Consider the following 53,166-nt stretch of genomic DNA (forward strand, 5'->3'; position numbering starts at 1 on the left):
GCGTCGGGAGATGGGAATAGTTGGGAGAATTGTCCATTTGCATCCTTTGGAGGGCCTCGAAAAGCTCGATCCGCAGGACACAGTCGCGCAGATCGAAGCCGCTTCTGGCCGTTCGATCATACGCGTTGAGTGACGTTAACGCTTACGTGGCCGGGGGTGGCCCGGTCATGTCACGTTCTAACTATCGGAAGGCCCCGCTTCGATCAATGCGTCATCTTGACTAAAACACGAAGGTTTTACCAGCCAAAAGAAAAACGCGCCCGCAGGAGCAAGCGCGTTTCTCAAAATGAAGAAGGTCTGACGAAGCCTTAAGCCGCCAGAGCCGCAACTTCGCCACGGATGAGGTCGCCGAGCCGGCGGATGCCCTCGTCGATCATTTGATCGTTGGCGCAGGAGAAGGAAACGCGCAGGGTGTTTTCGCCCGAGCCATCGGCAAAGAAGGCGCGACCGGGAACGAAGGCGACCTTGGCGGTCTCGATCGATTTTGCAAGCAGTGCGGCGCCGTCCATGCCCTTTGGCAGCGTCACCCAGACGAACATCCCGCCTTCCGGCTTCGTCCAGGACACGCCCTCGGGCATGTACTTTTCAAGCGCTGCGAGCATGGCGTTGCGGCGCTGCTTGTAGACCCGGTGGATCTTCGCCACCTGCTCATCGAAGCCGCGCTCGGCAACGGTGCAGATCGCCATCTGGTTGATGGTCGAGGAATGCAGATCGGCTGCCTGCTTCAAGAGCACGAGCTTGCGGATCACCTTTTCCGAGGCGCAGACCCAGCCGACGCGAAGGCCGGGAGCGAGCGTCTTCGAGAACGAGCCGCAATAGATCGTGCGGGTATTGTTGATGTCGCCCTTCTTGGCGATTTCGAGCGCCAGGATCGGCGGCACCGGCTCGCCGTCATAGCGCAGCGACTGGTAGGCCGCGTCTTCGATGACGGCAATGTCGAGCTCTTCGGCAAGCGTCAGCACGCGCTCGCGGCCGGCCCGGTCGACGGTCTCGCCGGTCGGGTTGGCGAAGTCGGCCGAGAGATAGGCAAACTTGACGCGGCCGCCCGCCTCGCCCGCCGCCTGACGGTAGGCTTCCGGCGTGCGGTTGCCGTTGGGGTTCAGCTGGTCGTAGGTCGGCTCATAGGCGTTGAAGGCCTGCAACGCGCCGAGATAGGTCGGCCAGGTGACAAGTGCGGTATCGTTCGGCGACAGGAACAGCTTGCCGAGATAGTCGAGGCCCTGCTGCGAACCGGACGTGATGAAGATGTTGTCGGCGCCGGCGGGAATGCCGAGATCGGCCATCTGCTTGGCAAGCCATTCGCGCAGCGGCTTGTAGCCTTCGCTGACCGAATACTGCAGTGCGGCACTCACGGCCGGGCCGGAAAAGATCTCCGCATAGGCGTCCTTGAATTCCGCATCCGGAAACAGCGCGGGATCGGGAATGCCGCCGGCAAACGAGATGATGTCGGGGCGATCGAGCAGCTTCAACAGTTCGCGGATTTCCGAAGCGCGCATCCGGTTCGAGCGCGTCGCGAAGATATGTTCCCAATCCAGCATGGGGTGTTTCCTCAGAGATTATAAGCGGAAAGCGGTTCTCCGCTTCCTCCCGCGTCATTCTAGAGCGCCGTGCGTTCGCATGAACGCACAAAGCACGCTCTGGTTTTTTGTTTAGAGCATCTTTCCGCTTCGGGCGATCCCCCTGGAAGGAAGGATGCTCTGGACGGTGAAGCGACAGGACCATGACGACCAATTTATGTCAATATTATTGACCTAATTCCGTGCGCTTTTCGGGCTTTTGGGGCTCCGCGCACGCAACGTCCAGGACCTGACGTTACGTCAACTTGAGCCGAATGCCACGCGCCATGAGGTAAAGCAAGCCATCCGCTCAACCGCTACGCTCGCGCCGCTTGGCCCCAATCGCACAGACGCCCGTCGTCCGCTTGTCCTTGCGCCGGCAGCGGCACCCGGCGCCTGATAACCCAAAGTGGCAAATTGCCGGAGAAGGAGGCGAAGCGTAAAATTTCTCCCCTCAATTCGACCGGAGGGACTAGGCCATGAGCAGACTGTTTATCCTGTCGGCTGGCGCCGCCCTGGCGCTGGCACAAGCGGCGTCGGCGGCACCCGCAGCGCCGGAGACGCACCCCCTCAAGATCGCCAAGGAGTGCAGCCAGTTCACCGGCGACACCCCGAGCTTCTGCACCATTACGGAATCGAACCTCGAAGCGATCCCGGCTGGCAGCAAAATCCTCTACTATGGACCGGTGGTCGCCAATCCCCTCTTCTCCAGCAGCACCGCCGTCATCGCTGTCGGAAACGGCGACTCGGCGCTCGGATACTGCGTCGTCTACGATACGGCCAAGCCGCCGCTCGGCACCTGTGCGTTCCACGCCGGCAGCGGCACGCTCGCGGGCTTCCAGGCGATCGTGAAGGTCACGGTTGACGACAAGCAGATCTGGCACTGGGACGGAGACTACGTGCTCGGCACGACCCAGGCGGCCAAGTGAGACGGTAGGCATTGCCGGCTCCAGACCCGGCCAATCGACACGACGCGGCAGATGACCTAGGCCCTCTGCCATCAAGCAACGTCTTTCAAGTGCTGTCCCCGCCCAGCGGGGACAGCACCGCCTCACGTTTTGACCGCCGGCGCGCTGGCGTTGCCTGCAAACAGGAGCCGGAAGCCAAGCCCCAGCATGACGGCGCCGGTAAAACGCTGCTGCCAGACGAGCAGCCGCGGAAAACGATAAAGCGCCTGCCCGACCGTTCCCGAGGCAAGCGCTACCGAACCGAGCGAAAGGATGCCGGCAAGCTTCTGCACGGTGCCGAGCACGGCAAGCTGCAGCCAAACGGGGCCGGCGGTCGGGTCCACGAACTGCGGCAGGAAGGCGAACATGAAGAGCAGCGACTTCGGGTTCGTCAGGCTGTTGATCGTTCCCTCGCGGACCGCGCGCCAGTCGGACACCTCGGTCGCCGCCAGCCGCTTGCTTTCAGCCGCATCGCCGAAACTCGACCAGACCATGCGCGCGCCGAGATAGAGCATGTAGGCGGCCCCCACCCACTGCAGAAAAATGAGACCGGCGGGATAGGCCTTCAGCAGCGAGGCGACGCCGAGGACCAGCAGGCCTACCTGCACGACGCCGGCGACGAAGATCATGCCGACCACCGTCAGCAGCGCCACCCGGCGCCCCTGCCCGATCCCGCGGGCGAGCACCAGCATCATGTCCGGACCGGGCGTGATCTCCAGAACGAAGAGTGCAGCAACGAAGGTCAGGAAAATGGGAAGATCGACCATTGAAGGTTCCGGCTGAGGACAACTGCCACATGCTTATCCGGAAGCGTCAGGCCTGTCGATCAGCCCGCTTTACCCGCAGCATGCCGATATTTTTTGCTCCGCCTGCCGCCATCTTCGTCTAGTCTGCTCTCGGGCTTCGAACGGAGAAAAACGATCCATGACGAAACGCTGACGGAACGGATTTTCGCAGCCCAAGGCAATCGCCCTTCCCACGCCGGCGCCAACGCCCAGAAAGCATCGATGACAAAACCCGACGACGACACCCTCGCCTTCTATCGCGACAACGCCGCCACCTATGCGGCGCGCGAACGCAAGCCGCCGGCAACCCGTCTCGCGGCCTTCATGGCCCGTCTCGCCCCCGGCGCCTCGGTGCTCGATCTCGGCTGCGGCGGCGGGCATGACAGCCTTGTTCTGCTGGACCATGGCTTCGACGTCAGCGCCTGCGACGGTTCGGCGGAACTGGCGCGGGAAGCCGAAGTGCGCATCGGCCGCAAGGTCGAGGTCATCACGTTTCAGGAGATCGTTTGGGAAGGACGGTTCGACGGCATCTGGGCCGAGGCCTCGCTTCTGCATGTGCCGCGCACGGAGCTTGCCGACGTGCTCACACGCATTCGCCGGACGCTGAAGCCGGGCGGTCTTCTGCAGGCGAGTTTCAAGGCCGGCGAGACGGAAGGCCACGACCGCTTCGGCCGCTACTTCAACTACCCCTCAGCCGACTGGCTGCGCGCCTGCTTCGAAGACGCCGGCTGGCCCGAGCCTGACATCAGCGAGGCCGATGGAAGCGGCTATGACGGCGAACCGACCCGCTGGCTGCATGTCTCGGCAAGGCGCACGGCTTGAACCGGTTCAGCGCTACGACCGTAAAGCCATGCAGATCGAAGTGCACGACGCCACGTGTTGTCGCGGTTCAGCGACGGCAAGCTTGAAGCGCCCGCGCGCCATTGCGGAACCCCTCCGGGTCGTCCACGGACCCCGTTTTGCTTCCCCGCGCCCTCAGGCCTCGCGGCTGAAGTAACTCAGGATCAGAAGCGTGCAGATTGCCGCAACGATCAAGGCGTCGAAAAGCGCAAAGTGCTCGAAGAACGAGAGCATGGCATGTCCTCCTTCCAACTAAACCTATGAGAGCATAGATTTTCCAAACTTGGAAGAAGTTCTGGAAAATATACTGACCAAACAACGCAATTCTCCAAAATACTATCTGCACTGCAGCATTATTTATTTGCACTGCACAAAGCTTAATTCCATGAAAATTATCGGTGACAGTGCCGCGATAGCTCAACGATACAGCCGTCGATAGGCGGTCAACGACGCGCCATTTCGCCCCTTTGCCACCACGACAATGTTAATTGACGGCGCTACCGGACGGTGCAGATATTAGAAATATCGAATAAAAGATCCGCCGTCCGGTCGGGTCGCATTTCCAGGGGGTGCGCATGTCTGAACTGCAAGCGAACAACGCCCGTGCAAACGCATGCGGCGGCAAGACGGCTGGGGCGGATCCGGAAGCCGGCCTGACCCGGCGCGACATTCTCATGAGCAGTGCGGCGATCGCCGTTGCCGCCGGGCTGCCGGCGAGCCTTGCGGCTCTTGCCCCGAATGCGGCGCAAGCAGCCGGCGCGACGGCGCCGAACATCGTCTACATCATCGCCGACGATCTCGGTTGGGGCGATGTCGGCTTCCGCGGCTCGGACATCAGCACACCCAATCTCGACAGGCTGGCGGCGACCGGCGTAACCTTCGACCAGTTCTACACCCAGCCGATGTGCACGCCGACGCGCGCAGCCTTCCTCACCGGCCGCTACCCGCTGCGCTATGGCCTGCAGACGGGCGTGATCCCCTCGTCCGGCTCCTACGGGCTGGCGCTCGACGAATACCTGCTTTCCCAGGTCATGAAGGATGCCGGCTACAGAACCGCGCTGGTCGGCAAGTGGCATCTCGGCCATGCCAAGCCGGAATATTGGCCCAAGCAGCGCGGCTTCGACACCTTCTGTAGCGCGCTGGTCGGCGAGATCGACCACTTCAAGCACGCCTCCCATGGGGTGAAGGACTGGTACCGTGGCAACAGGCCGCTCGAGGAGACCGGCTTCGACAACACGCTGATCGGCGACGAGGCAGCCCGGGTGGTCGAAAGCCACGATCCCGCAAGCCCGCTCTTCCTCTACCTCGCCTTCACGGCGCCGCACACGCCCTTCCAGGCGCCCGATGACTATCTCGAGCGCTACAAGCACATCGCCGACAAGAACCGCCGTGCCTATGCGGCGATGATCTCCGTGCTCGACGACGGCATCGGCAAGCTGCTGGCGTCGCTTGAAAAACGCGGCATGCGCGACAACACGATGATCGTCTTTCACAGCGACAATGGCGGTGTGACGAGTTCGCTCTTTGCCGGCGACAGCAAGGTGAGCGGCGGGCTGCCGGCCGACAACGGCCCCTATCGCGACGGCAAGGGCACACTCTACGAGGGCGGCACCCGCGTGGTCGCGCTTGCCAACTGGCCGAAGAAGATCAAGCCCGGCAAGGTCGCAGGCATGGTCCATGTGGTCGACATGTATCCGACGCTGGCAGCGATCGTCGGCGCGACGCTCGACAAGAACCAGCCGCTCGACGGCATCAACCTCTGGCCCTCTTTGAGCGAGGGCAAGCCGACGCCGCGCACCGAGGTTGTCTACAACGTCGACCCCATGGGCGGCGCCGTGCGCCGGGACAACTGGAAGCTCGTCTGGAAGGCGACGCTGCCGCAAAAGGTCGAACTCTTCGATCTTGGCGCCGACCCGTCCGAGGCACACGATGTTTCGGCCGATTACGCCGACCGCGTGCGCGACTTCCAGGACTGGATCACCAGCCTTGCGGTCGAGATGGACCAGCCGCTGCTGCTGATGGACGCGGCGCGCCTGACCTTCTACGCAGCGCCCGTCGTTGCCGATCCTTCGACGCTGTTCAATATTGGTGATTGACGGCCGGCAGCATGGCCGCGGCCGGGTTGTCTGCTAGACCGGCGTGACCGACTTCACGCTGCCGGCGGTGTCGACGATGCAGGTGAACTTGCGGCCGGCGGCGTCGAGGTCGACGCTGTAGGAGGCGGCATCGAGCGCCCGCGAACTGGTCGGCAAGACCTTGGCGCTGTCGACCTGGGCAGCACCGGCGGCCGCATGGGCACACAGGAGCTGCAGATCAGCCGGCGCCGTCTGCAGGCTGGTGCGCGCCATATCCTCGGGCTTGGGCGCGGACTGGCAACCGCTGATCGCGGCCGTGGCCGCCAGCGCCAGAACAAGGCCTTTCATACGCAATATCCCCTCGCTCACCACGTATCCTCCCCTTCGCATCTTCTGTCCCTGTTTCTTCGCGCGATCGACCACCCGTGTCCCCGGCGGCCGATCGGTTCTTTCCTGGCGCCCGCAAGGTGCCTGCGCCGACGCGCCGCTCTCAAGCGACCCGTCTTGCCTATACTGCCTCAAACGCCCTTGTAGAGCGCTGCCCCCTGCATCAGCACGATCACCTTGGCGCCGATCTCGATGCGCGAATGCAGGTCGATGACGTCGTCATTGTTCATGCGGATGCAGCCGGAGGAAACGTCGAGCCCAATCGTCCAGGGCTCCACCGTGCCGTGGATGCGGTAGATCGTGTCCTGGTCGCCCTCGTAGAGATAGAGCGCGCGGGCGCCGAGCGGATTGTCCGGCCCGCCGGGCATGCCGGCCGCCCATTTCGCCGCATTCGGGTCGCGCGCCACCATCTCGGCCGGCGGCGTCCAGGTCGGCCATTCGGCCGTACGCCCGACGCGCACGATGCCGGCCCAGCCGAAGCCCTCCCGCCCGACGCCGATGCCGTAGCGGATCGCCTGGCCGCCGGGTTGCACCAGGTAGAGGAAGTGCTGGTTGCCGTCGATGATGATCGTGCCCGGCTGTTCCGCCGTTCGGAAGGTCACCACCTGGCGGCGGAACGCCTCTGGCAGCTGATTGTTGCGGGCGAAATACTGCCGCGCTTTCTTCTTGTCGTAGTTCACCCATTTCTTGGTGCGGGCATCGTAGATCTGGGTCTGCGCCCAGGCGGCGAGCGGCCCGAGCGTAAGGGCGGCGGCAAGCACCGCGACACCGAGCCTGCGCCGCGTCCACAGGGGCCGGTCCGTGCCGGCAAGGCGATTGTCGTCAGAACGTCCGCTCATGGCTTGGCCCACCCGTCGATGCGCGCCGCGTTGTCCTCGGCCCATTTCTTCGCGTAATCGGCCGGCGCCTGCCGCTCGACCTCCAGCGCGTAGCTCATCTTCGTCACTTCCTCCGGCGAGAAATCCACCTTCTCCAGGAACTTCGCGACATCGGGGTGTTTCTTGCCGAAGGCAGTGGCATAGGCAATCTGGAAATGTGCCGCTTCCCAGGCGGTCGAGGCGCTGGATTTCGACACCCAGAGCGGGTCGCTCGGCGGCAGGATCTTCCACTTGGCGGCATCGTGCGGCGGCTCTTCGAGCCGTGCGATCGGGTGCAGCTCGAACACGTGATGCGGCGCGTAGCAGTAGAACACCATCGGCCTCTCGGTCGCGACGGCCGCATCGACGGCAGCCATCGCCACCTCCTCTTCCGCCTCGAACAGCGTCAGCGTCTTGTCGTAGCCGTAGCCGGCCGCCCGCGCCCGCTCGATGCCGGTCGAAAGCCAGGTGGCGGCGCCGATCCACATCTCGCCCTTGCCGTCGCCGTCGGTGTCGAGGACCTTGGTCTTTTCGGGGTCGCTGAGATCGGCGGCGGACTTGATCGTCTTGGCCGCTTCCGGCGTGGCGCAAAGGCCCTGCCAGGCCGGCACGCTGCGTTCGGTCAGCTGTCCGACCCCCTTTTCGGTCACGTATTTGCGCACGACGTCTTCGAAGTTCGGTCGCCAGACCTCAGGCTGAATGTCGACCGTGCCCGCCTCGAAACCGACGAAGGCATTGAGCGTACCGAGTTCCTTGACCTCGGCATCGAGCCCGAATTTCTTGGCGATGCCCACTTTCAGGATATTGGCCGTCGCCTGGCCCGACGGCCAGTTCGGCATGGCGATCACCAGATCGGCGGCAGTGGCAGGCAGCGCCACGGATGCGGCCAGCATGGCAGCCAGCACCGCTGGCAGAAACCTCGACTTTTCCTTCACAATCCCCTCCGGCCTCGAGCAATCGATGCGAATGACGTCGTGAATGCGTATGTCGTGCTCAAGCGACGCCAAAGCGCGTCGCAACTCTGCAGGTTTCCCTTGATCGCGAGACCCTGCAGCTCTTCAGAATGCCATGGCGACCTGGCGAGACGCACGGGCGCCGTTGGCGAATGCGAAGCTTATCAATGCCTTGGGCCTTTGGCCCTGCTCTTCCCGTGCCGTATCCGGCATCTTCGTTCGTTGGCCGGCAGAATGCATAGAACCGTGGGCTTCGTCAACGTATCAGCGATACCACACGTTGCACGGACACGTCTGCCGATCGTCTATCACGCGCCAATGCCACGGGAGACCTCGGAGACGGTGCGGTCACAATTTCGTTGCTGCGGTAAGGCTCTCCAACGCACGAAGGTTGCCTTGGAGGGGATGAGGCGGGCCGCACCCCCGGCCCGCCCGCCCGCGGAACGGCAGGGCATGATCGCCCCGCACGTCCCGCTTTGTTCCCTCAGGCGGCCCGCGCGTCGGCCGCGCGGCGACGGTCACCCATGCCGCCCGTTGCCGCTGCCGTGCCCGCCTCGCGCCGCTCGGCACGGCGGTTGAGCTGGAAGCGGTTGACCAGTTCCGTCAGCCGCTGCGCGCCTTCGGCCAGCCGGACGCTGACGTCGGCGGTGCGCTCCACCATGCCCGCATTCTTCTGCGTCATGACGTCGATGTCGTTGACCGCAGCATTGATTTCGCCGAGGCCCGCCGTCTGCTCGGTCGCAGCCGTCGCGATCGCCGCGATCCGCGTGTCGATCGCCGCGACGAAGTCCTCGATTTCCTTCAGCGCGCTGCCGGTATCGCCGACGAGGCGCACGCCTTCGGCGACTTCGGCGACCGAATTCTGGATCAGCGCCTTGATCTCCTTGGCGGCCTTGGCCGAGCGCTGGGCGAGCTCGCGCACCTCCGAGGCAACGACCGCAAAGCCCTTGCCGGCATCGCCGGCGCGCGCCGCCTCGACCCCGGCGTTGAGCGCCAAAAGGTTGGTCTGGAAAGCGATCTCGTCGATCACGCCGATGATCTGGCTGATCTCCTCGGAGGCCGCCTTGATGCGTTGCATCGCCGTCACCGCATCGCGCACGACGCCGGAAGAGCTGTGCGCCGATTGCCGCGCATTTTGCACCAGTGCGCGGGTCTGCTGGGTGTTCTCGGTTGAGGTGCGCACCGTCGCCGTCGCCTGTTCCAGCGCCGCCGAGGTCTGCTCCAGGGCTGCCGCCTGCTGGCGCGTGCGGTCGGCAAGATGCTCGGCGGCATCCTTCATCTCGTGGCTGTTGCTGTTGAGGTCGCGGGTCTGGCTGAGCACGGCCGACAGCGTTTCCTGGAACATGCCGATCGAGGTGTTGAAGTCGCGCCGTAGGATTTCGAGCTCACCGACGAAGGGCTCGTCCAGCGTCATGCGGATGTTGCACTCGGCTAGGCGGCCGAGCCCGGCGCCGATCTCCTGGACCGCAAGCACGCGGTCGGAAACGTCGACGGCGAATTTCACCACCTTCGACACGCGACCGGCATCGTCGAGGATCGGATTGTAGGACGCCTGGATGAAGACCGTCTTGCCACCCTTGCCGATACGCTTGAACTGGTCGGTGACGAAGCGCCCGGCCGCAAGGTCGCGCCAGAAGCCGGCATAGGCGGGCGAATGGACATCGTCCGGCTCGCAGAACATGGAATGGTGCCGGCCGACGATCTCGGGAAGCGCGTAGCCCATCGCCGAAAGGAAGTTTTCGTTGGCGGTGATGATCTCGCCCGAAGGCGTGAATTCGATGATCGCCTGGGCCCGCGACAGGGCGTCGATCTTGCCCTGATCGTCGGTGCTCTTTGCCTTCGACGCGGTGATGTCCGTCGCGAACTTCACCACCTTGTAGGGCTTGCGGCCGCGAAACACCGGATTATAGGAAGCCTCGATCCAGATCTCCCGCCCGCCCTTACCGATGCGCCGGTACTGCTGGCTGTCATATTCGCCGCGGGCAAGGCGTGCCCAAAAGTCGGCATAGGCAGCGGACGCCGCCTCCTCCGGCTGCACGAACATGCGGTGATGCCGGCCGACAATCTCGTGGAGATCGTAACCCATCGCGCGGCAGAAATTCCCGTTGGCGGTCAGGATCGTGCCGGAAAGATCGAATTCGATGATCGCCTGCGACCGGTTGATCGCATCGAGCATGGCTTTGGCATCGGACGAAAAAAGAAACGGCAGGCCAGTCATGAGGGCGGGACCTATAGCTAACAAATCGAAAAGGGATACATGCGAATTGTAGCTATTCGTATGATAAATTTCTTAAGCGATTCTTTTCGCGCCCCCTAGAATTGCCCTGCTTTTGCTCTCATGCGGCCTCGGTCCCGATCGTGCGCCGCGCTCTCAAATCGTGCAAAGCGAAATGGCCGGCAAGCAGCCAGATCAAAACTTCGAGCGCAAAGGTCCAGTGCAAGAGGAAGTTCAGGTACCAGGGTTTGTAGACCGCCTGCACATGCACAAGGTTCACCCTGAGATCCACAAAAGGAAAGAACCAGCGGATATCAGCCGCGACAGAATCCATCACCAGATGCAGGAGCACGCTCGAAAGCCCGACACCGACAAGGACGAGCTGTTTGCGCCGCCCGGTGGCGATGAGAACAAGCGCAACCGTCGCCGCCAGCACCAGCCAGAAGATCGGCGTGTGCACCCAGTAGTCGTGATGCGGCGTGCGGCGCTGGTCGATCAGGTAGAAATAGGCGAGATCGAAATCCGGCAGGACGGAACAGACAAGCCCGACACCGAAGATGGCGCGGGCCTGCGACGGGTTGCGGCGCGCAAACGGGCGGCACAGCAGATACCCGGCCGGCAGATGTGCAATGAACAAGCAGGTTTCCTCCCGAAGCGCGGCGAAACCCGCGCCCAACAGGCGCAGTCTTGACGCGAACGCCGAGGATTTGCAACCGAACTTGTCGCTTTGATGGCTTCCACCCACAGGCATCGCTGCCAGCGGACGTTACCAGTTGCCCGGATCTGCCGTGTGGTCGACGCTCGCGAATTCGTCCGCCTTGTCGCGCTCGAGCGTCAGCCTGGTAATGTTCTTCGCCTCGTCGGTGACGGCGTAGGAAAGCGGCGCCGGCTCGCGGGTCAGATACTGGTACATCAAAAGGGCCGCCTCCTCGGCGCTATCGGCCTCGAATTCCTTGGCGACGCTGACGAAGAACCTTTGCATGGCCTGCCCCCTGCCCGTTTGACTGCGCTGAACGCCTGGATATGACATCTGGATATGACATGGAGCGCTCGCGCCGGGCGTCAATGCGTCGCCCGCCTGTCGGCCGTATTCCAGGCGGCAGGCCGGACGTTCGGCGTCCCTCAAAAACTTCCGGCGAGAGCGGCGGCAGCCAGCAGCACGCCGGTCAGGATATTCGTCAGAAACAGTCGATAGCTGATTTCGGGGCGATCGAGGTCGAAGCGCCGGGCCTGCCACGCGAGATGGGCCGCGATCACCACCATGCCGATGGCATACAGGCTCGACATGCCGAGCATCCAGCCGCCGACAGACCAGGCGGCCAGCGTCAGGCCGTAGAACAGGGCGATGCAGGCCTTGCCGCGGGAGCCGAACAGGATCGCCGTCGACTTGAGACCGAGACGCGTGTCGTCTCGCACATCGACATAGGCGTAGGCCGTATCATAGCCGATCTGCCACGCAACGGCGCCGGCCCACATCAGCACAGCGCCCGCCGGAACATGTCCGGCAACCTGCGACCAGGCCATCAGCATGCCCCAGTTGAAGGCAGCGCCCAAGACCGCTTGCGGCCAATGGGTGAACCTCTTGCAGAAGGGGTAGAGGAACACGAGCGGCACGACGCACACCGCAAGCACACGGGTCGCGGGGCTCAAGAATACAAGGAGCGAAGCGGCGAGCGCAAGTTGCGCAATCAGGAAGACAACGGCCCGGGACATACCGATCTCACCATTTGCAAGCGGACGAAACCGCGTGCGCTCGACATGCCCGTCGAAATTGCGGTCGGCCATGTCATTGATGGTGGAGCCGGCACTGCGCATCAGAAATGCGCCGAGCGTGAAAACCAGAATATCCCGGATCTCGGGAAGGCCATGCGCCGCCTGGAAAAGCGCCGCCCAACAGGGAAAGAGCGTCAGCCAGATACCGACCGGCCTGTCGAGCCGCGCAAGACGGGTATAGGGCCGCACCGCCCGCGGCAACCGGCGATCCACCCAGTCGCCGCGGTGAATGTCTGTCAGGTCGGGGCGGCTTGCTGCGGTCATGGGGCGGGTCATCCAGTCAGCGTGCGGCGCGCTCCGGCGGCGGTCGCAAACAGCGGCACTATAGGCGCGGGCGTGCTCAGATAAAGGAGGGATTCTGTCGCAGAGGAAGCAGGCTTCCGGCGCGGGGTTCGCCGCTCCGGCAACCATGGGTCGTGGGAATGGAAGCTAAACGGCCTATCCGCCGCCCCCCCCAGAGGCGGGGAAAAGGAAACGCGGAAGGCACGCCAACGTCCCTTCTCCCCGCATGCGGGGAGAAGGCGCCGGCAGGCGGGTGAGGGTCAGCTCCCTCACCGCAAGATGAGGGGCAGCCCCCTCGTCGCGGAATGCGGATAAACCCTCACCCCCAGCAACGAAGGACGAACCCGTAACGCGGGCGCTTCCGCGCCCTGGCGAAATGTCAGCCCCGCCTCAGCCCTTCGGCTGCGGCACGATGCGGATATAGGGCTTCGGCGCGCGCCAGCCCTCCGGATAGACCTTGCGGGCATCCTCATCCGTGACGGAGCCGGCGATGATCACGTCGTCGCCCTGCTGCCAGTTCACCGGCGTTGCCACCTTGTGCTTGGCCGTCAGTTGCAGCGAGTCGATGACGCGCAGCACCTCGTCGAAGTTGCGGCCTGTCGTCATCGGATAGATGAGAATCAGCTTGATCTTCTTGTCCGGGCCGACGACGAAGACGTTGCGCACCGTCTGGTTGTCAGCGGGCGTGCGCTTGGTCGGATCGCCGGAAACCGGCGCCGGCAGCATGCCGTAGAGCTTCGAGACGGTGTAGTCGACATCGGCGATCATCGGGAAGTTCGGCGCATGGCCCTGTGTCTCCTCGATATCGGCGGCCCAGCCGGCATGGCGGTCGAGCGGATCGACCGAAAGGCCGATGATCTTGACGCCGCGCCGGTCGAATTCCGGCTTGATGCGCGCCATGTAGCCGAGCTCGGTGGTGCAGACGGGCGTAAAGTCCTTCGGGTGCGAAAACAGCACCGCCCAGGAGTCGCCGATCCAGTCGTGAAACCGGATCGTGCCGTCGGTTGTCCCGACCTCGAAGTCCGGTGCGAGGTCATTGATTGCAAGCGTCACGATACCCTCCAGTTGTGTATGCACCGCGCCCATCCGGAGCGGTGGCAGCGCTTAGATTTTTGGCAACGCGGCGTCCGAAAAGGCGCTCAAAAAGCCCGCTGTATTCCTCTGGCTTTTTCCAACACGTGTTTTCCGACGGAAATCGGCCGGAGAGAAATCCTTTAGAAAAACAAAATATTACAGTGGCCTCCGCCCTGTCATTCAGACGCTTGGCGCCGTCGCGCGAGGCTCAGTGTGCCACTTTTGCCGGTTAAGGCAACTGGAAAGACGGGCGTCGCCAACGGCCCGGTCGAGCCCCGGGAAAATGCCCGCAACGGGGGCCTGGCCGCTGCCCGCCGGAAGCGTCCCTTGCAACCTTCGTCAGGCGAGCAACTTCGCCGCCCAGGCCGAAACATCATCGCCGCTGCTCACGTCCGGCCGCACGATCCCGTCGATCATGAAGGTCGGGGAGACGTGGATGCCGTTCTGGCGGGCGTACCGGCAATGCCATTTGATCTCCCGATCGAGATCGGGGATCGCAAAGGCCGCCTTCAGTTGCACGCCGCTATAACCTTCCAGTCGCTCGATGATCGTGTTGGGGGTCACGTCCATGTTGGGCCCACCGGCGTGGTGGGTGAACTCGAACTCCTCCCGATGCGCAGCGACGGCCGCGATGACGGTCTTTGCGGTCTCCTTGCCGCCCGCCAGCGTCGAGGCCGCAAGAATACAGCGAACGACGACGCCGGAATACATGTGCCAGGGCTGCGACTGCAGCCGGATCTTGATGGTGATCCTGTCCGCGCCGGCGCGGGCGAGAAGGGCATCGAGCTTGCCGAATGCCTTGGCCGAGTAAGGATCCGTCGGTTCCAGAAAGACCTCGAAGAGGTGCGGACCGGTGCCCCAGGTAAGTGGATCGGCGTGCCAAGGTGCGTCTGTCATGTGATGTCCCCTTCTTCAAGCCGCCTGATCTGTTCGATGAACGTCGAGAGCCATGCGCCCGGTCTGCAAGGCTTCGACGAAATGGCGGGCACCAGGACGGCGGTCCGGTTAAAGTTCACGTCGCCTGCAGCAGCGCGCCGTAGGTCGCCAGATCGGCATTGCCGCCGCTCAGGACGATGCCGACGCGCTTGCCGGCGCAGGCAAGCACCCCCTCGAGCACGGCGGCCGCCGCAAGGCAGCCGGTCGGCTCGACCACGATCTTCATGCGCTCGCCGAAGAAACGCATGGTTTCGACCAGCTGTGCGTCGCTCACCGTGACGATGTCGGCGACCGCGCGCTGGATGATCGGAAAATTGTGGGCGCCGATGCTGGGGGTGAGCGCGCCGTCGGCGATCGACTTCGGGATGGCGATTTCGACGATCCGGCCCTGGCGCAGCGACTGCTGGCCGTCATTGCCGGCCTCGGGCTCGACGCCGACGATGGTCGCGCCGGGCGAGCGCTCCCTGGCGGCGAGCGCGGTGCCGCCAAGCAGCCCGCCGCCGCCGAGCGGCGTGACGATCAGGTCGAGCTCACCCACCTCCTCGATCAGCTCAAGAATTGCCGTCCCCTGGCCCGCGATCACGTCCGCATGGTCGAAGGGAGGGATCAGCACGGCGCCGCGCTCGGCCGCCAACCGGGCGCTGATTGCCGAGCGGTCTTCCTTGTAGCGGTCGTAGAACACGACGTCGGCGCCATAGCCGCGCGTTGCCGCCACCTTCATGTCGGGCGCATCGGCGGGCATGACGATCGTCGCTGCGACGCCCTGCAGGCGCGCGGCATAGGCGATCGCCTGGGCATGATTGCCGGAGGAAAAGGCGACCACGCCCTGCCTCGATCCCTTTTCCCTGAGCGCGGCGATGGCGTTATAGGCGCCGCGGAACTTGAAGGCGCCGCCGCGCTGGAAGTTTTCCGCCTTGAAGAACAGCCGGGCGCCGGTGGCGGCATCGGCCGTGCGCGAGGTCAGGACCGGCGTTCGGTGCGCGATCCCGGCGATCCGGTTTCGGGCCATCTGCACGTCGTCGAATGTCGGAATGCGCAATGCCTCGTCCGCCGCTGAAACTGCCATCGAGTCTCTCCCCTGAGCCTGCTTTCCGGAGGCTAGTAAAGACCGCCATGCAAGGCAAGGACGTCAGCCGTGTCCCCCATTTTTGGACGCCTGCCCATCTTGGGGCGGGACCGTGCGGTAATGGTCGACGGCGAAGCTGAAGAGCACCTTGAGCATGAAGAGGCCTGAGACCGCCATCATCGCCGGCGTCAGACCGGGCAGAAGCGGCAGGCCGGCAAGGCCAATCGCTGTGAGCAGCCCGCCGACGAAGGTCTGCGCCTCCCGCCCCGCCAGCCGGTTGACGAGCGCGGCCGCTGCGATCGTATAGGCCCAGACGACAACCGCGGCCGCGATCCCGCTGCCAAGAAGCAGCGCGACTAGGACGATGTGGAAATGGATGGCGATGAAGATCCAGCGGTTGCACGGCCGGGCTGCGTAGAAATCATTGGTCGACGGCGTGAAATTGGCGACGCAGCCCGCGGCGATGTCGAGCACGAGAACAAGCGCCAGCGCCGTCCGCCACCAGGCAAGATCGGCAAGCATCGACCCCGCAGGCAGCGCGAAGACGACGGCAACGCCGGCTCCGAACAGGAGTATGGCGGCGAGATAGGCGAGTGGTTGCTCTTCACCGAAAACGTCGTGCAGGTGGGGATGGATGCGAAGAGATCTCATGGAGGTCGCCTGGGCAAACGCGGAATGGCCGCCACTATGAAGGGACGTTGGCCGGGCGCAAGCGGCTAACCGTAACGTGCCGCCGGGATGCCCAGCCGCGCACGGGCTCCGCTCCGCCCGCTCCCGACCTAAGACGGCTTCGCCTCCGCCTTCTCGTCGCCCCAGGACCGCAACACCTGCGCAAGTGCTGCCACGCCCTTGCCGATCTCGGCCGCCTCGAGGCTCGCATAGCCCATGACGATGCCGGCCCGGTCCGGCCGATGGCCGGCATCACCTGCCGCATAGAGCGGCGAAACCGGATAGAGGCCGACGCCAGCCGCCCGCGCTCGCGCGATCAGCGCGTCTTCCTGCGCCTTTTCCAACTGCTCGAACCAGACGACCACATGCAGGCCGGCATCGGCGCCGGATATGGTCACCGCGTCGCCGAGCTCCGCCTTGAGCGCCGTCAACAGGGCCTCCCGCCGGCGGCCATTGTTGCGCCGGCTGCGGCGGATGTGGCGCTCATAGGCGCCGCTTGCAATCATCGCCGCCAGTGCTTCCTGCTCGAGGCTCGGCGAATGGCGGTCGATCAGTTGTTTGGCGGCGGCAAAGGCCGGGACAAGCGGCGGCGGCACGACGAGATAGCCGAGCCGGAGCATCGGCGAGAGGCTCTTGGAAATCGTGCCGAGATAAAGCACGTTTTCCGCCTGCCCCATGGTCTGGAGCGGCGGGATCGGCCGGATGTCGTATCGATATTCGCCGTCGTAATCATCTTCGAGCACATAGGCCCCGGTTCGCCTGGACCAGGCCAGAAGCTCCTGCCGCCGCCGGGCCGAAAGCACGCTGCCGAGCGGGAACTGATGCGAGGGCGTGACATAGGCGAGCCTGGCATCCTCCAATTGTTCGAGGATGTCGGTCCTCAGCCCTTCCGCGTCGACCGCGAGGGGAACCACCGCGGCGCCGGCGGCGGCAAAGACCCGGCGCGCCATCACATAGCCCGGATCCTCCATCGCCACCCGGTCGCCAGCATCGACGAGCACGCGCGCCGCAAGGTCCAGCCCCTGCTGCGAGCCGTTGACGACGACGATCTGATCCGGATCGCAACTGAGCCCCCGCGCGCGCCAGAGATAGGCCTGCAGGGCCATGCGCAGGGCAGACGAACCGGCGGGGTGATCATAGGCAAGCCGCGACCTTCGCCGGCGGAGCGCCGCGTTGACCGACTGCCGCCACGCCTCCTCCGGAAAATCCGCGGCCGACAGGTCGCCGTAACGAAAGTCGGCAATCAGCCGAGCAGAAACCGGCGGCGTCCAGATCGGCCCGTCGCAAAGGGCAGCCCCCAGGCGTGACAGGCGAACCGCCGCCGCACCCTTGTCCCGATGCTTCTGGCTCGCTGGACGCCCGGGCGCGGCCACCGAGCCGGGACCCTGCCGGGCCGCAAGCAACGCGACCCGCGAGCGCGCGCCCTGCCGGCTTTCCAGATACCCCTCGGACAGAAGCTGCTCATAGGCGGCCGTCACCGTCGTGCGCGAAACGCCAAGCTCGGCGGCGAGCGCCCGCGTCGACGGCAGCAGCGCCTCGGCGCCATAGGTGCCGTCAAGGACCTGTGCCTTCAGCGCCTCATAGATCCGCCGGGCGGTCCCGACCGTCGACTCTTCTTTCATCGTCACAAACTGGCCCACGCATTTATACGGAAACTGGATATTCTTGGCCGTCCAGTTTGCCTCTATGACGGGACGAGCACAAGGAGCGAGATCATGTACACACCGCCTGCCTTCAAGGAAGAAACGCTGAGCGTGTTGCACGACATCATCGAGGCGGCTTCGCTTTCGACCCTCGTCACCGCCACGGCCGATGGTCTGCTTGCGACCCCGCTGCCGCTGCTGCTTGATCGCAACGAGGGGCCGAACGGCACGCTCTACGGCCACGTCGCCCGCGCCAACCCGCAAGGAACGACACCGGTCATCGGCGCGGCTATGGCGACCTTCATGGGGCCGGACGCCTATGTCACGCCCTCCTGGTATGCCTCCAAGCGCGAACACGGCAAGGTCGTGCCGACCTGGAACTATGTCGCCGTGCACGCCTATGGCGCGGCCGAATTCTTCACCGACGAGGACCGGCTGCTCGACATCGTCACGCGGCTGACCAACCGGCATGAGGCCGGACGAGCCGAGCCCTGGCAGGTCAGCGACGCGCCCGCCGCCTTCGTCAAGGCGCAGCTTCGCGGCATCATCGGCCTCAGGCTGCCGATCGAGCGTCTCGACGGCAAGCGCAAGATGAGCCAGAACCGCAGTGCCGAGGACCGCACCGGCGTCGCGGCAGGGCTTGCCGCCAGCGCCCGCCGCGAGGATCGCCTCGTCGCTGAGGAAATACCGGTCTGACCACGGACGAACGGACCGCCGGCGGCTGACCCGCCGGCCCGAGCACTTGTGATTTTCCTTCAACTTTCCCGCGCAAGCCCTTACAACGACTCCCGCAAGAGCCCACGCAGCAGCAGACGAGGTATAACCGCATGCCATCGCTCGACATTCTCCTCACCTTCTTCGTCACCACGGCGATCTTCGCCTATATCCCGGGCCCGGCCATGCTCTACGCCGCCGCCCAAACCGTGGCGCGCGGCCGCTCTGCCGGAATGATGGCCTCGCTCGGCATTCATCTCGGCTGTTACGTGCACGTCATTGCGGCGGCTGCCGGCCTTTCGATCCTGTTTCATGCGGTGCCGACGCTGTATCTGGCAGTGAAGCTTGCCGGGGCCGCCTATCTCGTCTGGCTCGGCTTCACGCTGATGCGCACCAAGGCGACGGGCGACGGCAGCCTGCCCCTGACCGAGGCGAAATCGGCGCGCCGCGCCTTCTTCGAGAGCATCACTGTCGAAGTACTGAACCCGAAGACCGCGATCTTTTTCGTCGCCTTCCTTCCGCAGTTCACCGATGCGTCTGCCGCCTTCCCGATCTGGGTGCAGTTCCTGCTGCTCGGCGCCCTCGCCAACCTGATGTTCTCCTCGGCCGATATCGTCTGCGTGTTCCTCGCCGGCGCCGTCGTCTCACGGATGCGCCGCTCCGGCAGGGCGCAGCGCCTGATGCAGCGCGCCGGCGGCACAGTGCTGATCGGGCTTGGCGCCCACCTCGCCTGGCAGCGGACCTGATGCCCGACCGATGAGCCGGCGCAGCGCCAGCCGATTGGCGCTGGCCGACTGGTGCTGCGACGGGTGGCTCGCCATGCCCCGGTTGCACCGGCGCAAGTTGCCGCTATCATGCCCTTGAGGGCCATCGAGGGATACGCGCATGGGAGAAGGCGGCCAGGGATTTCGCACCACCGGCGCGGATGTGCTTGTCGATACGCTGCTTGCAAACGGCGTCGACGTCTGTTTCGCCAATCCCGGCACCTCGGAAATGCACTTCGTCGCGGCACTCGACCGCAAGCCGGAGCTGCGCTGCATCCTCGGCCTCAGCGAAGGCCTCGTGACCGGCGCCGCCGATGGCTATGCGCGCATGGCCGGGCGCCCGGCAGCGACCCTTCTGCACACCGGCCCTGGCCTTTCCAACGGCCTTGCCAACCTGCACAACGCCCGCCGCGCCCGGGCGGCTGTCGTCAACATCGTTGGCGACCACGCCTCCCATCACCTCCCGCTCGACGCACCGCTGACGACCGACATAGAGAGCTTGGCCGCGCCGATGTCGAACTGGGTCCGGCGCGTGAAGGATCCGGCTGACGTCGGCCCCACCGTTGCCGCCGCCGTTCAGGCCGCGCTGACGCCGCCGGGTGTCGCCACCATGATCCTGCCCGCCGACGCCGCCTGGGGAACGCTTGCCCTTGCCACCGCGCCACAAAAGGCGCCCATCGAAGCGCCGCGGCCGGCCAGCGCCGAGACGGTGGGCGAAGTGGCCCGCCTGATACGTTCGAATCCTCAAGGGGTCGCCATGGTCGTCAGCGGCGCTGCGGCGCAGGCCGATGGCCTTGCCGTTGCCGGGCGGATCGCGGCTGCGTGCGGCATCCAGCTTTTCAACGAGGTTCTGGTCGCCCACACCCAGCGCGGCCGCGGACGGGTCGCGCCGGCGCGCATCCCCTACCCGATCGACATGGCGCTCGCCACGCTCAAGGACGTCCGCGTTCTCATCCTTGTCGGCGCGCCCGAGCCGGTCGCCTTCTTCGCCTATCCCGGCATGCCGGGCCGGCTGGTGCCGGAGGGCTGCACGGTCGCAACCCTTGCCCGCCATGGCGAAGACCTGAAGGCGACGCTGGAGGCGCTTGGCGACGAACTCGGCGTCAGCCCGACCGGGCCGCTGCCGACGGCAGGCACCCCCACCGACACCGGCGAGCCCTCGGGCCCGCTCACCGAAGACGCGATCGCCGTCATCGTCGCGCACAAGGTGCCGGAGGACGCAATCGTCTGCGACGAAGGGGTCACATCGGCGCGGCGCTTCTTTGCCCTGTCCGCCTTCTCCGCGCCGCATGACCTCATCATGCAGACCGGCGGCGCGATCGGCGACGGTATCCCGCTTGCGACCGGCGCGGCCATCGCCTGCCCCGATCGGAAAGTGATCTGCCTGCAGGCCGACGGCAGCGCCATGTACAACATTCAAGGCTTGTGGACCCAGGCGCGCGAAAACCTCGACATCGTCACCGTCATCTTCTCCAACCGCACCTATGCCATCCTGCATGCCGAGATGCGCAATGTCGGCGTCGGGGAGATCGGCACCAATGCGCGGCAGATGCTGAACCTCGACAACCCCGCGCTCGACTGGGTGTCGCTTGCCCGCGGCCTTGGCGTCGAAGCCGCCGTTGCCACCTCATGCGAGGCCTTCGCCGCGCTCTTTTCCGCAGCGCTGTCGCGGCGCGGACCGTTTCTGATCGAGGCGCGCCTGGCGTGAGTTTCGGCGCCGTTTTCGCAGTCCTTGGGACGGCGATTGGCGAGCAGCCGCGGTACCCCGGATCGCCCGGAAAAGGACCGTCCAGCACCCGATAATCACAGGGTAAGATATTGATATAAGTAGTCTTTTTACAAAGATTCGGGCGCAAACTTGCGCCTGCGGACTTCTCGCTTATATTAGCGACGCCCTAGGTTCGCACTCATCTGCCTTGAGTCGCATTTCAGTTTTGGGCCCCCTTCAACCGGCAGCGTTCTTTGCCGGTGGACCAACGAAGGAGACACTTCATGTCCTTTAAGAAAGACCTAACCAAGGCTCCAGGCGCATCTCTGTCCCGCGTCAAAATCGGAGCCGCCATCAAGCGTTCGCGTGAAACCGCCGGTTATTCGGTTGACGATCTGTCGGTCACGACAGGCCTGACGGAAATTGAAATATCCAAGATCGAGCTCGGCGCCGATACCGATCCCGCCAAGCTGCAGCGCATCGCCGCCGCACTGCAGGTCTCGCCGCAGACCTTCACCTGAAAAGCGGGGGCGGTGCGCGACAGATACGCGTACCGCCGCCTGACCTCCCCTGCCACCGCTGTCCGGCGTGTTTCCTTTACCCCGTAGCCGATTAAAGGACAAAAGCATGCAGGATTTCAGAGTTCTGCAGCGACCTTCGCCCGTCTGACAAGACGCCCGGCGCTGTCGGGCGCGATGCGGAAGGCCAAGCCAGACTTCTCCCGACAGCAATCACGCAAATGCACCGCCTCCAAAGCGGTCGCGCTGTCGGCTGACCCATGCGCCATATTCAGTCTCCATCGGCAGGGACCGAGCGTTCAATAGAAAGAAAAATAGCGGCACGAAAACCCGCATTTTCAGGCCTTTGACAAGGCTTATACAAGGACGGGAAAATAGATAATTTAATATTTTCATTGAGTTTCAAAAAGTATCGTCTATATATCAACTCATCGAATATTGCTTGTGACCTTTGACACAGCGCTTATGCGCGGCCAGATCTCCTCTCAAATATCGATCACCGCCAGAGAAATATTTTCTGGCAAACTCCACGATTGAAAGGAAATCGTCATGGCTTCGGGCACTGTAAAGTGGTTCAACAGCACCAAGGGCTTCGGCTTTATTCAACCGGATGACGGCAGCACCGACGTGTTTGTCCATATCTCCGCAGTAGAACGCGCTGGTCTGCGCTCGCTCGCCGACGGTCAGAAGGTGACCTTCGACGTCGTCGCCGACCGCAAGTCGGGCAAGAGCTCGGCCGACAATCTGCGCGCCGAATAATTTGTCATTCGCCCTTCTCTGACCACGGATGTACTGGCAGGAAAGGCTTGAATGACGGGAAGAGGTCGGGGAACAACCCGGCCTTTTTGCATCTTTGGCCCCTTCACTTCCGATATGGAGCTCGTCATGAGCCGCACGGCCTGCGAGATCGGCGACAGGGTCAAACTGAGGGCATCCGCCACACAGTCGGCCTTGATCAGCCCCTTCGGCGTCATCGTCGGCCTTTTGCCCACGGAAGATCGCGGCGAGCCCCGCTTTCGCGTACGGGTCGACGGTGAGACATTTGAACGCTCGGTCCTTGCGACCGACATCGAACACGCCGAGACCGCCACACCGGACCCCGCTCAGGCGGAAGCTACCGGCCCCTGGCTCAAGAAACTGAGCGCCAAGCGCGGCAGATAGGCGCATGCGCCTCGCCCGCGCTGCAATCGACAACAGGAGAACATGTTTTGCAGGTACTCGTTAGAGACAACAACATCGACCAGGCTTTGCGCATTCTGAAGAAGAAGATGCAGCGCGAAGGGCTTTTCCGCGAGTTCAAGGCCCGCAGCAGCTATGAAAAGCCGTCGGAAAAGCGCGTGCGGGAAAAGGCGGAAGCCGTCCGACGCCAGCGCAAGCTGGCGCGCAAGAAGCTGCAGCGCGAAGGCCTGCTGCCCAGCCCCAAGAAGGCGGCGCGCACGCGCTGACCCCTCTGGGTCGGCAGCACCCGCCCGTTTCAGGAGACAGGTCATGACGCCCAACGCTAACGCAGCATTCAAGCCGGCCAAGACCTCCGCGAGCGACAAGGCGGCCGCAACCGATCATACGGCGAGAGCCATCGTTGCGGCTGAAAAGATCGCCCGCGACAAGAAGACCGAAAAGCTCAAGGCGCAACGCCTTGAGCGCGCCGCCGCCGAACCGGCCGCGGAGGTGTCCGCAAGCAAGCCGACCCGGAAATCGCGCCGGTCCTGACTGACACAGAAACCACACCCTCCTGGCCGCCGGCAACGGGCGTCACCCTGAGGTCACCCCAGCACGGTCCACCCGAGACGGAAAGACGCTCCGGGGGTAGAATTCCTGGAAGAGCGCCTTGCGCGCTCGCACGCATGCGCCACGCAAACGACAGTTCCCATCAACAGGAGGGGCCTATGTCATCCGCAGAGCAGCATCCACTGATTCCCTCGGACCTTGCCATGCTCGACGGCGTGCTGCGGCGCGCGGGCTTTCACCAACATGTCGACCTTGATGACCAGGAAAGCCTCCGTCTTGCCGCCGTCTTTCTGATCGGCAGGTTCCAGGCGGGCGTTATCACCGCCGATGCCCTGCTTTGCGAGCTTCAGGGCCGGAGCGGGCAGCGCACTCCGCGTCAGATTGAAACCGCAAATCTCGAACAGTGGGAGAACGATGGCGGCGCGCCGCAGAGGCGCAGCGCCGTTACCCGCTACACCGGCGCCCGACGCCTCCCCTGGCCGGAGGCCGTGCCGCCCCGGGACCTTGCCTCGTTTGCTCGCAAAGGCCCCAAATCGGGATGAGGCTTGTGTGCTGGAACGCAAAAGGGTGCCGCCAAGGGGATCTTCCTTGTGCCGGACACTTTTGAGGCGCATGGTTTGACGATCGACACGGGCCGACTTGGCTTATCGCGGTGTGAGGGGCTCTCGAGCCGCCATATCCTCCTTTATCGACAGCAGCGCATGCGCGCGTTCGCGCCAAGGCGAGCCGCCGTCTGGCCAATTTCGCGGGCTGGGTAGCCATTGTCGTCACTGCCGAATTGCGGGCACGGCATTTCGCTCGAACGAACGGCGACGAGCCACCGCTTACTCACGATTGGACGAACCCATGTTCCACACGCTGACACACAGACTTCGCCGATACGACTATACCCTGGCGGCAATCAAGGCGTCGCTCGTCCTGTCCCTGCTCTTCGTCGCGTTCGTGACGCTGAGCGGCCTCTTGTGGTGACGGCCGCCGCAAATCCATGATGTTCCGTGAGATGACACGCAGCCATCCGCGGCGGAGTGCTTCCCCATATTGCGCCGACGTGGCGATCGGGGGCAAATTGCCTCACGATTCTCCCTGAGCTCCGTCACACCGGGGCACCCATCGGCATCGCGCCCGCAACGGAACATCTCATGCCACTTCACCTCGAAACTCCGCTGATCGAATCCCTGCCGCTGGGGCTTGCCTCGGGCCGCTCAATCTTTCTGAAGATGGACGCGCTGCAGCCACCGGGTTCGTTCAAGATCCGCGGCGTCGGCGCTGCCTGCGAGCACCACGCGCGCGCCGGCAAGCGGCGCTTCGTCTCCTCCTCCGGCGGCAATGCCGGCATGGCGGTCGCCTATGCCGGGCGCATGCTTTCGATCCCTGTATCCGTCTTCGTTCCCGAAACGACGACCGAGCGCGCGAAGGGCCTGATCCGCCAGCAGGGCGCCGACGTCATCGTGCACGGCGCCGCCTGGGATGAGGCGAATGCAGCCGCCCTCGCCTCCCTCGATGCCGACACCGCCTTCATCCATCCCTTCGACGACCCGCTGCTGTGGACCGGTCACGCGACGATGATCGACGAGGTCGCCCGATCCGGCCTCGCCTTCGATGCCGTGGTGCTGTCGGTCGGCGGCGGCGGACTGTTTGCAGGCGTTGCCGAGGGGCTCGCGCGCAACGGGCTTGGCCACGTGCCGATCCTTGCCGTCGAGACCGACGGCACCGCTTCGCTGGCCGCCTCGATGGACGCGGGCTCGCTGACGGAACTCCCCTCCGTCAGCGGCATCGCAACGTCGCTCGCCGCCCGCAAGGTCAGCGAGCGCGCCTTCGAGCTGAGCCAGACGCGCCCGGTCGAGAGCGTCGTCGTCAGCGACACGGACGCCGCGCAAGCCTGCATCCGCTTCCTCGACGACCACCGCGTGCTGGTCGAGCCCGCCTGCGGCGCCGCCCTCGCCGTCGCCTACGCCCACGCCGACCGACTGGCGCGCTTCGAGCGCATCCTGATGATCGTCTGCGGCGGCGCGACGACGACGGTCGAAAGGCTGCAGGCCTGGCAGGAGTTTTGAACCAAGCGCCCGGCCTCCCGGCCATTGATATCAGGTTGATCTGGAAATCACCTCTGCGCGAACTTATGTCCGGTACGAAACCACAGCGTGTTCCGGCTCGCGGCAGGGAAGGCAGATGCTTGATACGTTCATTCGCCATGCGACGACCACCCTCCGGGTTCTCTGGTGGATGACGATCGTCGGCACGGCGACCACTTTCGGCACCCTTTACGGCTGGCAGGGTTACGGCTTGGACGGCGCAATCGGCTTCGGTCTGGTTGGTTTCACCGCTGGCGCGGCCTTTGCCGCCCTGTTCCCCGAAATCTGTCTTGAGCTGTTCGGAAGGGTCTTTCTGGGCGTCTTTCAGCTTCTCTGGGATTAGTCTGACCCAATTCCAGGAAAAGCGTGAAGCTATCCGGGAGATGTATGCCAAACGAAAAAAGCCGGAGCATGCTCCCCGGCTTTCTCATTCAACCGTTCGATAAGGCTTAGTTCTTCGCCTTGTCGACCAGCTTGTTCTTGCCGATCCAGGGCATCATGCCGCGGAGCTTGGCGCCGACTTCTTCGATCTGGTGGCTGTCGTTGACGCGGCGGATGCCCTTGAAGCGAGCCGCACCCGACTTGTATTCCTGCATCCACTCGGAGGTGAACTTGCCGGTCTGGATGTCCTTGAGGACGCGCTTCATTTCGGCCTTGGTTTCTTCGGTGATAATGCGCGGACCCGTGACGTATTCGCCCCACTCGGCGGTGTTCGAGATCGAGTAGTTCATGTTGGCGATGCCGCCTTCATAGATCAGGTCGACGATCAGCTTTACTTCGTGCAGGCACTCGAAATAGGCCATTTCCGGGGCGTAGCCGCCTTCGACCAGCGTTTCGAAGCCGGCGCGGATGAGCTCGACGAGACCACCGCACAGAACGACCTGTTCGCCGAAGAGGTCGGTTTCGCACTCTTCCTTGAAGTTGGTCTCGATGATGCCCGAACGGCCGCCGCCGACGCCGCAGGCGTAGGAGAGAGCGAGGTCAAGGGCGTTGCCCGAAGCGTCCTGGTGAACGGCAACGAGGCAGGGAACGCCGCCGCCCTTCTGGTATTCGCCGCGAACCGTGTGGCCCGGGCCCTTCGGCGCGATCATGACGACGTCGAGCGAAGCCTTCGGCTCGATCAGGCCGAAGTGAACGTTGAGGCCGTGGGCGAAAGCGATCGCAGCGCCGTCACGGATGTTGCCGGCGATTTCGGCCTTGTAGATTTCGGCCTGGAGTTCGTCCGGGGTCGCCATCATGATGAGGTCGGCCCACTTGGCGGCTTCTGCTACCGAGAGAACCTGGAGACCGTCGGCCTCGACCTTGGCAGCCGTTGCCGAACCCGGCTTCAGAGCGATGCGGATTTCCTTGGCGCCGGAATCCTTGAGGTTCAGCGCATGGGCGCGGCCCTGGCTGCCGTAGCCGACGATGGCGACCTTCTTCGACTTGATCAGGTTGATATCGGCATCACGATCGTAATAGACGCGCATTGTTGTGGTCCTTCCCGTTGTTTGTCAGTTGCTTCCGCTGCATTACCCGGGAGCTCCGGAGCCCTGCAGCAATTCCTGGTGTCGCAGCGACCTTTGCGCTTCTCTCGAAACGCGGCGCTGTGACTTTTCTTTGCCGCAGCGACCTTTACGCTTCTTTCGAAGCGCGGCGCTGCGGGCCGTTACCTTTTCGTGCCGTAAAGCGAAAGGAAGGCGGATACCGCCTGCTCCGCCTTGCGGCCAAAACTTTGTCTCATCTCGCCGGCCTCTTCGCCGAGCAGCATCTTCAGATGCCAGTCGGAGACGATCAGCCCATAAAGCGCGCCATAGGCCTCGTCGGCATCGTCGAACGTCAAGAGGCCTGCCTTGCGGCCGGCTTCGAGCAGCGCTGCGGCCCGGCGGCCGATCTGCCGACGCCCGCGTTCCTGCAGCATGTGGCCGAGCTTGGAGCCGTCGCGGCTCGCCTGGCCGATCGCCAGACGGTTGAGCGCCAGCGACACGTCACCGGCGAGAACCTCAAGCAGATCTTTGGCAAAAACGATCAGATGCCGCTGCAGGCTCTCGGCATCGAGCGCGCGGGCGGCAACGTCCTGCGTGCGCACCTTGCTCGCCTGGAAGCCGATCATCGCCGAAATCAGCCCGTCGCGATCGCCGAACCACTTGTAGAGGCTTTCCTTGGAGCAATTGGCAGCACGCGCGATGCCGGCCGTCGTCAGCGCCTTTTCGCCGCCGTCGACGAGAAGTCGCAATGCCTGCTCGAGAACGGCGCCCTGACGTTCCGTCAGCCCCTCCCCGGCATTCGCCTCTCTCATCGCCACAGTCATCTGCACGCTGCCTCGCCCTCGATCAGTACCGTACGGTACGGTTCGCAGTGTTCTAGTGAAGCCTCTCCAGAGCGTCAAGACGATTCTTGCAAAGGGGCGAAATTTCGACGGTGACGGCGCAGAAGCCGCGCCATAGGGTGCGAACCGACGGAATGGAGTCCAACGCATGCAGCAGCCGGCCCTCGGGATCCTGATTGGAGGAAGCTCGCATGTCGGGAAGTCGACACTCGCCAGGGCTCTCGCAAGTTCGCTCGGGCGGGAGCTGATCTCGACGGACGATCTGGGCCGCCATCCCGGCAGGCCCTGGCCGTCGGTCCGTCCTCAGGTCGCCGAGTACTATGCAAGCCTGACCGACGAGACCATCCATTGGTTCCTGAAGGTGCACCACGAAAACATGTGGCCGCGCATCCGCCAGATCATCGAAAGCCGCCTAAAACACGCTCAACCCTTCGTGCTTGAAGGTGCCGCGCTCCGGCCGGAGTATATGGCTCAATTCGAACAAGAGGACATCCTCCCCCTGTTTCTCTACGCGGATGACGCTTTCCTGCGCCGGCGCATGCTGGAAGAATCTCGGCGCGCAGATGTGGACGGGACGAAGGCCGCGATCATCGACAAGTTCATCGAGCGCTCGATCCGCGAAAACAGAGAGATGCTGGAGGCTGCCGGAGCCGTCGACATCCGGTGTATCGATGGCGCGGCGCCCGGCGCACTCGACGCCTTGGTGAAAGAGTTTTCGGCGGCCTGATCACCGAGGTCGGCCAACCGAACGTTACATGCGCCGCACCGGCTCCATTCCAAGAAGCTCGAGGCATTTCCCGATGACCCGTGCGACAAGCCTGCATGTGGCAAGCCGACCCGACGGATCGTCTGCCTTCAGCACCGGGCAATCCGCGTAGAAGCGGCTGAACGCATCTGCCACCTGGTAGGCCCGGTCGGCGATCTCGAAGGATTCGAGCTGTTGCGCCGCCTGCGAAAGCGCATGCGGATACCAGAGACATTCCATCAGCACGGCCCGCTCGGACGGATGGCTGATGGAGACCATCTCGGCTGGAACCATGCCCGCCTCCTCGGCCTTGTCCAGGATCGATGAGATCCGGGCGTAGGCATATTGAAGATAGGGACCCGTCCGCCCCTCGAAGGAGGTCATCCTGTCGATGTCAAAAACATAACCTGTGTTTCGGGGCGTGGAGAGGTCGGTAAACTTCAGGGCGCCGAGACCGACGGCCGTGGCCGCCTCGCCGTCAGTCACCTTTTCCGACGACTTGGCAAGCGCCAGATCGATCATGTCGCCGAGCGATGCGGCCGACCCGTCGCGGGTCTTGAAGGGCTTGCCGTCGCGGCCACGAACGGTGCCGAAGGTCGCGTGCCGCAGTTCGACGCCATCGGCATAGCCTGCCGTCCGCGCCGCCGAAAACACGCTGGCAATATGCAGCGCCTGCCGGTCGTCGGTGCAATAGACGATCTGCTCTGCACCGAGATCGCGCACCCGCTGGCGCAGCGTCGCGAGATCCGTCGTGCCGTAAAGCGCAGCGCCGTCGCTCTTCTGAAGAAGCAGAGGTGGCGCATTGTCTGGAAGTCCGTCACCGGCGACATCGATGACAAGAGCACCGTCGCTCTCCCGAGCGAGCTTGCGGGCAACGAGGTCGGCAAGCATGGGCGCGACTTCGGCATGCGCATCGCTTTCCCCCTTGAACAGGTCGAAATGCGCCCCTAGCACCTCTGCTGTGGCCGAGATCGCGACCAGGGAAATGGCCCGCATGCGCCCCCAGGCCTCGGTCAGGAGTGGATCTCCGTCCTGCAGTCTCGTGGTCAGCATCCGCGCCTGCGCAAGCGACGTCTCGTCCTCGCAGGCCGCATTGCCCGACCTGTAGAGAATGCCAAGTTCATCGACGATCATGGCATCGAATGCGCGGGGATCGATGAAGGGCGCGGGGTCGCCGGCTTTCCATCCGGCGGCCAGGGCCGCACCCAACAGAAGCTTGCCCATCTGCAGGCCCCAATCGCCGAGATGGATATCGGACAGCACGTCGTGGCCGATCTCAAGCAGGATGCGCCGCAGGCTTTCGCCGATGACGAAGGAACGCAGGTGCCCGACATGCAACGCCTTGGCGACGTTGGGTCCGCCGAAATCGATGATGGTGCGCAGCGGCTGCACCTTCTCGGCGGCAAGCGACCCATCGGCCAGCATCGCCGTCGCCTCCGCGGCAACCGCCGCATCCGTCAGCCGGACGTTGATGAAACCCGGCCCGGCGACGGACACCTCCGCGAATTCTTCGCCGCGCGCCGTCTCGGCAACCTCAGCGGCAAGTTCGCGCGGATTCCGGCCGGCGGATTTTGCCAACCGCATCATGTCGTTGCATTGGAGATCGCCGAACTCGGGCCGTGTCGACCGGGCGATGAAGGGTTCGGCTTTAAGGCCGTTCAGTTCATAGGCGCGAGCAAGGGCTGCGAGTGCTGCCGATTTGACGGACATGGATCATTTCCTGAAATTGCATGAAAAGGAGCGCAAAAGCGTTGAGAGCTTCAGCGTCGTCGTTCTGCAATTTTCGGAACCATGTTCATGGCAAACCTCGAGATTGGAGCCCTTCAATAGTCCGTTCGGTGACCGCTGGCAATGTTATGATCGCCTGCGCCGTCACTACGTTGGTGTGGCTCAGAAGGCCCCCTCTTCCGCCTGACGGCACCCACTCGCCCAACAAGGCGCGCCCGATTTCCCGCTAATCGCGGACCCCGTTCGCGGTGCCGGCAGCATGGCACGTCCCCTATCCCCGCCCGCGGGGAGAGGGTTATTCCTCGGGTTAAACCCGATGAGCGGGGCAATGCCTCTGGACACGCGAACACCACGCCTCAACCAACACCTACTTCCACCCCCGAACCGCCTCTTCGATGAAAGCCGCGACCGCCGCCACGCTCGGCACGCGCGCCCGTTCCGGGTGCATCATCAGATAGACCGGGCGCTCGGCGGCCGCCCCCGGTTCGTCCACCGCCTCGAAACGCGGATCGCGTGAGGCCGAAACCTCCGGCAGCATCAGTTCGGCGCCGAGCGAAAGGGCCGCCTCCATCAGGATCTCCAGCTTGTCGGCCGTCAGCGCCACGCGGGCATCCGGTCTGAGCCGGTCAAGCGCCTGCATCTCCGGCACATGGGCGAGTGCCGGGCCGTAGCGCACGACCGGGCATGGGCCTTCTCCCTGCCCCCTCGGCCGGAACAGGCGGAAACGCAGCGTGCCGAGGCTCTTCACCCGCACACTGTCTTCGCCGGTGCGGGCCATGCGGATGGCGATGTCGGCCTCGCGCCGCTCGATGCTCAGCATCTGGTTGTCGGCAACGAGATCGAGGGTGAGGCCCGGATGGCGCTGTTCGAGGCGGGCAAGCGCCGGCGCCAGGATGGCGCTCAAGACGAAGCCGATGCTGGTCACCCGTACCTGGCCCTGCAGTTCCGCCGTGCGCCGCAGCAGCGTCGCCAGCGACAACGACGCCTCCTCCGAGATCGTCCGAAGCCGCTCGACGACGGGGGAAAGCACCGGCGTCGGCGTCAGCCGGCCGTCGATGCGGTCGAAGAGCGCCGCCCCCACCCGCCGCTCCAGCGCCGCAAGCCGGCGCGACACCGTGGTCTGGTCGACACCAAGCGAGCGCGCCGCCTGGCTGAGCGTCGCACCGCGCACCAGATGATCGAGCAGTTCGAGATCCGCCCATCCCCCTGCATTCACGCAGATAGTCCTCCGAAAAATTCGGATCACTCTGCGCCAACGCAGCCGCTAAGATCAAGCCCATAGACCGACCGCTTCGACGAACCAACGCCAGGGCTACGGCCCCGAAACCACCGCCCGGCCAGGGCTGCCTTCCACCGCCCCCCTGCGCCGTCCGCACAAACAAGGAGCCTTCCCATGTCCGATTCCGCGCCCGCAGCAACCCTTTTCACACTTGCCGGCGTCACGCTCGCCCCGCCGCCGCTTGGCGAAGCGACGCTGGTGCTGATCGACTACCAGAACGAATACCTGGCCGGCCCCGTGCGCCTGGTCGAGCCGGAAGCAGCGATCGAAAAGGCGCGGCAGTTGCTGGTCGCCGCTCGCGCCGCCGGCGCGAAGATCATCCACGTCGCTCATAAGGGGGCCGCCGGCGGCATGTTCGACCGGGGGGCGCACCGCGGCGCGATCGTCGATGCGCTGACGCCAATCGCCGGCGAAGCGGTGGTCGAGAAGATCCGGCCCAACGGCTTTTCGGACACCAACCTTGCCGAAATCATTGGCCCGGCCGGCACGCCGGTGATCTTCGCCGGCTTCATGACCCACAATTGCGTGTCGTCGACGGCCCGCGCCGCCAAGGATCTCGGCTACGGCATCACCATCGCAGCCGATGCCTGCACCACACGCGACCTGCCATCGGCAAGCGGCACCATCTCCGCCCGTGCCCTGCATGAGGCCGAACTTGCCGGCCTTGCCGACCACCACGGCGCGGTCGTCAATGTCGCCGCGCTGATTGCGGCACGCAGCTGAGAGACCCGTCGTTCCCTTCGAAAACGGGCGTCCGCAGCCGCGGGCGCCTTTCTCTTGCCATGCAGATGGCGAAGATTACGAAAATATAATGATCTCAATGCTTTTCGCCGGGTCCATTCGCTTCTATTTTTGAACCTATCCATTTTGGCATCGGCGATGCCGGTTAGGCGCAAGCGATGAACAAGACAGCCAAGACGGCGCGAGCCGACACCACGCCCCGCGACGATGCGGCGCCCAACGTCACCTTCATTCCCGGTGCGGTGAAGACGGTGAAGCGCAGGCGCCGCTCGCGAGCCTGGCTGTGGCTGCCCGTCATCCTCGCCGTCGCCGGCGTCGGCTATTACGGCTGGACGCGCTATGGAGAGAACCCGGCCTCGACCGCAATGGTGACCGAGGTGGTGACCCGCGGCGACATCGAAAACAGCGTGACCGCCGTCGGTACGCTCGACGCGGTCAATTCCGTCGATGCCGGCGCCCAGGTCTCCGGCCAGTTGAAGGCGCTGCATGTGGCGATCGGCGACACGGTCACGCAAGACCAGCTCGTCGCCGAGATCGATCCGGCCACCATCGAGAACCGCATAGAGATCGACCAGGCGGAGCTTGCCAACCTTCAGGCCCAGCTCATTTCCAAGAGGGCGCAGCTCGTCCTCAAGCAGGCCAATATCGACCGCCAGCGCAATCTCGTCGAAACCCGGAGCGTGGCGCAATCGACGCTCGACCAGGCGATTGCCGATCTCGCCGCCGCCGAGGCCGACGTCAACGCCATCGAGGCGCAGATCCGCAAGCAGCAGGCGACCCTTGCCGGCGACAAGGTCGATCTCGGCTACACCAAGATCTACGCGCCGATCTCGGGCACCATCGTCGCCAACCCGGCCAAGGCCGGCCAGACGCTGAACGCCAACCAGACGACGCCGACCATCGTCACCATCGCCGATCTCTCGACCATGACCGTCAAGGCGCAGGTGTCGGAAGCAGACGTCACCCGGCTGAAGGTCGGCATGGATGCCTATTTCACCCTGCTCGGCCAGCCCGGCAAACATTTTGCCGGGAAGCTTCGTCAGATCCAGCCGATGCCGGACACGGCCAACAACGTCGTGCTCTATTACGCACTGTTCGACGTGCCCAATCCGGAAGGCGAACTGATGATGTCGATGAGCGCCCAGGTGTTCTTCGTGCAAGCCGCTGCCAAGAATGTACTGATCGTGCCGAGCGGCGCCTTGAGCCATCCGGGTAAGGGCAGCGGCGATGCCGCCGGCCAAGGTAACGGCCGGCGTGACGGCCAGAGAAACGGAACCGGAAGCGAGCCCCGCAAGGCGCAGGTGACCGTGGTTACGGCTTCCGGCGCGCTCGAAACCCGCGACGTCGAAGTCGGCATTCGCAACCGCGTCAGCGCCGAGATCAGAAGCGGCCTCCAGGAGGGCGAGAAGGTGGTCGTCAGCGCCGGATCGACAGCGAGCGGCAACGCCCGCGACAACCGAAACCAGCGCGGCATGCGCATGCCGCCGATGTTCTGATCCAAGCTCGATAGTGGCCATGACCCCGCTTCTCTCACTCAGGCACGTCAGCAAGACCTATTTCAACGGCGACCTCGCCGTCGAGGTCCTGCACGGCCTGTCGCTCGATATCGAGGCGGGCGAGTTCGTGGCGATCGTCGGCCAGTCGGGTTCCGGCAAGTCGACGCTGATGAACATACTCGGCTGCCTCGACCAGCCGACCGGCGGCGACTACCTGATCGATGGCGAGAGCGTCGCTACCCTCGACAGTGACGAGCTCGCGGCCCTTCGCCGCCGCACCTTCGGCTTCGTCTTCCAAAGCTACAACCTCATCCCGACAGCAAGCGCCAAAGAAAATGTCGAGGTACCGGCCGTCTACGCCGGCATGTCCGCCCGCGACCGGCACGACCGCGCCGAGGCGCTGCTTGAAGCGCTGAAGCTCGGCGAGCGCCTCGACCACCGGCCGGGCCAGCTGTCGGGCGGCCAGCAGCAACGCGTCTCCATCGCCCGCGCGCTGATGAACGGCGGCCGGGTGATCCTGGCCGACGAGCCGACCGGCGCGCTCGACAGCCAGAGCGGCTCCGACGTGATGGCGCTGTTGCGCGACATGAACGAGCAGGGCCACACGGTCATCGTCATCACCCACTCGCGCGAGGTCGCCGAACAGGCCGACCGGCTGATCGAGATCCATGACGGCCGCATCGTCGCCGACCGCGCCAAGAAAGCCCGCGTCAACGCCGAAGGGGCGGCCGCGCTCGCCCGCCATGTCAGCGAAGGCTCGGCCGCGATCGCCGACGTCACCGAAGCGGTGAAGATGGCGTTCCGGGCGCTGAAGGCCAATCTGTTCCGCACCATCCTGACCCTGCTCGGCATCGTCATCGGCGTCGGCTCGGTGGTCGCGATGCTCGCGATCGGTACCGGCGCGCAGGATTCCGTTTTGAGCCGCATCTCGTCGATGGGCTCGGATCTGCTGGTGGTGCGGCCGAGCATGGCGAATTTCCGCGGCAGCGCCGGCGGCAGCAACGTGACGCTGGTGCCCGCGGATGCCGACGCAATCCTCGACGTTCCGAACGTCGCCTTCGCCGTGCCGGAGATGACGAGCTCCGTCACGCTTCGCCGCGGCAATGTCGACTATCAGACCACCGCCAACGGCACCGTACCGCAGTTTACCACCGCCAAATCCTGGAAGATGGCAAAGGGCGAGTTCATCAACCAGAACGACATGGACACCTACGCACCTGTGGCCGTACTCGGCCAGACGGTCGTGAAAACGCTCTTTCCCGACGGCGACAACCCGATCGGGCAATACGTGCTGGTCAACAAGATCCCCTTCCAGGTGATCGGCGTGATGGCGGAAATGGGCGCTACCTCCTTCGGCAACGACCAGGACGACGTGGTGCTGGTGCCGCTTTCGACCGGCAGCATCCGCCTCTTCGGCCAGCGCAACATCCGAACCATCACCGTTCAGGTGAAGGACGGTTCGGCGATCGACATCACGCAGCAGACGATCCAGGCGCTGCTCGACCAGCGCCACAAGCGCCAGGACACGCAGATCACCAACATGTCCTCCGTGCGCGAGGCCTTCACCGAGACCTCGAACACGCTGAAACTGTTCCTCGCCTCGGTCGCCGCGATCTCGCTGCTCGTTGGCGGCATCGGGGTCATGAACATCATGCTGGTTTCTGTCAGCGAGCGTACCCGCGAAATCGGCGTGCGCATGGCGACCGGCGCCCGCCAGCGCGATATCCTGTTGCAGTTCATCATCGAGGCGCTGGTCGTCTCGGCGATCGGCGGCACGCTCGGTGTGGCGCTCGGGCTTGGCACCGGCGCGCTTGCCGGCCAGTTCGGCATGCCCGTTTCCTTCACCCTCGGCCCGGTGGCGCTCGCCTTTGCCTGCGCCTTCCTGACCGGCCTCGTCTTCGGCTTCCTGCCCGCCCGCAACGCCTCGCGCCTGCAGCCGGCGGTGGCGCTGAGCGCGGATTAGGCAAAAGCCACGCTCCTGCCCGCCAGACGATGACAAGTGTCGCGACACGACCCAAGATGGCAGGCATTGCATGCTTGGGGGATGATTTGCGATGTGGAAGGCGTTTGCTGTTTTTTACTGCCTGTTGGCGACGTTCGGCGTCCTGCTTGGCGGCTACATCATGGCGGGCCGGTCAGTGCCGATGTCGACTATCGGCCTTGGCCTGGCTTCCGTGGCCTTCGTGATGGCGTTGTTGACCGCCGTCGGGCTCGTCGCCTACGCCTTCAACCTGAATGCCCCACCCTATGGGCTCTGGCGGCCGCTGGGCTGGCTCATCGGCGTCTATCAGTTGCTGGTGTCGCTGCTCAGCGTCGTGCGGTTCGCACAGATGTTCGCCACCATCCCGGCCGGAAGCGACGTGGGCGTCACGAACCTCATCTGGCTGGTGCTCGGCCTGGCTCTCAACTATTTCAGCTGGCTCGGCGTCTGGCGCTATGGACGGCGCATGGCACAGCAACCGGCGCAAGCGCGGTAGAGGCAAGCGTTGCAGGATCTATTCCAGGCTGGTGCGGATCCTGCGGCAAAACCCCGTTTCTTCTGAGGACGGACGAAGCATTCTGGTTGGGAGATAGGCGTCGCGATGTGGAAGGCGTTTGCAGTTCTCTATGGGCTGCTTTTCATTTTCATGCTGTCATCGGCTTTCGTCACGCTACCCCCTGAAATCGCGGTGCAGCTGTCGTCCGCCGACCGAGCCCTGTTCTATGCGGGCCTGGCCGTGGAATTTGCTGCCATGATAGGCGTCTTTGCCTATGCCTTCGGCCTGAGGGTCCCGCCCTTGTCATTTTGGCGGCCATTCAGCTGGGTTCTCGCCTGCTGGTGTCTCTACACGTTGATGGCCGATGCCTGGGATCTCGTCACGCTCATTTCCAGCCCCCAGCCCGGAGACGAAGGCCTGCTGTCGGCCTCCCTCGGTTTGCTGTTCCTGCTCCTTCTCAGCTATTTCGGCTGGCTCGGCGTCTGGCGCTATGGCCGCCGCATAGAGCAGCAGCCGGCCGCCATGGGCTGACAGCGGAACGTCAGCGCGCCAAGCACTCCGGTGAAAGAATGAGAGAGCGGGCGGCATGCAGGCCGTTTGAGGCGCAAGGCCTTGCGACAACCTCGCCCGCCGAACGATAGACAAGGCGCCCATCACCGCCGAAGCTGCCACCAACGCAGATACAGGATGATTCGCGATGTGGAAGGCATTTGCAATTTTCTACGTGCTCAGCCTTGCTTTCGGCCTGGTCATAGGCGCGACGCTGCTCCTGAGCTTTTGGGACGAGATGGCATACGGGATCAAGATCCTCGGCGGCGTCAGCCTGGTCATGGCGCTGGCAACGGCGATCGGTCTCGTCGCTTACGCCTTTAACCTGCAGGTCCCGCCGTTCGGGTTCTGGCGGCCCTACAGCTGGCTGCTCGGCATCCTTCTCGGCGGCCTGTCGCTGATCAGCGTCGTGCGATTTGCCGGTCAGTTCGAAGGCGGTGACGACCTCACCACTCTGCTCTGGCTTTGCCTGTCGCTTCTCGTCAACTATTTCAGCTGGCTCGGGATCTGGCGTTACGGCCGCCGGGTGAAGGCGATCGCGGGCTAGCCCGAGCGAACCGGGCTATAGCCCTTCGTCACGACAGGAAAGACATGCTCAACCTCGTCCTCTACAGCGACCAGATCGTCTCCGCCTGCTCGGCGATCGACCTCAGGCTTGTGGAGATGTTGGCGGCAGGCGGCGCTGGAAAACGCATCGCCTATGTCGCCTCCGGTCCGGAACGGGACCGCGGCTTCTTCCTTGCCGGGCAGGCCTATTACGGCAGGCTGGGTCTCGATCTCGCGCTGTTCTTCGATCTCGACGAACCGCATTCGGCAGACGACATTGCAGCGCTCTTCGCCTCAGACGCCATTCACCTTGCAGGCGGTCACACCGGCGGCTTTCTCGAACGGCTGAAGCGAAGCGGCATGCTCGGGCCGCTTCGCGACTGGGCACAGTCCGGCGGCATCCTCATCGGCGTCAGCGCCGGCGCCATTCTCATGGCGCCGACGATCGCGACCGATGCGCTCTTCATCGGGCTGGAGCCGGAGGAAATCACCGACGGCGATGCGCTTGATCTCGTGCCCTTCGAGTTCTTCCCGCACCTGAGCGACGACAAGAGCTACCTGCCCGCTCTCTTGCGCTACAGCCTGTCGACGCCGCGACCGATCCTTGCCTGCAACGACGGCGACGGCATCGTCGTTGCAGACGGGCGGATCGAGTGTCTTGGAGATCCTCTATGGATCTCGGCGGGAGCCGCGCGAGCACCGGCGGAAAGCATGCTTCAAGGCTTCATGCCGATGCAGATTTGATGACGGACCTGCAGACTAACATCCTGAAGAGCCCGCTCTTGGCTCCGATCCTCGATCGCTGGGACCGGATTGCCCTGCCCGATGGCTGGCTGGCGGCCGGCGCGATAGCGCAGACCGTCTGGAACCATGCCTTCGCCCTGCCGCCGACGCACGGCATCAGCGATATCGACATCGTCTATTTCGACGGTGACGACCTCTCGCAAGAGGCGGAGGCCACGCATGCGAAGCGGATCGAAGGCCTGTTTGCGGATCTGCCCGTGCGGATCGACGTCAAGAACGAGGCACGCGTTCACCTCTGGTACGAGGAAAAATTCGGCACGCCGATCAGGCCCTATCTATCGGCGGAAGAGGCGATCGCGACATTTCCGACGACAGCGACCGCTATCGGCCTTCGCCCGTCCCAGGGCGGACTGGAGATCTGCGCCCCTTTCGGCCTTGAGGACCTGCTCGCACCGATCGTTCGGGCCAACAAGAGCCAGATCACCCGCGCCATCTACGAGCGCAAAGTGGAACGGTGGCGCGCCCTTTGGCCGGGCCTTGCGATCGAAAGGTGGGACGTGAGGCCGGCTTGAGACGAGACGCCCCTGTCACTGCGGCCCCACCAGTTGTGGTCGGGAACGGCACGCGCGCCGAAACATCACATCGCGCCCGCCCGTGCGGCCTCCGCATGCCGAACGACGACGGCCCCTTCGCGCGCCGGAACCGGCGCAACCTTGCGCCTTCCAAGCTGAGCTTCCGCCTCCGTCAGGCCGATATCCGCCAGATGCTCAGCATCCAGTTCGCGCAGTTGCTGCAATTGCCAGTACCGCGAGCGCGGCGAAGCGACGAGATAAAGACCGAGTTCCCGGATCATGTCGAACATCCATGTTTCTTTTCCAACCATGGACACAGTCTGCGCCTCGACATCTCCTAAAAGAAGCTTAGCATTCCTATTCCACGCATAAGAGAAACTTTGGAAATAAGAGAAACCTGGGCATGAGTGCGCTTGACCTCGATTATCTCAAAACCTTCGCGCTTGTCGCCGAACTCGGCAGCTTCTCGGCCGCCGCCGAGCGCTTGGGCCTGACCCAGCCGGCGGTCAGCCTGCAGGTGCGGGTGCTGGAGAAGCAGCTCGGCGTGCGCCTCGTCGAGCGGGTCGGCCGCAGAGCGCGGCCGAGTGCGGCCGGCGAGGAGCTGCTGGCCCATGCCGGCAGCATCGAGGCTGCCACCAGCCGGGCGATCGAGGCCGTCGCCCGCCACGCCAAAGGCGTTCTCGGGCGCGTCCGGCTCGGCACCGGCGCCACCCCGTGTGCCTTCCTGCTGCCGCCGCTTCTGGCCGATCTCAAGCGCCGCTTTCCCGATCTAGACATCACCGTGACAACCGGCAACAGCGCCGACATCGTCCGCGCGGTCGACGAGAACCTCATCGACATCGGCCTCGTCAGCCTGCCCGTTTCAGGCCGCATCTTCGAAATCACGCCGCTCTTCGACGAGCGCTTCGTGGCGATTGCGCCGCTCGGAACTGCCCTGCCCGATACCGTCACGCCCGCGATCCTGGCTGAACGGCCGCTGATCCTCTACGAGCCCGGCGCCAACACGCGAAGGATCACCGACGAATGGCTGGCCACCACAGGCACGACCGTCAAGCCGGTGATGGCGCTCGGCAGCGTCGACGCGATCAAGGAGATGGTCGCCGTCGGCCTCGGCTCAGCCCTCGTTCCGGAAATCGCCCTTCGCCCCGGCGACCGGGAGCGGCTGGTGGTGCGGCCCGTCACCCCAACGCTCTTCCGCCGCTTCGCCCTGGTGCTTCGAAGCGACAAGCGACTGGACCGGGCGCTGCGCGAAACGCTCGCCGCGCTGAAGACAACGGCGACTGGACCAGATACGCCCGAGGGCCGGACGCAGGGCCGCTAAAGGCGCCGCAGCGACGACGGGCGGGCTGTCGAACCATGCCAGAGCCTTTACGATGTAGGTCTTGACCTCATCGCTTAGTTTTGGTTTGGCCATTGATCTGTCAAAGTGCAGTCAAAGGAGCAAGCAGTGACGAAGTACGATCCCGACAGATTGAAACTCCGCATCCAGGGACGCGGCCTGAACACATGGAACTGGCAGCTACTGCTTGATGGCAAGCAGCTCATAAAATCCGGAACCATCTCGGGCTCAAGACGCAATGCCGAAGTCGCGGCTGAGGCAGTCTTGCGCGATATGTCAACTGCGCCGGATAAAGACTAAGCGAATAGAAGCTGGCAGGTGCCGCAGGCATGGGCGATCTGCACTCTGGCGATCTCGGGTTTCTGGTTGGCTGTATCGACCATAGCCCGGACGCCGGCAGCATCTGCACCATTATGTCTGACCACGCCGGCGAACGCCTCGGACGTCGTGTGCACGGATGACGAAGACTGGGCGGCCGGGTCGCGGCCGCGATAGTCGGTCAGTGCCGCCTCCGCGGAGATCAGCCGGAAGGCGTCAGGCTTCGCCACCATCGACCAGAGCCGCCTCTTCATGCAGGCCGTGCCGTTGCATTCTCCGTGCCGACGCTGAAGTCGAGGTCCGTCTCGATCCGCGCCGCGCCGCAATGGCGGCTGCCGCCATAGGTCCTCAGCATCCCTTCTTCCCTGCCCTCGTTGTCGGCCCGGACTATGCCATCGGGGCGATTGAGAATCTGCGCCGTCACAATCACCGATCGGAAATCGGGTGGGCGCTGATGCCCGCCGGCAGTAGTCAGGGCGCATCAATCAAGAGAAGGGAAAAGTCCATGACCATGCTGCAAGACAAGATCGTGATCGTCACCGGCGCCTCCTCCGGCATCGGCCGTGCGGTCGCCAGGCTCTTTGCCGCCGAGGGTGCGAAGATCGTCGCCAACGCCCGCGGCGAAGAGCAGCTTGACGCCGTCGTCGAAGCGATCCGCGAGGACGGCGGCGAAGCGATCGCGGTTGGCGGCGACGTCACCGCGGAAGAAACCCATATCCGGCTGGTGGAAGCGGCGCTCAAGCATTTCGGCGGCCTCGACATCGCCGTCAACAATGCCGGCGCGGTCAACGTCATGAAGCCGGTCGCCGAGATCACGTTCAAGGAATGGCAGCAATCGCTTGCCACCAACCTCACCTCCGCCTTCCTCGGCGCCCGCCACCAGATCCCGGCAATGCTCGCGCGTGACGGCGGCTCGCTGGTCTTCACGTCCACCTTCGTCGGCACCAGCGTCGGTATTCCCGGCATGGCCGCCTATGGCGCGGCAAAGGCCGGCCTGATGGGCCTCGTCAAGGGCATCACTGCCGACTATGGCGCAAAGGGCATTCGCGCCAATGCGCTCCTGCCCGGCGGCGTCGACACGCCGGCGGCCGGCAGCAAGGAAAACAAGGAATGGGCGGCCGGCCTGCACGCCATGAAGCGCATCGCCCAGCCGGAAGAAATCGCCCAGGCCGCCCTCTTCCTCTCAGGCCCGATGGCAAGCTTCGTCTCCGGTGCGGCGCTCTTTGCCGATGGAGGGAACGCTGCGGTGAAGTAACGGCAGCTCAAGCGCCGGGGGCAGATTTCCAGTCATGCTCCCGGTCAACCGGCCTTTTCGGTCCAGATAAGACGACGCCTGTCAGAATGGTATAGCCGGAAAACGCCGGGTTGTGTCACACCAGAAACAATCATTGCGAGCGTTGCCAAATTGCAAGATCTTCGGCTTTGCAAAAAATCGGGATTCATCGAAGACGAGAGTTGAGCTTCGCTCAGCAAGCGCAGGGTTTCGCAAATGGCCTTCATCCCCTTCAAGGGTGCAAAAATCGCATTGCTCTTTCAGGGGCTTTTGATTGCCTACCAGCGTGATCAGAAGCCGGAAATCCCCTTCCCCGGCATGTGGGATCTTCCGGGGGGCGGACGAGAGGATGATGAGAGCCCGGTCGAGTGCGCAATCAGGGAGACCCGCGAGGAGTTCGATATCGCGGTCGATCCGGCGTGGATCGTGTGGACGCGGTATTATCCGGCGCAGAATACGATCGCCCCTGGAAGTTACTTCCTTGTTGGCAAGCTCGAAGAGGGTTTCGGGCCTGTAAGGTTTGGCGACGAGGGCCAGCAGTGGGCAATGATGTCGATCGCTGACTTCCTGAAACACCCTGAAGTCGTCGAGAGTTTGAAGAGTAGATTGCGCGATTATCTCGTCGAAAACACTTGATCGGGATCCCGTCGGGACCGCCGGCCCGCCAGCGCCTGTCGTTTCGGGTCGTCCCCCGTGGTTCGGTGTCTTCTCACACCGGTATCTCCGTCGTCTCCTTGCCGGTACGGATCACGAAGGCGGTGTAGTAGCGCGCGACATTGGTTTCCTCGCGAAACAGCCGCTCGGTCAGCGCGTCGAGCTCGTCCATGTCTTTCAGCCGCAGCATCAAAATGGCGTCGGTCTCGCCGCTGACGCTGTAGGCCTGGATCACTGCCGGCTCCTTTTCCGCCATGTCGAGGAAGCGGCGGATATATTGCTCGCCGTGGCGCTCGAGCTCGACTGTGATGATCGCCTTCATGGTGCGACCAGCCTTTGCCGGATTAAGCACCGCGACGATCCGGTCGATGACGCCGGTCTCGTGTAGCCGCCTGATGCGACGCAGGCAACTCGATGGCGAAAGGCCAACCTCTTCCGCAAGCTCGGCATTGGTGCGAGAGGCATCCACCTGCAAGAGCCTCAAGAGCTTGCTGTCGATCTTGTCCATCCCCGTCCGTCCCCCTGTTGCGGTCATTTGCAATTTTATTGCACAAAGGTGCATATTTTGACCACAACTGCGAACGGCCTGGCGTTAGTCCTTGGACAACATCCCAAGGAGAGACAGCCATGACCGTCCTGATCATCCTCTACCGCAAGACCCTTGCTACCCTCGAAGTCTACTTCGATCTGGTGCGCATCATCGTGCCCGTCACCATCGTCACCCATGTGCTGCAGGAACTCGGCGTGATCCGCGCGGTCGCACCCGCCTTCGAGCCGGTAATGACGGTGATCGGCCTGCCGCCCGAGTTTGCCTTCGCGTGGCTCACCGGCCTGCTCGTCGGCATCTGGGGCGCCGTCGTTGTGGTCTTCGCGCTGGTGCCGGTCTCGGAACTGACGACTGCCGACATGACGGTGTTTTCGGCGCTGATGCTGGTGGCCCATGCCATCCCGATCGAACAGCGCATCATCCAGAAGGCGGGCCCAAACTTCCTCGTCACCGCCGCGATAAGGATCGGCGGCGGCCTCATCTTCGCAGCCCTCCTGCATCAGCTCTTCGCCGTCACCGGATGGCTTGCAACCCCGCTCGCCCCCACCTGGATCCCGGCCAACGAGGGCTCCGGCTGGGTCGCCTTCACCTTCGGCACGCTGAAGACGCTTCTGACCATGCTCGTCGTGCTGCTCGTGCTCAGTTGGACGATCGAGATCCTCAAGCTCGTCGGCATCCTCGCATGGCTGAACCGGGGCATGGCGCCGCTCTTTCGCCTTGCGGGCGTCAAGACCGAGACCGTGCCCTTTGCCGCCGTGGGCGTGCTGCTTGGCATTTCCTATGGTGGCGCGCTTCTGATCCGCGAGGCGCGCGAGGCCAAGGTCGAGCCGCGCCAGGTGTTCCTCGCCTGCGTCTTCATGGGCTTTGGCCATAGCCTCATCGAGGACACGCTGGTGGTCGTGGCGCTGGGGGCGGATTTCACCAGCGTCTTCTTCGGCCGGCTGGTCTTTGCCATCGTCGCCACGGCCATCGTCGCCCGGATTGTCGCCTCCGCGCCCGACGCCGTGTTCTTCCGGTCGTTCTTCCGCAAGGACGACTTCAACCTTGCGTCCCCTCAGGCCGAGCTCAACGGATGACCGTGTGACAGGGCGGCGAACGCCGCCCTGTCACATTGAAGCCCTGGTTCACCCGACGAAATTGGGCGTGCGCTACCGGGCGCACGCCTTGGGGCGAGCACCCATCGTTCTAGCATGCCCCTGGATTTTTTAACTGTTACGTACTTACGGGCTTGCCGCTTTTCTGTCTTGCTCCGGCACGCACAACGCAGTGTCGGAAATGCAGTTCGGCCATGCCTGAAACCAGAGCCGCCAAGTCCGGTCGCAAGGACCGGCAGGTGCGCACCAGTTCGGCCATTGCTTTCAGGACTGCACGTGGCTGGAGCCAGAGACGGATCCAGACCGACTGAAAGATCATCGACAATCCCATATCCCAATGAGGAGTACGATTGATGAAGGCCTTCAACTATCTTCTCTCTTGTTCCCTTGCAGCTTCGTTCACGTTGCTCGCCACCACGTCGCACGCCCAGGAGGCAAAGGGGTGGGACCGTACGGTCAGAACCGCGGACTATCTGGAGCCGGCCATTCCGCGCCCCGCTCAGGAGCAGACGGCCGCGGACCGGCTTCGCGAGTTTGAGACGAGGACCGGTCGCAAACCCAACATCCTGATCCTGCTCGTCGATGACCTTGGATATGGCGAGCTGGGTGCGTTCGGCGGCGGCGCGATGCTCGGGGCTCCGACACCGAACATCGACAAGCTGGCAACCGAGGGCCTGAAGCTGACATCGGCCTATGCGACGCCGGTGTGCACGCCCTCGCGCGCGGCCCTGATGACGGGTCGTATTCCGGCGCGAAGCGGCCTTACGCGTCCCCTGCTTGCGAGCGACCACCCCACCAAGAACCCCTGGGCCGACGAGGTCTCGGCGGCAAAGCTCCTGAGCGACAACGGCTATGTCACCGGCCTCTCGGGCAAGTGGCACATCGGCGAAGCCAAGGGCATGCAGCCCCAGGACGTCGGCTATGACGAATTCCATGGTTTCCTGTCGGTCGTCAGCGAATACACGCAGTACATGGACAGCCGGAAATATTCGCAGCTGATGCTCGATCCGCAGCGGCTGGAGACGTTCAAGAGCCTCAGCGAGTATAACGGCGTGGTCGAAGGCAAGAAGGGCGGCGACCTGAAGATCGTCTATCCGCTGGAGACGCAGAAGCAGATGGGAAATGTCGACCAGGATTTTGCCAACTGGTCGGTGGATTTCATCAAGCGCGCGGCCAAGGACAACAAGCCGTTCTACCTGATCCACGCCTTTGCCAAGGTCCATTTCGACAACTATGCCGCTGATGGCTACGAGGGGCGCAGCCCCGCCAAGCTGCCCTACCGCGACGCCGTGGTCGAGGTCGACGACATCGTCGGGCGGCTGACGAAGACCCTTCAAGACGCCGGCCAGGCCGACAACACCTTCGTGTTCTTCACCTCCGACAACGGCCCGGAGGAAGACAGCTACCCGGACTCCGGCTTCACCCCGTTCCGCTCCGGCAAGGGCACGACCTGGGAAGGTGGCGTGCGCGTGCCGGGCATCGCCTACTGGCCCGGCATGATCAAGGCGGGGCGCATCAGCGACGGCCTGTTTGATCTCATGGACCTGTTCAACACGTCGCTGGCGCTTGCCGGCATCAAGGACAAGATCCCGACCGAGCGCTATATCGACGGTGTCGACCAGAGCAGCTTCCTGCTGGCCGACGACGGTCAGACGTCCCGCCAGGCGGTCTTCTCCTATAACCAGGCCGAGTTCTCGGCCATCCGCTGGGAAAACTTCAAGGGCTATTTCAAGGTCATGCAGTACGACCAGCCGTTTTCCAACATCAGCATGTCGACATTCTCGCCGGTCGGCGTCGCCCCCTGGATCTTCGATATCTATCGTGATCCCAAGGAGCGCATCACCCGCAGCAATGGCGACTATGAATGGCTCTACGGCCCCATCCTGCAGCTGCAGACCCAGCACGCAGCGACCTTCGTCAAATATCCGAAGAAGGACATCGGCCTCGGGATCGGCGGCGGCGGCGATCCCAAGTAGGCTAGCATACCCGGCTGACATTCTAGACCGTGACTGGCGGCCCCCATCGAAATCGGTGGGGGCCGTTGTTTGAGGTGGGATGCGGCACCGACGATGCGGCCTATTCCGCAGCGACCCGCCCAAGCCCGCCTTCAGAAATCGCCATCCGTCCGAAGGCGGCACGGTAGGCGGCGGGTGTCGTCGAAAGCTGCTGGCGGAAGTGATGACGCAGCGTCTGGGTGGAGCCGAAGCCGGAGGCTTCCGCCACCTGCTCCATGCCGAGCGCGGTCTCCTCCAGCAATTGCCGGGCGCGCGACAGCCGCTCGGACAAAAGCCAGCGCGCCGGCGTCGTGCCGGTCGCCGCCTCGAAGCGGCGCAGGAAGGTGCGCTCGCTCATGCCCGCAGCCTTTGCCAGCGCCGCAATCGAAAAGTCCTCACCGAGCCGTTCGCGCATACGGTCAAGCAGCGGCCCGAGCCGGGCGCTCTCATGCACGTCGGGCACCGCCCGCTCGATGAACTGCGCCTGGCCGCCATCGCGATGCGGCGGCACGACGAGACGGCGGGCGACGCGGTTGGCCGCCTCGCTGCCGAAATCGCGGCGGATCAGGTGCAGGCAGAGATCGATGCCGGCCGCACTGCCAGCCGAGGTCAGAACCTCGCCGCCATCGACATAGAGCACATCCGGCACCACCTCGATGTCTGGATAAAGCGCTTTCAGCTTGTCGGTATAGCGCCAGTGGGTCGTCGCCCGCCGGCCCGATAGCAGCCCGGCAGCCGCCAGCACGAAGACGCCGGAGCAGATGGAAAGCACGCGCGCGCCCCGCGCGCAGGCGTCCCTCAGCGCCTGGCACACCGCCTCGGGCACGGGCTGATCGGCGCCGCGCCAGCCGGGCACGATGATCGTGCCGGCCTGGCCCAAAAGCTCGATGCCGCCGTCGGCGACAAAGCGAACGCCGCCGGTCGCCCTAAGCTCACCCGGATCGACCGAGGCGACGGCAAAACGGTACCAGCCCTCGCCCATTTCCGGCCGCGGCAGGCCGAACATCTCGACGGCGACGCCGAACTCGAAGGTACAGAGCCCGTCATAGGCGAGCGCCACGACGAGCGGGTTTGTGAGTGGTGCGGCAACGGAAAACGACTTTGGCATGATCTTGAGCATATATGGCAATGTTGCCAACTGCCAGCCCTGATCCAGCGCTGCTACACATATCCTCGTCAACGCGCACCGAGCCAAGGAGAACCCCGATGAGCACCGTCACCGAAATTCCCGCCGCATCGCCTGAGATCGCCATTGCCCATTTTGCCGGGCGGCTCAGTGTCGAGACCGATTGCTCCGACGTCGCCCAGGCGCTGAAGAGCGGCGAGCAGGACTTCGTGCTTCTGCACGTCGTCGGCTCGGATGCGGCCTATGCGCGCCGCCACGTGCCGGGCGCGATCCACCTGCCCCACCGGCAGATCACTGCGGAGCGTTTGGCCGAGTGGCCGGCCGATACCCTCTTCGTCGCCTATTGCGCCGGCCCCCATTGCAACGGCGCCGACCAGGCCGCACTCAAGCTCGCCAGGCTCGGCCGGCCGGTGAAGATCATGATCGGCGGCATCACCGGCTGGGAAGACGAAGGCCTCGCCTTTGCGACCGGCGCTACCCCCGGCGAAGCGCAGGCTCTGCTCGCCGCTTAAGCCGGCGCCAAACGCCCTTTGCAGCGCCGCACGCCTTGCCGGATGCGCGGCACTGCAGCATTTTGGATCGCGATCGATTTCAGCCTGAAATCGATCGCGATTGCGGCAAATGATGCCGCAAGTTCGGCCTTCCACCGGCCCTCGGTAACCCGCCCCGGCCAGCTAACCCCTTTGCACGAGATATCGCGATGCCCGCGTCACCCGTTATCGTCCGCCCATTTAAACGAGATGACGTCGCCTGCGTGCTGCGGCTGATGCGCGGCCTTGCAGTCTTCGAAGCTTATACTGACGCGTTCCGCGTGACCGAGAGCGATCTGATCGAGCATGGGCTTGGCGACAACCCACGCTTTGGCGTGCTGGTCGCGGAGTTTGGCGGCCGTGTCATCGGCATCGCTGTGCATTACGTCATCCCCTGGACCTACGATCTGAAGCCGACGCTGGTGCTGAAGGAACTTTTCGTCGATGAAACAGCACGTTCCCTGGGGGCCGGCGCGGCGCTGATCGACGCCTTGAAACGTCATGCCGCAGCGATCGGGGCGCCGCGCATCGAATGGTCGGTGCTTGCGAGCAACGAAAATGCCAAGCGCTTCTACCTGCGCCAGGGCGCGATACACGATGCGATATGGGAGCCCTGGACGCTGCCGATCGGGACCGACGAGACCTAAAAGGGAGTGTGGGGGATTTGTCTTTGTCCATGCGGGCTACCGTCAGGAAAATCCTGACCCGATTGGGTGAAAAAGCTGGGGATTTTCCCGTAACCCAAATTGACTATTAAAATCCCCTTAAAATCCATTGCTTTCAGATCACGCTTTTGCCACACTGTACTTGCGATTGCGCCCCGGAAGTATGCAATCCCCGGAAGAGTATGCATGCTTGTGGTTATATTGCAGTGCAGTTGCTTTATTAATTTTATTGCGCGCTTGAGCCTCCGTCCCCACGGGGGCTCAATCATTTTTGGACACCCCTTTTCCCTCCGTGACGGCCCGGCGCTCTCGGGGCCTTCCAGAGAAGGAGGCAAGGCATCGACGCAACGGAAGATAGCGCCGCATAGATCGATCCCGCAAACATTGCGGCCTTTCAGGTGGGAAGCTGTCCGTTGAATTCCACGCCCTTGAAACCATCGATCCCGGCAAGATCGAAGATGCAGCCGAGGCGATCTTGCCGGGCGAAGATGCGCTGTCTCGCATCGCAATTCGACGGCACACGCGACCGCTTCAACCGCGAGGACCCCGCGCGGGCTTTGGCGCTGGAAGATGGGACCCGCCTGCAAGGAGGGCGTTCAACGTTTGCAGGCCGATCGGACGAGGCTGAAGGAAGCGGTGGCCCGCCTGAAGGGGAATATCTGCAGGCGGCAGGCGCCGGCCGGGATCGGAAACCCCGGCCGCGTGTCTTCGTGCTTAATGCCCGCCGAGCACCAGCGTCTGCACCGGCAGCATCAGCGCCTGAATGCGCAGGATCGCCGCATGCACGAGGCCAACGGCATCGACACCGTGCAGATAGGCCCACTGCAGCGTGCTGATCCCCGGCTTGTCCAGTTCGTCGTGGTTGCTGGTGTAGGCATTGGCGATGCAACTGCTGCCGGGCGGAACGTCGTCGAGCACGCCGGGATAAAGCGGCTCCATGACCACGGTCAGCGTGCCGGGTTGCGAGATCTGCGTAACGTCGATCAGCTGGTCGCTGGCGCGCACCTGGCCGGAGGCAATCACGTCCTGCACCTCTGTGACGACGAGCGGAATGATGGTGAACGGCTTGCCGACGCAGGTCGCCTCGCCGATCATGCCGGGCTTCATCACCTGAGCCTCGATCTGCCCGAAGCCGGCCACCAGCCGGGCCCGGCCCGCGTCTTCCGGCACGAGCACGCCCGCTGGCCTCAGCAGCGGGTTGACGATTTCGCCGACCCGAAGCGTGAACTGCTGCAGCGTGCCGGACACGCCGGCGCGCACGGTGGTCTTGGTAATATCGACCTCCGCCTGCTTCAGCGCCGCTTCGGCGCTGGCCTTCTGCGACGGCAGCAGCGATTGCAGCTTCGTCTCCAGCGTCTGCTTGTTGGAAAGCACAGCGGTCAGCGCGCCCTTGCGCCCTTCGAGAAGCACCTGCTTGCGCTCGATTTCGCGGCGGGCAACGACGTTCGGGTTGAGCCGGTTAAGCTCCACCTGTGTGTTGTATTCGTCCTCGGCCTGCTTCACGTCGGCCTGTGCCTGGACGATCGCGCCATCAGCGGCAACAAGCTCGGTGCGACCGACAGCCAATTCGGCGTCAACCTCGGCGATCTGGCGGCGGGCGACTTCGGCGGCCGCTTCCTCCTCCGAACTGTCGAGCTTGAACAGCGGCTGGCCGGCCTTCACCTTCTCAAAGCGCGTGGCATAGATCTCGGTGACGCGCCCGTTGGTCTCCGGCAGCACGGCGACCGTACGGAAAGCCGCGGTTACGTTCTTCGTCGACGGGTGGAAGTAGAAAATCAGCGTGATCAGGGAGATGGTCAGAACGATGCAGGCGGTAATACCCCAGCGCAGCTCGAACCAGACCGAATAGATAGTGATCTCGCGCCCGATGCGTTTTCCCTGGCCGTAACGGCGGAAGAGATAGTCGGGCAGGATGGTCAGCATCGAGCAAAGGATAAACTCGAACATGGCTTATGCCTTCCCTTCCGTCGATGGCTGAGCGGGCGATGCGTGGCCGTGGCCGGGCAACGCGTGCGGCTGTGGGTGGCTTGCTGCAGGCTCGGCCTCCACGTCCCTCGCCTCCGGCACGGTCGGCTGGTCCACCTTGCCGGCAATCCGCTCCAGCGAACCGGCGATCGATGAAAGCGGCGAGGAGAAATCGGGAAGGTCGATCAAGGCCAAAAGCAGAGCTGCGCCCCACAGGAGGTTGTTATGGGTGAGCAGCGACAGGAGCGCCAGGACCGCCACCAGCTCCAGCTGGATCTTGTTGGTCTTGTGCGCCATGACCTCCGGCAGCGAATGCAGCCTGAGATAGAGTGTTCCGAGCGCGAAAATCGCCACGATCAGAAAAACGGCAACCGCATTCAAAAGCCAGTCGGACTGGCCCGGGGCTGTAATAAAGCCCGGCAGGTGATGGATGGCTGCAGGATGGATGGCTTCGGACATTACGCCTCCGCAAATCGGACTGGACCACGAGAATCGAACATTAGCACCCCTCAAAAAAAACGAAATAGAAGCTTGCACTTCAGCCGCAACTTGACCTTGCGGCAACACGCGCCCTATCAATCGACGCGCCGGCACTTCGAAGCGCCGCCGGTTTCGAGCAGGATCGAAAGGCACATGCTGTTCCCGCGGTAACGGCACCGGATGCCCACTCGCCCTAACGCGCGCAGACGCCCGCGCCCCTTTCGCGGCGCGTGCCGGCACAAGTACAGCCAGAAGGAGAGACCGCCATGGCCCAGAACATCTATGATCGTCAGGAGTTTTTCGAGGGCTACAGCCAGCTCGGGCGCTCGGTGCATGGTCTTGCCGGGGCCGCGGAATGGCCGGCGATTCGCGCGCTCCTACCGGATCTTTCCGGAAGCCGCGTCGTCGATCTCGGCTGCGGCTATGGCTGGTTTTCGCGCTACGCCCGCGAGGCCGGTGCCGCCCATGTGCTCGGACTCGATCTCTCCGAGAAGATGATCGCCCGCGCCAAGGCCGACACATCAGATCCAGCAATCGACTACAAGATTGCCGATCTCGACCAGCTCGACCTGCCCGAAACGAGCTTCGACTTCGCCTACAGCTCGCTTGCCTTCCACTATGTCGAGGATTTCGGCCGGCTGGTCGCGACCATCCACAAGGCGCTGGTACCCGGCGCCCATTTCGTCTTCACCATCGAGCACCCGATCTACATGGCCTCGCACAATCCCGGCTGGCGCATCACCGATGGCGAGCGCACCTGGCCCGTTGATCACTACTCCGCCGAAGGCCCGCGCACGACGAACTGGCTGGCCAAGGGCGTGATCAAGCACCACCGCACCATCGGCACGACGCTGAACACGCTGATTGGCGCAGGCTTCGCCATCCGCCACGTCGAGGAGTGGCGGCCGACGCAAGAGCAGATCGCCGAGCTCCCGGCACTGGCCGAAGAGATGGACCGGCCGATGATCCTGATCGTGAAGGTGCAGAAGTAAGCGACGACGGCGGCCGTTACATTGGCCGCCTCTCGCCCTTACCCCTTCTCCTTCAGCGTCTCCTTCTGGGTGATCAGCCGGGCACTGTGCTGTCCGCTCAGATAGGTCCAGAACCAGCTCCAGGCGACGGCGAAGCGGCTGCGCGTGCCGATCAGGAAGTAGATGTGGGCGATGCCCCAGATCCACCAGGCAAGCGCGCCCTTGAGCTTGAAGCGGCCGAAATCGATGATCGCCGCGCGCCGACCGATGGTGGCAAGGCTGCCCTGGTGGCGATAGCGGAAGTCTCCGGGCGGCTTGTCGCCTGAAAGCCGCGCGCGGATGACGTCGGCCACATAGGCGCCCTGCTGCTTGGCGGCGGGCGCAATGCCCGGCACCGGCTTGCCGCCGTCATAGGTGACGGCAGCCGTGTCGCCGATGACGAAAACGTCGGGATGGCCGGGAGCCGTGAGGTCAGCGCCGACGATCGCCCGGCCGGCGCGGTCGGCCGGGATATCCAGCCAGCGGGCAGCGGGCGAGGCCTGCACACCGGCGGCCCAGACGAGCGTACGGCTGCCGACGAACTGGTCGCCGATGACAACGCCCTCTTCCGTGCAGGATGTCACGGGTGTACCGGTGCGAACCTCGACGCCGAGCCGCTCCAGCTCCTTGACCGCATAGGCCGAAAGATCCTCGCTGAAGGCGGCGAGAATGCGCGGCCCCGCTTCCACCAGGATCACACGGGCCTGCCGCGTGTCGATGCGGCGAAATTCGTCGGGAAGCGTGCGGTGCGCCATCTCGGCGATGATGCCGGCAAGCTCGACGCCGGTCGGGCCGGCACCGATGACGGTGAAGGTCAGGAGGGCGGCACGGAGATCAGGATCCTCTTCGAGCTCGGCGCGCTCGAAGGCCAGCAGCACCCGCCGCCGGATCGTCGTCGCGTCTTCCAGCGTCTTCAAGCCGGGGGCAAAGGGCTCCCATTCGTCATGGCCGAAATAGGCATGCGTCGCCCCGGTCGCCAGCACCAGCGTGTCGTAGCCGATCCGCTTGCCGTCCCTGAGCACCACGGCCTTTCCGGCTTCGTCGACATCGCTCACCTCGCCAAGCAGCGTCGTCACCTCCGGCCGGTCGCGCCAGAGGCTGCGGATCGGCCAGGCGATTTCAGAGGTCGCGATCAGCGTTGTTGCCACCTGGTAGAGCAAGGGCTGGAAGAGATGATGGTTGCGCCGGTCGATGAGGGTGATCCTCACCGGCGCGCCGGCAAGCCCCTTGACGAGTTGCAATCCGCCAAACCCGCCGCCGACAACGACCACGTGATGCCTGTCCTGCATGTTCTTTCCAGTCGGCTTTGCGACCGGCCTTCCGTTGGACATGCCACAACATTGGGGTTGTGACCGCCAAGGACAAGCGCAACCACCTCATGTCACCCTTGCAAAAAGTCAAGAACAGCCCGCAACCGTCAGCGC

General features: G+C 64.1%; 60 protein-coding genes and 1 pseudogene (2 of these 61 cut by a window edge). 33 read left to right on the plus strand and 28 right to left on the minus strand.

Annotated features, from left to right (window positions below; genetic code table 11):
- Both AC3WVQ_RS10500 and AC3WVQ_RS10505 read right to left on the minus strand, forming a co-directional pair.
- On the minus strand, positions 1–37 hold the 5' end (the start) of the coding sequence (locus tag AC3WVQ_RS10500) for a siderophore-interacting protein (RefSeq protein WP_034792990.1). 734 nt of this gene lie to the left of the window's left edge; only the first 37 of its 771 coding nucleotides appear in the window; the start codon lies at positions 35–37; its stop codon lies off the left edge, out of view.
- Between the two features lie 271 nt (positions 38–308).
- Entirely contained in the window at positions 309–1,538 is a 1,230-nt protein-coding gene (locus tag AC3WVQ_RS10505; RefSeq protein WP_034792987.1) for an aminotransferase-like domain-containing protein, read from the minus strand.
- A gap of 497 nt (positions 1,539–2,035) precedes the next feature.
- Between AC3WVQ_RS10505 and AC3WVQ_RS10510 the strand changes: the two genes are divergently transcribed.
- On the plus strand, positions 2,036–2,485 hold the full coding sequence (locus AC3WVQ_RS10510; RefSeq protein ID WP_060516042.1) for a hypothetical protein: 450 nt from the start codon (positions 2,036–2,038) through the stop codon (positions 2,483–2,485).
- A 122-nt stretch (positions 2,486–2,607) separates the two neighbouring features.
- Here AC3WVQ_RS10510 and AC3WVQ_RS10515 read toward each other — a convergent pair whose 3' ends face one another.
- Entirely contained in the window at positions 2,608–3,270 is a 663-nt protein-coding gene (locus tag AC3WVQ_RS10515; protein ID WP_090294197.1) for a LysE family translocator, read from the minus strand.
- Positions 3,271–3,510: 240 nt separating this feature from the next.
- Between AC3WVQ_RS10515 and AC3WVQ_RS10520 the strand changes: the two genes are divergently transcribed.
- Both AC3WVQ_RS10520 and AC3WVQ_RS10525 read left to right on the plus strand, forming a co-directional pair.
- The gene (locus AC3WVQ_RS10520) at positions 3,511–4,110 is read left to right on the plus strand and encodes a class I SAM-dependent methyltransferase (RefSeq protein WP_090294452.1); all 600 of its coding nucleotides are present in this window, start codon (positions 3,511–3,513) and stop codon (positions 4,108–4,110) included.
- 593 nt (positions 4,111–4,703) lie between these two features.
- Positions 4,704–6,224 carry an arylsulfatase B gene (locus AC3WVQ_RS10525; protein ID WP_492382716.1) on the plus strand — a complete coding sequence of 507 codons (1,521 nt, stop codon included), beginning with the start codon at positions 4,704–4,706 and terminating at the stop codon, positions 6,222–6,224.
- Positions 6,225–6,257: 33 nt separating this feature from the next.
- On the opposite strand, the gene AC3WVQ_RS10530 is transcribed toward AC3WVQ_RS10525, so the two are convergent.
- From AC3WVQ_RS10530 to pdxR, 12 genes are all read right to left on the minus strand, one after another.
- Positions 6,258–6,551, minus strand: coding sequence for a hypothetical protein (locus AC3WVQ_RS10530; protein ID WP_226020593.1), 294 nt, complete (start codon positions 6,549–6,551; stop codon positions 6,258–6,260).
- Positions 6,552–6,721: 170 nt separating this feature from the next.
- Positions 6,722–7,429: a L,D-transpeptidase gene (locus tag AC3WVQ_RS10535; protein WP_051659263.1), complete on the minus strand. Its 708-nt coding sequence runs from the start codon at positions 7,427–7,429 to the stop codon at positions 6,722–6,724.
- The gene (locus tag AC3WVQ_RS10540; protein ID WP_110818713.1) at positions 7,426–8,340 is read right to left on the minus strand and encodes an ABC transporter substrate-binding protein; all 915 of its coding nucleotides are present in this window, start codon (positions 8,338–8,340) and stop codon (positions 7,426–7,428) included. The genes AC3WVQ_RS10535 and AC3WVQ_RS10540 overlap by 4 nt, the downstream gene beginning before the upstream one ends.
- 544 nt (positions 8,341–8,884) lie before the next feature.
- Complete coding sequence (locus AC3WVQ_RS10545; RefSeq protein ID WP_192370976.1) at positions 8,885–10,618, minus strand: methyl-accepting chemotaxis protein; 1,734 nt, start codon at positions 10,616–10,618, stop codon at positions 8,885–8,887.
- Between the two features lie 118 nt (positions 10,619–10,736).
- Entirely contained in the window at positions 10,737–11,252 is a 516-nt protein-coding gene (locus AC3WVQ_RS10550) for a metal-dependent hydrolase (RefSeq protein ID WP_060582795.1), read from the minus strand.
- A 129-nt stretch (positions 11,253–11,381) separates the two neighbouring features.
- Entirely contained in the window at positions 11,382–11,597 is a 216-nt protein-coding gene (locus AC3WVQ_RS10555; RefSeq protein ID WP_034792977.1) for a hypothetical protein, read from the minus strand.
- 140 nt (positions 11,598–11,737) lie between these two features.
- Positions 11,738–12,652 (minus strand): 4-hydroxybenzoate octaprenyltransferase, encoded by a 915-nt coding sequence (ubiA, locus tag AC3WVQ_RS10560; RefSeq protein WP_090294206.1) that lies wholly within the window; start codon positions 12,650–12,652, stop codon positions 11,738–11,740.
- Between the two features lie 408 nt (positions 12,653–13,060).
- Complete coding sequence (locus tag AC3WVQ_RS10565) at positions 13,061–13,723, minus strand: peroxiredoxin (protein WP_034793680.1); 663 nt, start codon at positions 13,721–13,723, stop codon at positions 13,061–13,063.
- A 360-nt stretch (positions 13,724–14,083) separates the two neighbouring features.
- Positions 14,084–14,641 carry a DsbA family protein gene (locus AC3WVQ_RS10570; protein WP_034792975.1) on the minus strand — a complete coding sequence of 186 codons (558 nt, stop codon included), beginning with the start codon at positions 14,639–14,641 and terminating at the stop codon, positions 14,084–14,086.
- A 115-nt stretch (positions 14,642–14,756) separates the two neighbouring features.
- The gene (locus AC3WVQ_RS10575) at positions 14,757–15,746 is read right to left on the minus strand and encodes a threo-3-hydroxy-L-aspartate ammonia-lyase (RefSeq protein ID WP_090294208.1); all 990 of its coding nucleotides are present in this window, start codon (positions 15,744–15,746) and stop codon (positions 14,757–14,759) included.
- Between the two features lie 63 nt (positions 15,747–15,809).
- The gene (locus AC3WVQ_RS10580) at positions 15,810–16,397 is read right to left on the minus strand and encodes a hypothetical protein (RefSeq protein WP_110818659.1); all 588 of its coding nucleotides are present in this window, start codon (positions 16,395–16,397) and stop codon (positions 15,810–15,812) included.
- A 128-nt stretch (positions 16,398–16,525) separates the two neighbouring features.
- Complete coding sequence (gene pdxR / locus AC3WVQ_RS10585) at positions 16,526–18,037, minus strand: MocR-like pyridoxine biosynthesis transcription factor PdxR (RefSeq protein ID WP_090294455.1); 1,512 nt, start codon at positions 18,035–18,037, stop codon at positions 16,526–16,528.
- Positions 18,038–18,130: 93 nt separating this feature from the next.
- Between pdxR and AC3WVQ_RS10590 the strand changes: the two genes are divergently transcribed.
- The 12 genes from AC3WVQ_RS10590 (at position 18,131) to AC3WVQ_RS10645 (ending at position 25,905) form a co-directional block, all read left to right on the plus strand.
- Entirely contained in the window at positions 18,131–18,754 is a 624-nt protein-coding gene (locus AC3WVQ_RS10590; RefSeq protein ID WP_089043521.1) for an FMN-binding negative transcriptional regulator, read from the plus strand.
- 131 nt (positions 18,755–18,885) lie between these two features.
- Positions 18,886–19,518, plus strand: a complete 633-nt coding sequence (locus tag AC3WVQ_RS10595; protein ID WP_060516033.1) for a LysE family translocator — start codon at positions 18,886–18,888, stop codon at positions 19,516–19,518.
- 139 nt (positions 19,519–19,657) lie between these two features.
- Positions 19,658–21,244 (plus strand): acetolactate synthase large subunit, encoded by a 1,587-nt coding sequence (locus tag AC3WVQ_RS10600; RefSeq protein WP_090294211.1) that lies wholly within the window; start codon positions 19,658–19,660, stop codon positions 21,242–21,244.
- Between the two features lie 284 nt (positions 21,245–21,528).
- Entirely contained in the window at positions 21,529–21,765 is a 237-nt protein-coding gene (locus tag AC3WVQ_RS10605; RefSeq protein ID WP_034792964.1) for a helix-turn-helix domain-containing protein, read from the plus strand.
- Between the two features lie 546 nt (positions 21,766–22,311).
- Positions 22,312–22,521 (plus strand): cold-shock protein, encoded by a 210-nt coding sequence (locus AC3WVQ_RS10610; protein ID WP_034792962.1) that lies wholly within the window; start codon positions 22,312–22,314, stop codon positions 22,519–22,521.
- Positions 22,522–22,647: 126 nt separating this feature from the next.
- The gene (locus AC3WVQ_RS10615; RefSeq protein WP_060605329.1) at positions 22,648–22,923 is read left to right on the plus strand and encodes a hypothetical protein; all 276 of its coding nucleotides are present in this window, start codon (positions 22,648–22,650) and stop codon (positions 22,921–22,923) included.
- 47 nt (positions 22,924–22,970) lie between these two features.
- Positions 22,971–23,207 (plus strand): 30S ribosomal protein S21, encoded by a 237-nt coding sequence (rpsU, locus tag AC3WVQ_RS10620; RefSeq protein WP_034792958.1) that lies wholly within the window; start codon positions 22,971–22,973, stop codon positions 23,205–23,207.
- A gap of 43 nt (positions 23,208–23,250) precedes the next feature.
- A complete protein-coding gene (locus AC3WVQ_RS10625) occupies positions 23,251–23,472 on the plus strand; it encodes a hypothetical protein (protein ID WP_060516031.1) in 222 nt (73 codons plus the stop codon).
- Positions 23,473–23,648: 176 nt separating this feature from the next.
- The gene (locus AC3WVQ_RS10630; RefSeq protein WP_089043519.1) at positions 23,649–24,032 is read left to right on the plus strand and encodes a hypothetical protein; all 384 of its coding nucleotides are present in this window, start codon (positions 23,649–23,651) and stop codon (positions 24,030–24,032) included.
- Between the two features lie 304 nt (positions 24,033–24,336).
- Positions 24,337–24,459: a hypothetical protein gene (locus AC3WVQ_RS10635; RefSeq protein WP_255380515.1), complete on the plus strand. Its 123-nt coding sequence runs from the start codon at positions 24,337–24,339 to the stop codon at positions 24,457–24,459.
- 170 nt (positions 24,460–24,629) lie between these two features.
- Complete coding sequence (locus tag AC3WVQ_RS10640) at positions 24,630–25,544, plus strand: pyridoxal-phosphate dependent enzyme (RefSeq protein ID WP_090294213.1); 915 nt, start codon at positions 24,630–24,632, stop codon at positions 25,542–25,544.
- Between the two features lie 115 nt (positions 25,545–25,659).
- Positions 25,660–25,905, plus strand: a complete 246-nt coding sequence (locus tag AC3WVQ_RS10645) for a hypothetical protein (RefSeq protein ID WP_110818661.1) — start codon at positions 25,660–25,662, stop codon at positions 25,903–25,905.
- 106 nt (positions 25,906–26,011) lie between these two features.
- Here AC3WVQ_RS10645 and ilvC read toward each other — a convergent pair whose 3' ends face one another.
- Together ilvC and AC3WVQ_RS10655 are read right to left on the minus strand one after the other, a co-directional pair.
- Positions 26,012–27,031, minus strand: a complete 1,020-nt coding sequence (gene ilvC / locus AC3WVQ_RS10650; protein ID WP_034792899.1) for a ketol-acid reductoisomerase — start codon at positions 27,029–27,031, stop codon at positions 26,012–26,014.
- A 179-nt stretch (positions 27,032–27,210) separates the two neighbouring features.
- Positions 27,211–27,858 carry a TetR/AcrR family transcriptional regulator C-terminal domain-containing protein gene (locus tag AC3WVQ_RS10655; protein ID WP_034792897.1) on the minus strand — a complete coding sequence of 216 codons (648 nt, stop codon included), beginning with the start codon at positions 27,856–27,858 and terminating at the stop codon, positions 27,211–27,213.
- Between the two features lie 160 nt (positions 27,859–28,018).
- On the opposite strand from AC3WVQ_RS10655, the gene AC3WVQ_RS10660 reads away from it, so the two are divergent.
- Positions 28,019–28,597 carry an AAA family ATPase gene (locus AC3WVQ_RS10660; RefSeq protein WP_090294217.1) on the plus strand — a complete coding sequence of 193 codons (579 nt, stop codon included), beginning with the start codon at positions 28,019–28,021 and terminating at the stop codon, positions 28,595–28,597.
- 24 nt (positions 28,598–28,621) lie between these two features.
- On the opposite strand, the gene argS is transcribed toward AC3WVQ_RS10660, so the two are convergent.
- Together argS and AC3WVQ_RS10670 are read right to left on the minus strand one after the other, a co-directional pair.
- Entirely contained in the window at positions 28,622–30,325 is a 1,704-nt protein-coding gene (gene argS, locus AC3WVQ_RS10665; RefSeq protein ID WP_110818662.1) for an arginine--tRNA ligase, read from the minus strand.
- Positions 30,326–30,710: 385 nt separating this feature from the next.
- Complete coding sequence (locus AC3WVQ_RS10670; protein WP_034792878.1) at positions 30,711–31,559, minus strand: LysR family transcriptional regulator; 849 nt, start codon at positions 31,557–31,559, stop codon at positions 30,711–30,713.
- A gap of 177 nt (positions 31,560–31,736) precedes the next feature.
- On the opposite strand from AC3WVQ_RS10670, the gene AC3WVQ_RS10675 reads away from it, so the two are divergent.
- From AC3WVQ_RS10675 to AC3WVQ_RS10710, 8 genes are all read left to right on the plus strand, one after another.
- Positions 31,737–32,345, plus strand: a complete 609-nt coding sequence (locus AC3WVQ_RS10675; RefSeq protein ID WP_060516024.1) for a cysteine hydrolase family protein — start codon at positions 31,737–31,739, stop codon at positions 32,343–32,345.
- A gap of 176 nt (positions 32,346–32,521) precedes the next feature.
- The gene (locus tag AC3WVQ_RS10680) at positions 32,522–33,859 is read left to right on the plus strand and encodes an efflux RND transporter periplasmic adaptor subunit (protein WP_090294221.1); all 1,338 of its coding nucleotides are present in this window, start codon (positions 32,522–32,524) and stop codon (positions 33,857–33,859) included.
- A 19-nt stretch (positions 33,860–33,878) separates the two neighbouring features.
- Entirely contained in the window at positions 33,879–35,822 is a 1,944-nt protein-coding gene (locus AC3WVQ_RS10685) for a MacB family efflux pump subunit (protein WP_090294223.1), read from the plus strand.
- A gap of 91 nt (positions 35,823–35,913) precedes the next feature.
- Entirely contained in the window at positions 35,914–36,336 is a 423-nt protein-coding gene (locus tag AC3WVQ_RS10690) for a hypothetical protein (protein ID WP_090294225.1), read from the plus strand.
- Positions 36,337–36,441: 105 nt separating this feature from the next.
- The gene (locus tag AC3WVQ_RS10695; protein ID WP_090294226.1) at positions 36,442–36,867 is read left to right on the plus strand and encodes a hypothetical protein; all 426 of its coding nucleotides are present in this window, start codon (positions 36,442–36,444) and stop codon (positions 36,865–36,867) included.
- Positions 36,868–37,033: 166 nt separating this feature from the next.
- Positions 37,034–37,432, plus strand: a complete 399-nt coding sequence (locus tag AC3WVQ_RS10700; RefSeq protein WP_034792862.1) for a hypothetical protein — start codon at positions 37,034–37,036, stop codon at positions 37,430–37,432.
- 44 nt (positions 37,433–37,476) lie between these two features.
- Positions 37,477–38,175 (plus strand): Type 1 glutamine amidotransferase-like domain-containing protein, encoded by a 699-nt coding sequence (locus AC3WVQ_RS10705; protein ID WP_060582755.1) that lies wholly within the window; start codon positions 37,477–37,479, stop codon positions 38,173–38,175.
- Positions 38,175–38,747 carry a nucleotidyltransferase family protein gene (locus AC3WVQ_RS10710; RefSeq protein ID WP_060605356.1) on the plus strand — a complete coding sequence of 191 codons (573 nt, stop codon included), beginning with the start codon at positions 38,175–38,177 and terminating at the stop codon, positions 38,745–38,747. Before AC3WVQ_RS10705 ends, AC3WVQ_RS10710 begins: the two co-directional genes overlap by 1 nt.
- A gap of 65 nt (positions 38,748–38,812) precedes the next feature.
- Here the strand turns inward: AC3WVQ_RS10710 and AC3WVQ_RS10715 are convergent, their stop codons facing one another.
- Complete coding sequence (locus tag AC3WVQ_RS10715) at positions 38,813–39,037, minus strand: YjiS-like domain-containing protein (protein ID WP_060582753.1); 225 nt, start codon at positions 39,035–39,037, stop codon at positions 38,813–38,815.
- 113 nt (positions 39,038–39,150) lie between these two features.
- On the opposite strand from AC3WVQ_RS10715, the gene AC3WVQ_RS10720 reads away from it, so the two are divergent.
- Positions 39,151–40,068, plus strand: coding sequence for a LysR family transcriptional regulator (locus AC3WVQ_RS10720; RefSeq protein ID WP_110818664.1), 918 nt, complete (start codon positions 39,151–39,153; stop codon positions 40,066–40,068).
- A 3-nt stretch (positions 40,069–40,071) separates the two neighbouring features.
- Here the strand turns inward: AC3WVQ_RS10720 and AC3WVQ_RS10725 are convergent.
- Positions 40,072–40,161 (minus strand): annotated as a pseudogene (locus tag AC3WVQ_RS10725) (DUF2280 domain-containing protein); the annotation flags it as partial.
- A gap of 33 nt (positions 40,162–40,194) precedes the next feature.
- Here AC3WVQ_RS10725 and AC3WVQ_RS10730 point away from each other — a divergent pair.
- Positions 40,195–40,386, plus strand: a complete 192-nt coding sequence (locus AC3WVQ_RS10730) for a hypothetical protein (RefSeq protein WP_060582751.1) — start codon at positions 40,195–40,197, stop codon at positions 40,384–40,386.
- Here the strand turns inward: AC3WVQ_RS10730 and AC3WVQ_RS10735 are convergent.
- Complete coding sequence (locus AC3WVQ_RS10735) at positions 40,383–40,658, minus strand: hypothetical protein (RefSeq protein ID WP_060582750.1); 276 nt, start codon at positions 40,656–40,658, stop codon at positions 40,383–40,385. The genes AC3WVQ_RS10730 and AC3WVQ_RS10735 overlap by 4 nt on opposite strands.
- Positions 40,659–40,909: 251 nt before the next feature.
- Between AC3WVQ_RS10735 and AC3WVQ_RS10740 the strand changes: the two genes are divergently transcribed.
- Positions 40,910–41,659, plus strand: coding sequence for an SDR family oxidoreductase (locus AC3WVQ_RS10740; RefSeq protein ID WP_034792821.1), 750 nt, complete (start codon positions 40,910–40,912; stop codon positions 41,657–41,659).
- A 234-nt stretch (positions 41,660–41,893) separates the two neighbouring features.
- Positions 41,894–42,313, plus strand: a complete 420-nt coding sequence (locus tag AC3WVQ_RS10745) for an NUDIX domain-containing protein (protein ID WP_034792818.1) — start codon at positions 41,894–41,896, stop codon at positions 42,311–42,313.
- A gap of 73 nt (positions 42,314–42,386) precedes the next feature.
- Here AC3WVQ_RS10745 and AC3WVQ_RS10750 read toward each other — a convergent pair whose 3' ends face one another.
- Positions 42,387–42,839: an Lrp/AsnC family transcriptional regulator gene (locus tag AC3WVQ_RS10750; RefSeq protein ID WP_034792802.1), complete on the minus strand. Its 453-nt coding sequence runs from the start codon at positions 42,837–42,839 to the stop codon at positions 42,387–42,389.
- 119 nt (positions 42,840–42,958) lie between these two features.
- Between AC3WVQ_RS10750 and AC3WVQ_RS10755 the strand changes: the two genes are divergently transcribed.
- Both AC3WVQ_RS10755 and AC3WVQ_RS10760 read left to right on the plus strand, forming a co-directional pair.
- Positions 42,959–43,954 (plus strand): nucleoside recognition domain-containing protein, encoded by a 996-nt coding sequence (locus tag AC3WVQ_RS10755; protein ID WP_090294229.1) that lies wholly within the window; start codon positions 42,959–42,961, stop codon positions 43,952–43,954.
- A 371-nt stretch (positions 43,955–44,325) separates the two neighbouring features.
- Positions 44,326–45,948, plus strand: coding sequence for an arylsulfatase (locus tag AC3WVQ_RS10760; protein WP_492382717.1), 1,623 nt, complete (start codon positions 44,326–44,328; stop codon positions 45,946–45,948).
- 100 nt (positions 45,949–46,048) lie between these two features.
- Here AC3WVQ_RS10760 and ftrA read toward each other — a convergent pair whose 3' ends face one another.
- Positions 46,049–47,086: a transcriptional regulator FtrA gene (gene ftrA / locus AC3WVQ_RS10765; protein WP_113080969.1), complete on the minus strand. Its 1,038-nt coding sequence runs from the start codon at positions 47,084–47,086 to the stop codon at positions 46,049–46,051.
- Between the two features lie 86 nt (positions 47,087–47,172).
- Between ftrA and AC3WVQ_RS10770 the strand changes: the two genes are divergently transcribed.
- Together AC3WVQ_RS10770 and AC3WVQ_RS10775 are read left to right on the plus strand one after the other, a co-directional pair.
- A complete protein-coding gene (locus AC3WVQ_RS10770; RefSeq protein ID WP_060582746.1) occupies positions 47,173–47,604 on the plus strand; it encodes a rhodanese-like domain-containing protein in 432 nt (143 codons plus the stop codon).
- Positions 47,605–47,792: 188 nt separating this feature from the next.
- Entirely contained in the window at positions 47,793–48,269 is a 477-nt protein-coding gene (locus tag AC3WVQ_RS10775; protein ID WP_110818667.1) for a GNAT family N-acetyltransferase, read from the plus strand.
- 732 nt (positions 48,270–49,001) lie between these two features.
- On the opposite strand, the gene AC3WVQ_RS10780 is transcribed toward AC3WVQ_RS10775, so the two are convergent.
- Positions 49,002–50,234 carry an HlyD family secretion protein gene (locus AC3WVQ_RS10780; protein ID WP_034792791.1) on the minus strand — a complete coding sequence of 411 codons (1,233 nt, stop codon included), beginning with the start codon at positions 50,232–50,234 and terminating at the stop codon, positions 49,002–49,004.
- Between the two features lie 3 nt (positions 50,235–50,237).
- Positions 50,238–50,711 carry a hypothetical protein gene (locus tag AC3WVQ_RS10785; RefSeq protein ID WP_051659258.1) on the minus strand — a complete coding sequence of 158 codons (474 nt, stop codon included), beginning with the start codon at positions 50,709–50,711 and terminating at the stop codon, positions 50,238–50,240.
- A gap of 287 nt (positions 50,712–50,998) precedes the next feature.
- Between AC3WVQ_RS10785 and AC3WVQ_RS10790 the strand changes: the two genes are divergently transcribed.
- On the plus strand, positions 50,999–51,724 hold the full coding sequence (locus AC3WVQ_RS10790; RefSeq protein ID WP_110818668.1) for a class I SAM-dependent methyltransferase: 726 nt from the start codon (positions 50,999–51,001) through the stop codon (positions 51,722–51,724).
- 38 nt (positions 51,725–51,762) lie between these two features.
- Here AC3WVQ_RS10790 and AC3WVQ_RS10795 read toward each other — a convergent pair whose 3' ends face one another.
- Together AC3WVQ_RS10795 and AC3WVQ_RS10800 are read right to left on the minus strand one after the other, a co-directional pair.
- The gene (locus tag AC3WVQ_RS10795; protein WP_060516011.1) at positions 51,763–53,031 is read right to left on the minus strand and encodes an NAD(P)/FAD-dependent oxidoreductase; all 1,269 of its coding nucleotides are present in this window, start codon (positions 53,029–53,031) and stop codon (positions 51,763–51,765) included.
- A gap of 128 nt (positions 53,032–53,159) precedes the next feature.
- Positions 53,160–53,166, minus strand: the 3' portion of a protein-coding gene (locus tag AC3WVQ_RS10800) for a DUF1272 domain-containing protein (protein ID WP_060516178.1). The gene runs 308 nt beyond the window's last position; only the last 7 of its 315 coding nucleotides appear in the window; the start codon falls outside the window, past its right edge; it ends in the stop codon at positions 53,160–53,162.

The sequence above is a fragment of the Ensifer sp. EB106-05-01-XG146 genome (assembly GCF_058791875.1).

What these genes read in the sequence shown, in the direction of transcription:
- AC3WVQ_RS10505 (WP_034792987.1), bottom strand. Translation starts at nt 1,538, where the DNA reads ATGCTGGATTGGGAACATATCTTCGCGACGCGCTCGAACCGGATGCGC.
- AC3WVQ_RS10510 (WP_060516042.1), top strand. Translation starts at nt 2,036, where the DNA reads ATGAGCAGACTGTTTATCCTGTCGGCTGGCGCCGCCCTGGCGCTGGCA.
- AC3WVQ_RS10515 (WP_090294197.1), bottom strand. Translation starts at nt 3,270, where the DNA reads ATGGTCGATCTTCCCATTTTCCTGACCTTCGTTGCTGCACTCTTCGTT.
- AC3WVQ_RS10520 (WP_090294452.1), top strand. Translation starts at nt 3,511, where the DNA reads ATGACAAAACCCGACGACGACACCCTCGCCTTCTATCGCGACAACGCC.
- AC3WVQ_RS10525 (WP_492382716.1), top strand. Translation starts at nt 4,704, where the DNA reads ATGTCTGAACTGCAAGCGAACAACGCCCGTGCAAACGCATGCGGCGGC.
- AC3WVQ_RS10530 (WP_226020593.1), bottom strand. Translation starts at nt 6,551, where the DNA reads ATGAAAGGCCTTGTTCTGGCGCTGGCGGCCACGGCCGCGATCAGCGGT.
- AC3WVQ_RS10535 (WP_051659263.1), bottom strand. Translation starts at nt 7,429, where the DNA reads ATGAGCGGACGTTCTGACGACAATCGCCTTGCCGGCACGGACCGGCCC.
- AC3WVQ_RS10540 (WP_110818713.1), bottom strand. Translation starts at nt 8,340, where the DNA reads ATGCTGGCCGCATCCGTGGCGCTGCCTGCCACTGCCGCCGATCTGGTG.
- AC3WVQ_RS10545 (WP_192370976.1), bottom strand. Translation starts at nt 10,618, where the DNA reads ATGACTGGCCTGCCGTTTCTTTTTTCGTCCGATGCCAAAGCCATGCTC.
- AC3WVQ_RS10555 (WP_034792977.1), bottom strand. Translation starts at nt 11,597, where the DNA reads ATGCAAAGGTTCTTCGTCAGCGTCGCCAAGGAATTCGAGGCCGATAGC.
- ubiA (WP_090294206.1), bottom strand. Translation starts at nt 12,652, where the DNA reads ATGACCGCAGCAAGCCGCCCCGACCTGACAGACATTCACCGCGGCGAC.
- AC3WVQ_RS10570 (WP_034792975.1), bottom strand. Translation starts at nt 14,641, where the DNA reads ATGACAGACGCACCTTGGCACGCCGATCCACTTACCTGGGGCACCGGT.
- AC3WVQ_RS10575 (WP_090294208.1), bottom strand. Translation starts at nt 15,746, where the DNA reads ATGGCAGTTTCAGCGGCGGACGAGGCATTGCGCATTCCGACATTCGAC.
- AC3WVQ_RS10580 (WP_110818659.1), bottom strand. Translation starts at nt 16,397, where the DNA reads ATGAGATCTCTTCGCATCCATCCCCACCTGCACGACGTTTTCGGTGAA.
- pdxR (WP_090294455.1), bottom strand. Translation starts at nt 18,037, where the DNA reads ATGAAAGAAGAGTCGACGGTCGGGACCGCCCGGCGGATCTATGAGGCG.
- AC3WVQ_RS10590 (WP_089043521.1), top strand. Translation starts at nt 18,131, where the DNA reads ATGTACACACCGCCTGCCTTCAAGGAAGAAACGCTGAGCGTGTTGCAC.
- AC3WVQ_RS10595 (WP_060516033.1), top strand. Translation starts at nt 18,886, where the DNA reads ATGCCATCGCTCGACATTCTCCTCACCTTCTTCGTCACCACGGCGATC.
- AC3WVQ_RS10600 (WP_090294211.1), top strand. Translation starts at nt 19,658, where the DNA reads ATGGGAGAAGGCGGCCAGGGATTTCGCACCACCGGCGCGGATGTGCTT.
- AC3WVQ_RS10605 (WP_034792964.1), top strand. Translation starts at nt 21,529, where the DNA reads ATGTCCTTTAAGAAAGACCTAACCAAGGCTCCAGGCGCATCTCTGTCC.
- AC3WVQ_RS10610 (WP_034792962.1), top strand. Translation starts at nt 22,312, where the DNA reads ATGGCTTCGGGCACTGTAAAGTGGTTCAACAGCACCAAGGGCTTCGGC.
- AC3WVQ_RS10615 (WP_060605329.1), top strand. Translation starts at nt 22,648, where the DNA reads ATGAGCCGCACGGCCTGCGAGATCGGCGACAGGGTCAAACTGAGGGCA.
- AC3WVQ_RS10625 (WP_060516031.1), top strand. Translation starts at nt 23,251, where the DNA reads ATGACGCCCAACGCTAACGCAGCATTCAAGCCGGCCAAGACCTCCGCG.
- AC3WVQ_RS10630 (WP_089043519.1), top strand. Translation starts at nt 23,649, where the DNA reads ATGTCATCCGCAGAGCAGCATCCACTGATTCCCTCGGACCTTGCCATG.
- AC3WVQ_RS10635 (WP_255380515.1), top strand. Translation starts at nt 24,337, where the DNA reads ATGTTCCACACGCTGACACACAGACTTCGCCGATACGACTATACCCTG.
- AC3WVQ_RS10640 (WP_090294213.1), top strand. Translation starts at nt 24,630, where the DNA reads ATGCCACTTCACCTCGAAACTCCGCTGATCGAATCCCTGCCGCTGGGG.
- AC3WVQ_RS10645 (WP_110818661.1), top strand. Translation starts at nt 25,660, where the DNA reads ATGCTTGATACGTTCATTCGCCATGCGACGACCACCCTCCGGGTTCTC.
- ilvC (WP_034792899.1), bottom strand. Translation starts at nt 27,031, where the DNA reads ATGCGCGTCTATTACGATCGTGATGCCGATATCAACCTGATCAAGTCG.
- AC3WVQ_RS10660 (WP_090294217.1), top strand. Translation starts at nt 28,019, where the DNA reads ATGCAGCAGCCGGCCCTCGGGATCCTGATTGGAGGAAGCTCGCATGTC.
- argS (WP_110818662.1), bottom strand. Translation starts at nt 30,325, where the DNA reads ATGTCCGTCAAATCGGCAGCACTCGCAGCCCTTGCTCGCGCCTATGAA.
- AC3WVQ_RS10675 (WP_060516024.1), top strand. Translation starts at nt 31,737, where the DNA reads ATGTCCGATTCCGCGCCCGCAGCAACCCTTTTCACACTTGCCGGCGTC.
- AC3WVQ_RS10680 (WP_090294221.1), top strand. Translation starts at nt 32,522, where the DNA reads ATGAACAAGACAGCCAAGACGGCGCGAGCCGACACCACGCCCCGCGAC.
- AC3WVQ_RS10685 (WP_090294223.1), top strand. Translation starts at nt 33,879, where the DNA reads ATGACCCCGCTTCTCTCACTCAGGCACGTCAGCAAGACCTATTTCAAC.
- AC3WVQ_RS10690 (WP_090294225.1), top strand. Translation starts at nt 35,914, where the DNA reads ATGTGGAAGGCGTTTGCTGTTTTTTACTGCCTGTTGGCGACGTTCGGC.
- AC3WVQ_RS10695 (WP_090294226.1), top strand. Translation starts at nt 36,442, where the DNA reads ATGTGGAAGGCGTTTGCAGTTCTCTATGGGCTGCTTTTCATTTTCATG.
- AC3WVQ_RS10700 (WP_034792862.1), top strand. Translation starts at nt 37,034, where the DNA reads ATGTGGAAGGCATTTGCAATTTTCTACGTGCTCAGCCTTGCTTTCGGC.
- AC3WVQ_RS10705 (WP_060582755.1), top strand. Translation starts at nt 37,477, where the DNA reads ATGCTCAACCTCGTCCTCTACAGCGACCAGATCGTCTCCGCCTGCTCG.
- AC3WVQ_RS10710 (WP_060605356.1), top strand. Translation starts at nt 38,175, where the DNA reads ATGACGGACCTGCAGACTAACATCCTGAAGAGCCCGCTCTTGGCTCCG.
- AC3WVQ_RS10715 (WP_060582753.1), bottom strand. Translation starts at nt 39,037, where the DNA reads ATGTTCGACATGATCCGGGAACTCGGTCTTTATCTCGTCGCTTCGCCG.
- AC3WVQ_RS10720 (WP_110818664.1), top strand. Translation starts at nt 39,151, where the DNA reads ATGAGTGCGCTTGACCTCGATTATCTCAAAACCTTCGCGCTTGTCGCC.
- AC3WVQ_RS10735 (WP_060582750.1), bottom strand. Translation starts at nt 40,658, where the DNA reads ATGAAGAGGCGGCTCTGGTCGATGGTGGCGAAGCCTGACGCCTTCCGG.
- AC3WVQ_RS10740 (WP_034792821.1), top strand. Translation starts at nt 40,910, where the DNA reads ATGACCATGCTGCAAGACAAGATCGTGATCGTCACCGGCGCCTCCTCC.
- AC3WVQ_RS10745 (WP_034792818.1), top strand. Translation starts at nt 41,894, where the DNA reads ATGGCCTTCATCCCCTTCAAGGGTGCAAAAATCGCATTGCTCTTTCAG.
- AC3WVQ_RS10750 (WP_034792802.1), bottom strand. Translation starts at nt 42,839, where the DNA reads ATGGACAAGATCGACAGCAAGCTCTTGAGGCTCTTGCAGGTGGATGCC.
- AC3WVQ_RS10755 (WP_090294229.1), top strand. Translation starts at nt 42,959, where the DNA reads ATGACCGTCCTGATCATCCTCTACCGCAAGACCCTTGCTACCCTCGAA.
- AC3WVQ_RS10760 (WP_492382717.1), top strand. Translation starts at nt 44,326, where the DNA reads ATGAAGGCCTTCAACTATCTTCTCTCTTGTTCCCTTGCAGCTTCGTTC.
- ftrA (WP_113080969.1), bottom strand. Translation starts at nt 47,086, where the DNA reads ATGCTCAAGATCATGCCAAAGTCGTTTTCCGTTGCCGCACCACTCACA.
- AC3WVQ_RS10770 (WP_060582746.1), top strand. Translation starts at nt 47,173, where the DNA reads ATGAGCACCGTCACCGAAATTCCCGCCGCATCGCCTGAGATCGCCATT.
- AC3WVQ_RS10775 (WP_110818667.1), top strand. Translation starts at nt 47,793, where the DNA reads ATGCCCGCGTCACCCGTTATCGTCCGCCCATTTAAACGAGATGACGTC.
- AC3WVQ_RS10780 (WP_034792791.1), bottom strand. Translation starts at nt 50,234, where the DNA reads ATGTTCGAGTTTATCCTTTGCTCGATGCTGACCATCCTGCCCGACTAT.
- AC3WVQ_RS10785 (WP_051659258.1), bottom strand. Translation starts at nt 50,711, where the DNA reads ATGTCCGAAGCCATCCATCCTGCAGCCATCCATCACCTGCCGGGCTTT.
- AC3WVQ_RS10790 (WP_110818668.1), top strand. Translation starts at nt 50,999, where the DNA reads ATGGCCCAGAACATCTATGATCGTCAGGAGTTTTTCGAGGGCTACAGC.
- AC3WVQ_RS10795 (WP_060516011.1), bottom strand. Translation starts at nt 53,031, where the DNA reads ATGCAGGACAGGCATCACGTGGTCGTTGTCGGCGGCGGGTTTGGCGGA.